This is a genomic window from Shewanella rhizosphaerae, assembly GCF_019457655.1.
GTDB classification, from domain to species: Bacteria; Pseudomonadota; Gammaproteobacteria; order Enterobacterales; family Shewanellaceae; genus Shewanella; species Shewanella loihica.
Window position 1 is genome coordinate 1,780,969 of sequence record NZ_CP080420.1, and the last position, 56,884, is coordinate 1,837,852.

Annotated in this window: 56 protein-coding genes (2 of these 56 running past the window's edge); 37 read left to right on the top strand and 19 right to left on the bottom strand. The window is 53.0% G+C overall.

Annotation, left to right across the window (positions count from 1 at the left end; all coding sequences use genetic code 11):
• Nucleotides 1–1,065 carry the 5' portion of a methionine--tRNA ligase gene (gene metG / locus K0I63_RS08060; protein WP_220083084.1) on the bottom strand. The gene continues 957 nt to the left of window position 1, outside the view, so the window shows 1,065 of its 2,022 coding nt (coding positions 1–1,065); its start codon is at nt 1,063–1,065; its stop codon lies beyond the left edge, outside the window.
• Between the two features lie 159 nt (nt 1,066–1,224).
• Between metG and apbC the strand changes: the two genes are divergently transcribed.
• The 9 genes from apbC to K0I63_RS08105 are packed head-to-tail and all read left to right on the top strand — an operon-like array spanning nt 1,225 to nt 8,161.
• Nucleotides 1,225–2,337, top strand: coding sequence for an iron-sulfur cluster carrier protein ApbC (gene apbC, locus K0I63_RS08065; protein WP_220044902.1), 1,113 nt, complete (start codon nt 1,225–1,227; stop codon nt 2,335–2,337).
• A 12-nt stretch (nt 2,338–2,349) separates the two neighbouring features.
• Entirely contained in the window at nt 2,350–2,985 is a 636-nt protein-coding gene (udk, locus tag K0I63_RS08070) for a uridine kinase (protein WP_011865374.1), read from the top strand.
• Between the two features lie 27 nt (nt 2,986–3,012).
• A complete protein-coding gene (gene dcd, locus K0I63_RS08075; protein WP_220083085.1) occupies nt 3,013–3,597 on the top strand; it encodes a dCTP deaminase in 585 nt (194 codons plus the stop codon).
• On the top strand, nt 3,594–4,430 hold the full coding sequence (pabC, locus tag K0I63_RS08080) for an aminodeoxychorismate lyase (RefSeq protein ID WP_258406970.1): 837 nt from the start codon (nt 3,594–3,596) through the stop codon (nt 4,428–4,430). The genes dcd and pabC overlap by 4 nt, the downstream gene beginning before the upstream one ends.
• Nucleotides 4,427–5,434 (top strand): endolytic transglycosylase MltG, encoded by a 1,008-nt coding sequence (gene mltG, locus K0I63_RS08085; protein WP_220083086.1) that lies wholly within the window; start codon nt 4,427–4,429, stop codon nt 5,432–5,434. Before pabC ends, mltG begins: the two co-directional genes overlap by 4 nt.
• Complete coding sequence (gene tmk / locus K0I63_RS08090; protein WP_220044905.1) at nt 5,431–6,063, top strand: dTMP kinase; 633 nt, start codon at nt 5,431–5,433, stop codon at nt 6,061–6,063. The genes mltG and tmk overlap by 4 nt, the downstream gene beginning before the upstream one ends.
• Nucleotides 6,060–6,995 (top strand): DNA polymerase III subunit delta', encoded by a 936-nt coding sequence (gene holB, locus K0I63_RS08095; RefSeq protein ID WP_434086792.1) that lies wholly within the window; start codon nt 6,060–6,062, stop codon nt 6,993–6,995. The genes tmk and holB overlap by 4 nt, the downstream gene beginning before the upstream one ends.
• 6 nt (nt 6,996–7,001) lie before the next feature.
• Nucleotides 7,002–7,328, top strand: coding sequence for a PilZ domain-containing protein (locus K0I63_RS08100; protein WP_011865380.1), 327 nt, complete (start codon nt 7,002–7,004; stop codon nt 7,326–7,328).
• A 44-nt stretch (nt 7,329–7,372) separates the two neighbouring features.
• On the top strand, nt 7,373–8,161 hold the full coding sequence (locus K0I63_RS08105) for a TatD family hydrolase (RefSeq protein WP_220044906.1): 789 nt from the start codon (nt 7,373–7,375) through the stop codon (nt 8,159–8,161).
• A 359-nt stretch (nt 8,162–8,520) separates the two neighbouring features.
• On the opposite strand, the gene rsmF is transcribed toward K0I63_RS08105, so the two are convergent.
• Nucleotides 8,521–9,981 carry a 16S rRNA (cytosine(1407)-C(5))-methyltransferase RsmF gene (gene rsmF, locus K0I63_RS08110; RefSeq protein WP_220083087.1) on the bottom strand — a complete coding sequence of 487 codons (1,461 nt, stop codon included), beginning with the start codon at nt 9,979–9,981 and terminating at the stop codon, nt 8,521–8,523.
• Nucleotides 9,982–10,069: 88 nt separating this feature from the next.
• On the opposite strand from rsmF, the gene K0I63_RS08115 reads away from it, so the two are divergent.
• Entirely contained in the window at nt 10,070–11,296 is a 1,227-nt protein-coding gene (locus tag K0I63_RS08115) for a nucleoside recognition domain-containing protein (protein ID WP_011865383.1), read from the top strand.
• Between the two features lie 110 nt (nt 11,297–11,406).
• On the opposite strand, the gene K0I63_RS08120 is transcribed toward K0I63_RS08115, so the two are convergent.
• Both K0I63_RS08120 and K0I63_RS08125 read right to left on the bottom strand, forming a co-directional pair.
• Nucleotides 11,407–12,279, bottom strand: coding sequence for a DUF481 domain-containing protein (locus tag K0I63_RS08120; protein ID WP_434086798.1), 873 nt, complete (start codon nt 12,277–12,279; stop codon nt 11,407–11,409).
• Between the two features lie 249 nt (nt 12,280–12,528).
• Nucleotides 12,529–12,900: a diacylglycerol kinase gene (locus tag K0I63_RS08125; protein ID WP_220083089.1), complete on the bottom strand. Its 372-nt coding sequence runs from the start codon at nt 12,898–12,900 to the stop codon at nt 12,529–12,531.
• Between the two features lie 205 nt (nt 12,901–13,105).
• Here K0I63_RS08125 and K0I63_RS08130 point away from each other — a divergent pair, with 205 nt between their 5' ends.
• Together K0I63_RS08130 and K0I63_RS08135 are read left to right on the top strand one after the other, a co-directional pair.
• Complete coding sequence (locus K0I63_RS08130) at nt 13,106–14,074, top strand: DNA ligase (RefSeq protein WP_258406972.1); 969 nt, start codon at nt 13,106–13,108, stop codon at nt 14,072–14,074.
• A gap of 29 nt (nt 14,075–14,103) precedes the next feature.
• On the top strand, nt 14,104–14,568 hold the full coding sequence (locus K0I63_RS08135) for a low molecular weight protein-tyrosine-phosphatase (protein WP_220083090.1): 465 nt from the start codon (nt 14,104–14,106) through the stop codon (nt 14,566–14,568).
• Nucleotides 14,569–14,753: 185 nt separating this feature from the next.
• Here K0I63_RS08135 and ylqF read toward each other — a convergent pair whose 3' ends face one another.
• A complete protein-coding gene (gene ylqF, locus K0I63_RS08140; protein WP_220083091.1) occupies nt 14,754–15,695 on the bottom strand; it encodes a ribosome biogenesis GTPase YlqF in 942 nt (313 codons plus the stop codon).
• Nucleotides 15,696–15,803: 108 nt separating this feature from the next.
• Nucleotides 15,804–16,643 (bottom strand): isopenicillin N synthase family dioxygenase, encoded by an 840-nt coding sequence (locus K0I63_RS08145; protein ID WP_220083092.1) that lies wholly within the window; start codon nt 16,641–16,643, stop codon nt 15,804–15,806.
• A gap of 291 nt (nt 16,644–16,934) precedes the next feature.
• On the opposite strand from K0I63_RS08145, the gene K0I63_RS08150 reads away from it, so the two are divergent.
• Nucleotides 16,935–17,852 (top strand): bifunctional methionine sulfoxide reductase B/A protein, encoded by a 918-nt coding sequence (locus tag K0I63_RS08150; RefSeq protein WP_220083093.1) that lies wholly within the window; start codon nt 16,935–16,937, stop codon nt 17,850–17,852.
• A gap of 68 nt (nt 17,853–17,920) precedes the next feature.
• Here the strand turns inward: K0I63_RS08150 and K0I63_RS08155 are convergent, their stop codons facing one another.
• Together K0I63_RS08155 and rne are read right to left on the bottom strand one after the other, a co-directional pair.
• On the bottom strand, nt 17,921–19,480 hold the full coding sequence (locus tag K0I63_RS08155; RefSeq protein WP_220083094.1) for a SulP family inorganic anion transporter: 1,560 nt from the start codon (nt 19,478–19,480) through the stop codon (nt 17,921–17,923).
• Nucleotides 19,481–19,607: 127 nt separating this feature from the next.
• Nucleotides 19,608–23,024 (bottom strand): ribonuclease E, encoded by a 3,417-nt coding sequence (gene rne / locus K0I63_RS08160; protein ID WP_220083095.1) that lies wholly within the window; start codon nt 23,022–23,024, stop codon nt 19,608–19,610.
• 599 nt (nt 23,025–23,623) lie between these two features.
• On the opposite strand from rne, the gene rluC reads away from it, so the two are divergent.
• The gene (rluC, locus tag K0I63_RS08165) at nt 23,624–24,583 is read left to right on the top strand and encodes a 23S rRNA pseudouridine(955/2504/2580) synthase RluC (RefSeq protein ID WP_220083096.1); all 960 of its coding nucleotides are present in this window, start codon (nt 23,624–23,626) and stop codon (nt 24,581–24,583) included.
• Nucleotides 24,580–25,239 carry an HAD-IA family hydrolase gene (locus tag K0I63_RS08170; RefSeq protein WP_220083097.1) on the top strand — a complete coding sequence of 220 codons (660 nt, stop codon included), beginning with the start codon at nt 24,580–24,582 and terminating at the stop codon, nt 25,237–25,239. Before rluC ends, K0I63_RS08170 begins: the two co-directional genes overlap by 4 nt.
• Here K0I63_RS08170 and K0I63_RS08175 read toward each other — a convergent pair.
• Nucleotides 25,220–26,593 (bottom strand): sensor domain-containing diguanylate cyclase, encoded by a 1,374-nt coding sequence (locus K0I63_RS08175; protein ID WP_220083098.1) that lies wholly within the window; start codon nt 26,591–26,593, stop codon nt 25,220–25,222. The genes K0I63_RS08170 and K0I63_RS08175 overlap by 20 nt on opposite strands.
• Before the next feature lie 345 nt (nt 26,594–26,938).
• Nucleotides 26,939–27,535 carry a Maf family protein gene (locus tag K0I63_RS08180; RefSeq protein ID WP_220083099.1) on the bottom strand — a complete coding sequence of 199 codons (597 nt, stop codon included), beginning with the start codon at nt 27,533–27,535 and terminating at the stop codon, nt 26,939–26,941.
• A gap of 394 nt (nt 27,536–27,929) precedes the next feature.
• Here K0I63_RS08180 and yceD point away from each other — a divergent pair, with 394 nt between their 5' ends.
• From yceD to K0I63_RS08240, 12 genes are all read left to right on the top strand, one after another.
• Nucleotides 27,930–28,454 carry a 23S rRNA accumulation protein YceD gene (gene yceD, locus K0I63_RS08185; protein WP_011865397.1) on the top strand — a complete coding sequence of 175 codons (525 nt, stop codon included), beginning with the start codon at nt 27,930–27,932 and terminating at the stop codon, nt 28,452–28,454.
• 17 nt (nt 28,455–28,471) lie between these two features.
• A complete protein-coding gene (gene rpmF / locus K0I63_RS08190) occupies nt 28,472–28,642 on the top strand; it encodes a 50S ribosomal protein L32 (protein ID WP_011865398.1) in 171 nt (56 codons plus the stop codon).
• A gap of 14 nt (nt 28,643–28,656) precedes the next feature.
• Nucleotides 28,657–29,685, top strand: a complete 1,029-nt coding sequence (plsX, locus tag K0I63_RS08195; protein WP_011865399.1) for a phosphate acyltransferase PlsX — start codon at nt 28,657–28,659, stop codon at nt 29,683–29,685.
• A 9-nt stretch (nt 29,686–29,694) separates the two neighbouring features.
• Complete coding sequence (locus tag K0I63_RS08200; RefSeq protein ID WP_011865400.1) at nt 29,695–30,654, top strand: beta-ketoacyl-ACP synthase III; 960 nt, start codon at nt 29,695–29,697, stop codon at nt 30,652–30,654.
• Nucleotides 30,655–30,700: 46 nt separating this feature from the next.
• Nucleotides 30,701–31,627: an ACP S-malonyltransferase gene (gene fabD, locus K0I63_RS08205; RefSeq protein WP_220083100.1), complete on the top strand. Its 927-nt coding sequence runs from the start codon at nt 30,701–30,703 to the stop codon at nt 31,625–31,627.
• A gap of 10 nt (nt 31,628–31,637) precedes the next feature.
• The gene (gene fabG, locus K0I63_RS08210) at nt 31,638–32,384 is read left to right on the top strand and encodes a 3-oxoacyl-ACP reductase FabG (protein WP_144198741.1); all 747 of its coding nucleotides are present in this window, start codon (nt 31,638–31,640) and stop codon (nt 32,382–32,384) included.
• Nucleotides 32,385–32,544: 160 nt separating this feature from the next.
• Nucleotides 32,545–32,778: an acyl carrier protein gene (gene acpP / locus K0I63_RS08215; RefSeq protein WP_011865403.1), complete on the top strand. Its 234-nt coding sequence runs from the start codon at nt 32,545–32,547 to the stop codon at nt 32,776–32,778.
• 168 nt (nt 32,779–32,946) lie between these two features.
• Nucleotides 32,947–34,188 carry a beta-ketoacyl-ACP synthase II gene (gene fabF / locus K0I63_RS08220; protein WP_220083101.1) on the top strand — a complete coding sequence of 414 codons (1,242 nt, stop codon included), beginning with the start codon at nt 32,947–32,949 and terminating at the stop codon, nt 34,186–34,188.
• Nucleotides 34,189–34,346: 158 nt separating this feature from the next.
• Nucleotides 34,347–34,706, top strand: a complete 360-nt coding sequence (locus K0I63_RS08225; protein WP_220083102.1) for a hypothetical protein — start codon at nt 34,347–34,349, stop codon at nt 34,704–34,706.
• An 86-nt stretch (nt 34,707–34,792) separates the two neighbouring features.
• The gene (locus K0I63_RS08230) at nt 34,793–35,272 is read left to right on the top strand and encodes an acyl-CoA thioesterase (protein WP_144198743.1); all 480 of its coding nucleotides are present in this window, start codon (nt 34,793–34,795) and stop codon (nt 35,270–35,272) included.
• A gap of 23 nt (nt 35,273–35,295) precedes the next feature.
• Nucleotides 35,296–36,879 carry an FGGY-family carbohydrate kinase gene (locus K0I63_RS08235; RefSeq protein WP_220083103.1) on the top strand — a complete coding sequence of 528 codons (1,584 nt, stop codon included), beginning with the start codon at nt 35,296–35,298 and terminating at the stop codon, nt 36,877–36,879.
• Nucleotides 36,880–36,902: 23 nt separating this feature from the next.
• Nucleotides 36,903–37,778, top strand: a complete 876-nt coding sequence (locus K0I63_RS08240) for an NAD(P)-dependent oxidoreductase (protein ID WP_220083104.1) — start codon at nt 36,903–36,905, stop codon at nt 37,776–37,778.
• Between the two features lie 93 nt (nt 37,779–37,871).
• Here the strand turns inward: K0I63_RS08240 and cdd are convergent, their stop codons facing one another.
• Both cdd and sbcB read right to left on the bottom strand, forming a co-directional pair.
• Complete coding sequence (gene cdd, locus K0I63_RS08245; RefSeq protein WP_220083105.1) at nt 37,872–38,762, bottom strand: cytidine deaminase; 891 nt, start codon at nt 38,760–38,762, stop codon at nt 37,872–37,874.
• Nucleotides 38,763–38,879: 117 nt separating this feature from the next.
• On the bottom strand, nt 38,880–40,292 hold the full coding sequence (gene sbcB / locus K0I63_RS08250) for an exodeoxyribonuclease I (protein ID WP_220083106.1): 1,413 nt from the start codon (nt 40,290–40,292) through the stop codon (nt 38,880–38,882).
• 164 nt (nt 40,293–40,456) lie between these two features.
• Here sbcB and K0I63_RS08255 point away from each other — a divergent pair, with 164 nt between their 5' ends.
• The 3 genes from K0I63_RS08255 (at nt 40,457) to K0I63_RS08265 (ending at nt 42,632) form a co-directional block, all read left to right on the top strand.
• Nucleotides 40,457–41,275 (top strand): hypothetical protein, encoded by an 819-nt coding sequence (locus tag K0I63_RS08255; RefSeq protein WP_220083107.1) that lies wholly within the window; start codon nt 40,457–40,459, stop codon nt 41,273–41,275.
• Nucleotides 41,276–41,310: 35 nt separating this feature from the next.
• The gene (gene rlmA / locus K0I63_RS08260) at nt 41,311–42,123 is read left to right on the top strand and encodes a 23S rRNA (guanine(745)-N(1))-methyltransferase (protein WP_220083108.1); all 813 of its coding nucleotides are present in this window, start codon (nt 41,311–41,313) and stop codon (nt 42,121–42,123) included.
• Between the two features lie 302 nt (nt 42,124–42,425).
• Nucleotides 42,426–42,632 carry a cold-shock protein gene (locus tag K0I63_RS08265; protein WP_011865413.1) on the top strand — a complete coding sequence of 69 codons (207 nt, stop codon included), beginning with the start codon at nt 42,426–42,428 and terminating at the stop codon, nt 42,630–42,632.
• Here the strand turns inward: K0I63_RS08265 and K0I63_RS08270 are convergent.
• The 5 genes from K0I63_RS08270 to K0I63_RS08290 form a co-directional block, all read right to left on the bottom strand.
• Nucleotides 42,625–42,765: a hypothetical protein gene (locus K0I63_RS08270; protein WP_220044925.1), complete on the bottom strand. Its 141-nt coding sequence runs from the start codon at nt 42,763–42,765 to the stop codon at nt 42,625–42,627. The genes K0I63_RS08265 and K0I63_RS08270 overlap by 8 nt on opposite strands.
• 418 nt (nt 42,766–43,183) lie before the next feature.
• Nucleotides 43,184–44,089, bottom strand: coding sequence for an ABC transporter ATP-binding protein (locus K0I63_RS08275; RefSeq protein WP_220083109.1), 906 nt, complete (start codon nt 44,087–44,089; stop codon nt 43,184–43,186).
• Nucleotides 44,086–44,922 (bottom strand): ABC transporter permease subunit, encoded by an 837-nt coding sequence (locus K0I63_RS08280; protein ID WP_223294779.1) that lies wholly within the window; start codon nt 44,920–44,922, stop codon nt 44,086–44,088. The genes K0I63_RS08275 and K0I63_RS08280 overlap by 4 nt, the downstream gene beginning before the upstream one ends.
• A 74-nt stretch (nt 44,923–44,996) precedes the next feature.
• Nucleotides 44,997–45,644, bottom strand: coding sequence for a YceH family protein (locus tag K0I63_RS08285; protein WP_220083110.1), 648 nt, complete (start codon nt 45,642–45,644; stop codon nt 44,997–44,999).
• Nucleotides 45,645–45,743: 99 nt separating this feature from the next.
• Nucleotides 45,744–46,577, bottom strand: a complete 834-nt coding sequence (locus tag K0I63_RS08290; protein WP_220044929.1) for a CvfB family protein — start codon at nt 46,575–46,577, stop codon at nt 45,744–45,746.
• Nucleotides 46,578–47,127: 550 nt separating this feature from the next.
• Between K0I63_RS08290 and speA the strand changes: the two genes are divergently transcribed.
• The 4 genes from speA to pdxH all read left to right on the top strand — a co-directional run bounded on the left by speA (nt 47,128) and on the right by pdxH (nt 51,844).
• Entirely contained in the window at nt 47,128–49,041 is a 1,914-nt protein-coding gene (gene speA, locus K0I63_RS08295) for a biosynthetic arginine decarboxylase (protein WP_011865418.1), read from the top strand.
• Between the two features lie 256 nt (nt 49,042–49,297).
• On the top strand, nt 49,298–50,218 hold the full coding sequence (locus K0I63_RS08300) for an adenosylmethionine decarboxylase (RefSeq protein WP_220083111.1): 921 nt from the start codon (nt 49,298–49,300) through the stop codon (nt 50,216–50,218).
• 27 nt (nt 50,219–50,245) lie between these two features.
• Nucleotides 50,246–51,169 (top strand): agmatinase, encoded by a 924-nt coding sequence (speB, locus tag K0I63_RS08305; protein WP_011865420.1) that lies wholly within the window; start codon nt 50,246–50,248, stop codon nt 51,167–51,169.
• Between the two features lie 27 nt (nt 51,170–51,196).
• Complete coding sequence (gene pdxH / locus K0I63_RS08310; protein WP_220083112.1) at nt 51,197–51,844, top strand: pyridoxamine 5'-phosphate oxidase; 648 nt, start codon at nt 51,197–51,199, stop codon at nt 51,842–51,844.
• A gap of 63 nt (nt 51,845–51,907) precedes the next feature.
• Here the strand turns inward: pdxH and K0I63_RS08315 are convergent, their stop codons facing one another.
• Nucleotides 51,908–52,684: a hypothetical protein gene (locus tag K0I63_RS08315; RefSeq protein ID WP_011865422.1), complete on the bottom strand. Its 777-nt coding sequence runs from the start codon at nt 52,682–52,684 to the stop codon at nt 51,908–51,910.
• A 238-nt stretch (nt 52,685–52,922) separates the two neighbouring features.
• Here K0I63_RS08315 and cysB point away from each other — a divergent pair, with 238 nt between their 5' ends.
• Entirely contained in the window at nt 52,923–53,897 is a 975-nt protein-coding gene (cysB, locus tag K0I63_RS08320; protein ID WP_011865423.1) for an HTH-type transcriptional regulator CysB, read from the top strand.
• A gap of 93 nt (nt 53,898–53,990) precedes the next feature.
• On the opposite strand, the gene K0I63_RS08325 is transcribed toward cysB, so the two are convergent.
• Nucleotides 53,991–55,367 (bottom strand): L-serine ammonia-lyase, encoded by a 1,377-nt coding sequence (locus tag K0I63_RS08325; protein ID WP_220083113.1) that lies wholly within the window; start codon nt 55,365–55,367, stop codon nt 53,991–53,993.
• Nucleotides 55,368–55,725: 358 nt separating this feature from the next.
• Between K0I63_RS08325 and nagZ the strand changes: the two genes are divergently transcribed.
• Both nagZ and ycfP read left to right on the top strand, forming a co-directional pair.
• Nucleotides 55,726–56,739, top strand: coding sequence for a beta-N-acetylhexosaminidase (nagZ, locus tag K0I63_RS08330; RefSeq protein ID WP_220083114.1), 1,014 nt, complete (start codon nt 55,726–55,728; stop codon nt 56,737–56,739).
• Between the two features lie 75 nt (nt 56,740–56,814).
• Nucleotides 56,815–56,884 carry the start of an alpha/beta hydrolase YcfP gene (gene ycfP / locus K0I63_RS08335; RefSeq protein ID WP_220044933.1) on the top strand. Its footprint extends 473 nt past the window's final position, so the window shows 70 of its 543 coding nt (coding positions 1–70); its start codon is at nt 56,815–56,817; the stop codon falls past the right edge of the window.

Consider the following 56,884-nt stretch of genomic DNA (forward strand, 5'->3'; position numbering starts at 1 on the left):
CAGGTACTCAGGATTTAAGTTATCCAGATAGGTTCTGGCCTTGATGAAGGTGCCTTTAGATTTTGACATCTTGGCGCCATTTACTGTCACATAGCCGTGGGCATAGACGCTGTTTGGCTTACGGAATCCCGCGCCTTCTAGCATGGCAGGCCAGAACAGGCTATGGAAGTAGACGATATCTTTACCGATGAAGTGGTATACCTCGGCGGTTGAGTCTTTTGCCCAGAACTCGTCGAAGTTAAGGTCGCCGCGCTTGTTGCACAGGTTCTTGAACGAGCCCATGTAGCCGATAGGCGCATCTAGCCAGACGTAGAAGAATTTACCCGGTGCATCAGGGATCTCGAAGCCGAAGTAAGGCGCATCACGGGTAATGTCCCACTGCTGCAGGCCCTGTTCGAACCACTCGCCCAGCTTGTTGGCCATCTCTTGTTGTAGCGAACCTGAACGGGTCCACTCTTTCAACATCTCTTCGAAGGCGGGTAGGTCGAAGAAGAAGTGTTCTGTCTCCTTCATCACAGGTGTGGCACCGGATACCGCCGACTTAGGATCGATTAGATCCGTCGGGCTGTAGGTCGCGCCGCAGCTGTCGCAGTTGTCGCCATATTGATCCACTGACTTACACTTAGGACAGGTGCCCTTAACGAAGCGATCTGGCAGGAACATAGACTTTTCTGGATCGAACAGCTGAGAGATGGTCTTAGACTTGATATAGCCGCCATCGCGAAGCTTGAGATAGATCTCGCTCGCCAGCTCACGGTTTTCGTCGCTGTGGGTGCTGTGGAAATTATCGAACTGAATATTAAAGTCGGCAAAATCCTGCTGATGCTCTTTCTGTACCTGAGCGATCATCTCTTCTGGCGCCATGCCGAGCTGCTGCGCCTTAAGCATGATGGGCGTGCCGTGGGCATCGTCTGCACAGATATAGTGACATTCGTGGCCGCGTAGCTTTTGAAAACGCGCCCAGATATCGGTTTGAATATATTCAAGCATGTGACCTAAATGAATGGGGCCATTGGCGTACGGAAGTGCGCTGGTCACGAGAATTTTACGTTGTGAAGTTGCCATCTTGTCTCTAAATCAGTAAGTGCCCAAAAAGAATGGCATAGATACTAACCGATCATCGCTAAAGTTTCATCAAAAGCTGCTTTAAGTGAACTAAATCTATCCGAATATGAGGAGTTTTTCTGATACACTTAGCCAAATTTATTTTTGGAGGTAGTCGTTTTGTCTTCAGCGTCTCAGAATTATCATCTTCATGATGATCTGCTCGGTCCGGTTTTGGCTATTTTAGATGCCCATCAAGACCCCTATTTAATGCAAGGTCTGGTGAGCGCAGGTTGCGTGACCAAGCTAGATATTGAAGGCAAGCGATTGCAGCTGGGGCTGTGTTATCCCTACCCCTGTCAGAGCCAGTATCGCGATACCGTCATGGCGATCACCAATAAGCTGGCGGTGCTCGATGCCATAGATGAAGTCGAGTGCGAAATCGATTTCCAGCCTGCGGTGATTTCGGCCGGTGCGGTCGAGCCGCTACCAAACGTCAAACAGGTAATTGCCGTTGCCTCGGGTAAGGGCGGCGTGGGTAAGTCGACCACCTCGGTCAACCTGGCGCTAGCATTAGCGGCCGAAGGCGCAAAGGTGGGGATTCTCGATGCCGATATCTACGGCCCCTCGATTCCGCTCATGCTGGGCGTACCCAACTTTAACCCTGTCTCACCGGACGGCAAGATGATGACCGCGGCCGAGGCTCACGGTATCGCCGCTCAGTCTATCGGTTTTATCGTTAGTGGTGACGAAGCTGCCGTATGGCGCGGCCCTATGGCGGCTGGCGCTTTGGCGCAGCTGTTAAATGAGACCCTGTGGCCCGAGCTGGATTACCTGGTGATCGACATGCCACCAGGCACAGGCGACATTCAGCTGACCCTGTCGCAGAAGGTGCCGGTAAGCGGCGCCGTGGTGGTCACCACCCCGCAAGATATCGCCCTGGCCGATGCCAAGAAGGGGATCAGCATGTTCCAGAAGGTGAACATTCCTGTGCTGGGTATCGTCGAGAACATGAGTTTCCATATCTGTAGCGACTGTGGTCATAAGGAGCATCTTTTCGGTGAAGATGGCGGCCTTAAGATGGCTGCGCGCTACAATGTACCGCTTTTGGGGCAGCTACCGCTGCAACTGAATATCCGCGAGGATGTGGATAAAGGCACGCCGACCGTCGTGGCGGATGGCGAGAGCCAGGTGGCCTTGTTGTATAAGGAGATCGCCAGAAAGGTGGGGGCGCAGCTTGCCCTGAGCCAGACACAGAGTGTCGTATCTATTTCAATTTCAGATGATGAGTAAGGTTTACAAAGCATGAATTCGCAATGTGTCATAATTGGTATCGCAGGGGCATCGGCATCGGGTAAGAGCCTAATCGCGAAGACGATTTTCGAGGAGCTATGCCGTGATCTGGGCACAGATCAGATAGGGGTTATCGCCGAGGATGCCTACTATAAAGATCAGGGGCATCTGTCGATGGATCAGCGTGTGCTAACCAATTACGATCACCCAAAGGCGCTGGATCATCAGCTGCTGTGTGAACACCTCAGCGCCCTGAAAAATGGCGAAGCGGTGGAGATCCCTCAATACAGCTATACCGAGCATACCCGTATGGCCGAGACAGTCACCATGACACCTAAGAAGGTGATCATCCTCGAGGGGATCTTGCTACTGACAGATCCTAACCTGCGCGAGCAGATGGATGCGAGCGTCTTCATGGACACGCCACTGGACATCTGCTTCATGCGCCGCCTGACCCGCGATGTGGCCGAGCGTGGCCGTACCATGGAGTCTGTGATGCAGCAGTACACTCAGACAGTGCGTCCTATGTTCCTGCAATTTATCGATCCTTCTAAGCAATATGCCGATATTATCGTGCCGCGTGGTGGTAAAAACCGCATCGCAACCGATATATTAAAGGCTAGAATTCAACACCTTTTAGCAAAATAGTCGCTTGATATGGGGAGTTAGGCTGGGATGCGTTTAACGGATTTAGAGATAGCAGCATGTTTAGAGGAGGGGAGTATTGTCATCGATCCCCGTCCCGATGCCGAGGCCATCAGTGGCGTCAGCGTCGATGTGAAACTCGGTAATCAGTTCCGCGTATTTCAAGACCATACGGCGCCCTATATCGATCTCAGTGGCCCCAGCAGCGAGGTGCAGGCGGCCCTGGATCGTGTGATGAGCGATAAGATAGTGATCCCCGAAGGGGAAGCGTTTTTCCTCCATCCCGGCGAGCTCGCACTGGCCGTCACCCATGAGAGTCTGACCCTGCCGGCCGATATCGTCGGCTGGTTGGATGGCCGTTCTTCTCTGGCAAGGTTAGGGCTCATGGTGCATGTCACGGCCCATCGCATCGATCCCGGTTGGCAGGGAAAGATAGTGCTCGAGTTCTTCAACAGCGGCAAGCTTCCCCTGGCCTTGAAGCCCATGATGACCATAGGCGCCCTCAACTTCGAGCGGCTAAGCTCGCCCGTGGCGCGCCCCTACAATCAGCGCAAGAGTGCTAAGTACAGGGATCAACAAGAAGCCGTTGCCAGTCGGATCAGTCAGGACAAATGATGTCGCAGACTATCTGGGTAAATGGTGAACAAGCAGCAAGTGTTTCGGCATTCGACAGGGGACTGGCCTACGGCGATGGCCTGTTTGCCACCATGCGCTGTCGAGGCGCTGAGGTACTCTTCATCGAGAGTCACCTGCTTCGATTGGCTCAAGGGGCTCATCGCCTTGGCTTCCCGCTGCCAGATTCCGCTGTGCTGAGCGAGCAAATGGCAGAGGCCTGTGAGCTGGGTGCCAAACAGTTTTCCCAAGATTATTGCCTTAAGTTACTAGTAAGCCGCGGCAGTGGCGGACGCGGTTATATGCCGCCGCAAACACCTACGCAGACTTGTGCGTTGTCGCTGCATGAGATCCCGGCGCATTACCGTCAGTGGCAAGCTGCTGGCATCAAGTTGCAACTAAGTCCGGTGACGCTCGGCCAGCAGCCGCTGTTGGCGGGAATGAAACACCTTAATCGTCTCGAGCAGGTGCTGATCCGCACACACAAGTTAGATGACGGATTCGATGATTGGCTGGTCTGCGACACGGCCGGTAACATTATCGAGGCCTCCATGGCCAACCTCATCTTTATAAAGGGCCGTACCCTAGTTACGCCGAGTCTGGATCAGGCTGGGGTGGCTGGTGTGATGCGCGAGCAGTTGCTGCTCTGGTTTGTCGAGGCTGGGTTTACTCTCGAGGTGCGCCGCGTCTCGCCCAATGAACTCACGCATTTTGACCATGTTCTGGCCAGCAACAGCCTGTTTGGCGCTGTGCCCGTGAACGGCATAGCTAAGCACTCATTCGGCCATAGCCCTCTGCTAACCCAATTGCTACACGATCTAAAAATAATATTATGAAAAAACTGATCAAAGGCGTGCTGACCGCACTCTTTAGCCTATTAATCTTGAGCGCGATTGGCCTGTATTGGGTCTATCAGAGCGTGGTGAGTTACGGCCAGATGCCGCTTAAGCTCGATGCCCCCGTCGAGTTTGAGGTGGCGCGTGGTACCTCCTTTTCACAGATGGCGAACACCTTGGCACAAACCGGTGCCGTGGATGAGCTTTGGAAGCTTAAGCTGCTGGTTAAGCTGCGCCCCGAGCTTGCAAAGATCCGCAGCGGTCTGTATCAACTCACTCCCAATGACACTGTGGTCGAGCTGCTCGAAAAGCTACGTCAAGGAAAAGAGATGGTCTTTACCGTGACCCTGGTCGAAGGGCAGAGCATCAAAGAGTGGCGCGAGCAGCTCAGGCAATTACCGCGCCTGAAGTGGCAGGAGGGCGCCTTCCTGGAGGTGCTTCAAGACAATGGCGATGACTCTAAGCTGCCCGAGGGTAAGTTCTATCCCGACACCTACCATTATGGCAATGGCGATTCCGTCAAGGTGATTCTGCAGCAGAGCTATCAGAAGATGCAGCAGGAGCTAGACAGGGCCTGGCGGGAGCGCGACCAGAGCATACCGCTCAAGAGTCCCTATGAGCTGCTGACCATGGCATCGATTATCGAGAAGGAGACAGGCAAGGCCAGCGAGCGCCCCTGGATCTCGGCGGTCTTTACCAATAGATTGCGCAAGGGGATGCGTCTGCAGACAGATCCTACTGTGATCTATGGCATGGGTGAGCGTTACCAGGGCAATATTACCCGCAAAGACCTGCGTGAGCAGACGCCCTACAACACCTATCGTATTCATGGCCTGACGCCGACGCCCATAGCCGCGCCGAGCGGTGCATCCCTTATGGCGGCGGCGCGTCCGGCCGATGTCGACTACCTCTACTTCGTGTCGAAGAATGACGGCAGCCATATATTTTCTAAAACATTAACCGAGCACAACCGTGCTGTAGACAAGTATCAGAGAAATCGATGAAGCAAAACAGCGCGAAATTTATCGTTATCGAAGGATTGGAAGGGGCAGGCAAGTCGAGTGCCATCGCCCTGGTGAGAGATTTTATCGAGAAACATAACGGCGTTCCGCCCGTGTGCACCCGTGAACCAGGCGGCACGCCGCTGGCCGAGCGCATTAGGGATCTGGTAAAGATTGCCGACCCTAACGATCCCCTGTGTGATGAGTCCGAATGTTTGCTCATCTATGCGGCCAGAGCGCAGCTGGTGGCTAACGTGATAAAACCTGCCTTGGCTCAGGGTAACTGGGTGCTGGGCGATCGTCACAACCTCTCATCTCTGGCCTACCAGGGGGGCGGGCGTCAACTCATGCCGCTGGTCGAGGCGGTGAGTAACGCGACCCTGAAAGATTTTAAACCCGATCTGACCCTATACTTGGATATCGATCCTCAGCTTGGCTTGCAGCGCGCCAGAGACAGGGGCGCCCTGGATAGAATCGAGCAGCAGGCGTTGAGTTTCTTCGAGCGTGCCAGGGCAACTTATCTGCAGCTGGCGGCGCGCGACGAGTCTATCGTGGTGATCGATGCCAGCCAGACGATGGCGCAGGTGCATAAAGAGATCTTGGCCGTCTTGCAACGACAAGACTGGTCATGACAATCGCGGAGTCTATGATGGATCTACCTTGGTTAACCCCGGCTCGTGAGGCTTTCTGTAGTCAGCTGATATCTGGCCAGCAGGGCCACGCCTATCTGTTGGGGATCCACCAAGGCTATGGCGGCATGCAACTTGCCAATACCTTGGCTCAGGCCAGTCTGTGTATGGCGCCGAGGGCCAATGGCGCCTGCGGAGTCTGTAAGAGCTGTCAGCTGTTTATCGCCGGTAACCATCCAGATTGCTATCAGCTGGAGGCCGACGGCAATCAGATCAAGGTAGATCAAGTCAGGGAGCTGTGTCAGAAGTTGACCGCCACCGCCCAGCAAGGGGGCAGGCGGGTCGCTGTGATTAAAAACTGTGAGCGACTCAACACCGCGGCGGCCAACGCCCTGTTGAAGACCCTGGAAGAGCCGGGCAGAGAGACCCTCTTGTTGCTACAGAGTGATACCCCCAGTCGTTTGATGGCTACCATAAGCAGTCGTTGTCAGCGCCTGCATTGCCAGCTGCCGAGTCGCGAGGCGGTGCAGGAATGGCTGGCGGCGCAGTTTAACCTAACAAGTGACGTGACCTGGTGTCTGCCGGTTGTCGGCGGCCCTGTCGATCTGCTCACTGCCTTAAATGACGGTCGCTATGAGGGCTTGATCGGCCTCAGAAAAGCCTGGGTGCAAAGTTTGTCGTCTGGGCACCTGTGTGCTAACTTAACTAATATAGATGAAAAGCAAGTTTCTGATGCACTTAAGGTTTTGTATGTTGTCCTGCGACAAAAACTGGTGAAGCAGAAAAATGCTGATGCATTAATTAACATCAAGATAACAAAATTTGCAGCCAAGGTTATGGAGACGTATCATAGCCTGAGTATGATGCCTAATGTGAATTTTATGGCCGTTTTTCAGGCGTTTATCTTAGAGTATCAGTCGCTAACAACAAGTTAAAATAATATGGTCGATCTCGTGGTTAATTTTGATACATTACATCAGCTATATAGAGCCTACATGCCCTTCATACAGCCCGCGGGCTTGTTTGTGGCGACTACCGAAAGCCATTATCTAGGGCAGGAGCTTACCATCGCCTATCAACTACCGGGCTCGACCGTGCGTCATGAGTTTCAGGGCCTGGTGGTGTGGATCAATCCTCTGGGGGCATCCGGTGGCCGACCGGCGGGGATTGGGGTGAAGATAATCACCGACGCCCAGACCCACAAACATCATATCGAAAACCTACTTTCCCGCGAACTGGCCTCAGGCGATTTGACCTGTACCATGTAGATAGCTATCCTTTCGCTCCTTTTGTTGTGACTTAGGATTTTTGCGTGCTTATCGATTCCCATTGCCATCTCGATCGCCTCAAGGCGGCGCCCGATCAAGATTCATTGAAGACCTTGCTGACTCAAGCCAAGGAGCGCGGCGTGGAGTATTTCCTGTGCGTCAATGTGCGCCAGCAAGGTTTTGCCTCTATGCAGGCGAAAATGGCAGCCTTCGACCAGGTGTTCCTGTCGGCGGGCGTACACCCGCTGGATGTGCAGGAGGGGCTAGATACAGCTCAGCTGCACAGCTATCTGCAAGATCCTAAGGTGGTCGCCATCGGTGAGACAGGCCTGGATTATTACTACTCGGGCGAGACCAAGACGCTACAACAGCAATGTTTCGAGCAGCAGATCGCCCTGGCGGTCGAGGTAGATAAGCCGTTGATCGTCCATACCCGTGATGCCCGTGAAGATACCATCGCCATGCTGAAAGCGGGTAACGCGGACAAGGTGGGCGGTGTGCTGCACTGCTTCACCGAGAACTGGGAGATGGCCAAGGCCGCCATCGACCTAGGCTTCTATATCTCTGTGTCTGGCATTGTGACCTTTAAGAATGCCGGTGAGCTGCGCTCTGTTATCCGCAAGGTGCCAAAGGACAGGCTACTGGTGGAAACCGATGCGCCGTATCTCGCGCCTGTGCCTCATCGCGGCGAAGAGAACCAACCTGCGTTTGTTCGGGATGTGGCGGAATTTGTGGCCGAGCTGCGCGGCGAAAAGTATGAAGAACTGGCAGAGTATACCGGGGATAACTTCTTCAGGCTGTTCAAAGATGCGGCTAAGTTAGTGAAAGCCTAAAGGCTGTTGAGTGATACAGGTTCACGGTACTTGGCATATTTAGCGTATTAGCATATTTGGCGGCATTGAGAAATGCCGCTGAGTAAAGCGTTTAAGTAATGCTGCGAAGAATAGGCTTATCCAACAAGCCAAGAGAAGCAGATAAAAAAAGACCCAAAACTATTCCAATTGTTCTGGGTCTAGGGGAATGGCTCTTTGCAGAGCCGTGCGCTACTGTTTGAGATTGCCTCGAATTTCATCTCAGGCTTTTAGTGTAGTCAAACTCCACCTCACTGCCGGGCTCGTCTAGGCAAATCTCAGATTAAAATGTAACAAAATGTTAATATGTGGCCGCTGACGTTAATTCAGTGGCTTTTGCTTTAGTCTGCACCCGTAGCTTGCTGATCCACTGCAATCGCCGAAGAAGAGCAGATTTTATCCCGCACCAAGTCTCTGGGCAGGCTGTTTTTAAGCTTATTGCCCAGGTGTTTCACTAGGCCTAAGTGGGCGCCCTGGTAGCTGACCAGCCGCTCGCCTTGGGGCTTCTCTTTGGTGGCTAAGCCGATGTCACGTCCCATCAGGTATTGAATTGCCTGAGCCTCATCAAGCGGGATGCCTCGTGACCTGTCGGCCAGCGCCATTACGGCCTCGTGTCTAGGCTTAAAGCCTTTCTTCAGGGCGTCGGCCAGCTTGAGGCCGATCCGCTGAAAACGGATCTTACCGATAAGCGGCTCGACATTAGTCGGGAACAGCCAATACTCATCGTCTCTTTGCATCAAAATCCCCTGACCATCGAGATTGATGCCGAAGCTGGTATCGAAGTAGTCGCAGAGGGCCTGGCGAGATTTCTTGTTGATTGGGGTAAAGGGGAAGTTCTTCTGCTTGCGTGGCTCTTCGCTGTCTCTTGGCACCGCGGCGAGCTTGGTTAGCTTGGCGATGAAGAAGCCTTCGCTGTCGAAGATCTGTGGCCAGACATGGAGGAAGCCTTCGCTGGTGCAGGCCTTTTCGGAGCCGGGGAAGAGCTCGGCAAGGGATTCAAACTGCACTGCATCGCCATAGGTAGCCTTGAGGTGCAGGCAGACGTCCTGATTTTCGCGGCGATTGAGGGTACAGGTGGAATAGACCAAACTGCCGCCCGGCTTTAACGCGAGAAAGGCCGATTCAATCAGGTCGCGCTGTACGCTGGCAATGGCCTCTATCTCAGCCTCGTCCCAATGCTTGAGGGCGTCGGGGTCTTTACGTACGGTGCCTTCACCGCCGCAGGGGGCGTCGAGCAGTATGGCATCGAAGCTCTCGAACAGATACTCGCCAAACACTCTGGCATCAAAGTGGGTGAGGGCGAGATTGCTGGCGCCCATGCGCTGCACGTTGGCGTGTAGTACCTTGACCCGGCTGGAGGAATATTCGTTGGCAACCAACAAGCCTTGGTTGTTCATCATGGCGGCAAGCTGAGTGGTCTTAGAGCCCGGCGCCGAGGCCATATCCAGCAAGGTGAGGGAGGTCGCATCTTCTATCGGCTCGGGAAACAGTGCCTTAGGCGGCAGCATGGAGCTGGCTTCCTGAATATAAAACAGCCCCTGAATATGCTCTACCGTGTTACCCAGTTGCACCGAGTCATCCATCTTGACCCAGAAGCCGTCCTCGCACCAGGGCACAGGTTCAAACTGCCAGCCTTTGGCACTCATTAGGGTGATAAAGTCAGCGGTCGTTATCTTCAGGGTGTTGACCCGGATGGAGGGGCGTAAAGGCTTGGCACAATAGCTGATAAATTCATCCATCGAGAGATGATCCGGCATATCTTTCGCTATGCTATTGATAAAATTTTGATTTAGTTGAACCATAGGTAACAGAATAGAGATATTGTTAGTCGCCAGTATATCACATCCATTATCGGGCCTTGAGCAAAGCTTGGGGTGAAAGGAGTCTCGGGTGTTAAATCGCGTTTGGTTTGCCTTTTTTGTCACCGCCTTAGTCGCAATCGCCATCAGTCTGTTTCAGGGGCAGTGGCAGATCCTCTCAGCCGTGGTCGATGCCCTGTTTGCCAGTGCCAAGTTGGCCGCCGAAATTGCTTTGGGGCTGATAGGCGTGCTTTCCCTATGGATGGGCTTGATGCGAGTGGGAGAGAAGGCGGGTGTGGTGGGCCTCTTTGCCCGTCTGTTTGAGCCTTTACTCAGCCGTTTGATGCCAGAGGTGCCACGGGGACACCCCGCCTTTGGCAGCGTTACCATGAACCTGACCGCCAATGTGCTGGGGTTAGATAATGCCGCCACGCCGCTAGGGCTCAAGGCGATGCAGGATCTGCAGAGCCTGAATCCGGTGAAGAGTGTGGCTACCAATGCGCAGATCCTTTTTTTGGTGCTCAACACCTCTTCGGTCACCTTAGTGCCAGTCACCGTCTTTCTCTACCGCGCCCAGCAAGGCGCCGAGTCGCCGGCGGATATCTTTCTGCCTATCTTGCTGGCGACCACGGCCTCGACTCTGGTGGGCGTATTAGTGGTGGCCATCTATCAGCGTATCTCACTGCTCAATAGTGTTTTGCTGGGATATGCGGCCTTGATGCTGGCGGCGGTATCTGCCCTAGTATTTTATCTGGGCACTTTAACCGTTTCTGCCATAGGTGAGTTTTCGACGGCGCTTGGCAACGGCATCTTGGTGCTGCTGATCTTCAGCTTCATTCTGGTGGCAGGATTGCGTAAGGTGGCTGTTTATGATGAGTTTGTCGGCGGCGCCAAGGAGGGCTTTACGCAGGCGGTGCAGCTGATCCCTTATCTGCTTGCCATGCTACTGGCCATCGCCTTGCTACGCGCCTCGGGCGCGCTCGACTATCTGCTAGGGGTTATCGCCGCCCTGGTGAATCTGGTCGGGGGAGATACCCGGTTTGTCGATGCCTTGCCAACGGCCTTGATGAAGCCCTTCAGCGGCTCGGGCGCCCGCGCCATGATGCTGGAGACGATGCAGCATTATGGGGTCGACTCCTTCGCCGGTCGCTTAGCAGCCGTGGTGCAGGGGAGTACCGAGACCACCTTCTATGTGCTGGCGGTCTATTTCGGCGCCGTGGGGATACGTAATGGTCGTCATGCCCTGGTGTGCGGCTTAAGCGCGGATTTTGCCGGGATCTGCGCCGCGATCTGGGTCTGTTATCAGTTCTATGGTTGATCGGCGTATGCAGGCAGCAAGGCTGGCGACTTGCCAAGCGGGAATTAGTGACACAAGTAGGCCGCTAGGGGGAATATCCTAACGGCCTTCAACGGAAGAAATTGTGAAGCTTAGAAACGATAGCTTACCGACAGCATAGGGCCGATAAAGCTGTAATACAGGTTATAATCTGCCACGTTAAGCTGATCTGAGACACTGTGTTTAAAGTCAACGTCGACCTTGTAGTAGTTAAAGGCGGCCGACATGTGCCAGTTCTTGGTGATCTCGGCTTCGACACCGGCGCGGATATCGACCAGGCTGCCCTTGATATCATCGAGCTTGATGTAGAAATACTGTGCGTGAGCGTTGAACTTGAAGCCTGGGCTGAACTCATAGTCGCCATACAGGCCGACGTCCGGCAGAGGCGCCGTGACCTCTTCATCGACAAATCTTGGCGTGGCGGTTTGTGCGCATTGCTGTAGCGTCTCGCCCTTAGCACAGACACCTATGTCACCGTCAAACGCGGTCTTGATAAACATAGTGTGTACACCCAGGGACAGGCCAAGATTGAAGTTATTCCCTTGATAGAAGTTATAGCCATAGCCCAGACGGGCTATGTCGATATTGAGGGTGGTCTCCAGACGACCGCCTGATTGAATATCGTAAACCTGATCGTCTAGGGTGACCTGAAACGGTACGGTAAGCTTTTGTACTTCGGCGTTGCGGTGCAGCTGTTTCCAGTCGAAATAGATGCTGTGACGCGAGTTGAAGTGGTAGCTGGCCTCGAAAAAAGGCAGAAACTGCGATTCTTCCAATGCCAAGTCTTCTTCGAAATCAAGCCTGAAATTATTACCCTGAACCGGGTTGGTGACATCCATGCTGGAGTTAGAGTTGGAGTAGAAACCGCCGATTTTTAGCATGACCTCGCTGGGTTCTACCGGTGCAGACACCGAATAGGAATTGGCAGCTCCAGCGGCGAAAACCGAAGAACTAAAGAGACCCAAGCTAAATATGGCGACCGACTTAATCACTAACTACAACCTCTATCAACTAATAATTATTATAAGTTATTGATTTATTTAGTAAGACTTTTTTACTACGTTATCATTCTAGCAGGATATTTAAAATTGTGAATGATTTGTATCAAAAAATGTCAAGGTTGCGGCGTTTTTGTTGATATTGGGAGCTGGATTACAGAAATAAAAAGGCTCCCGATTGTGTATCGAGAGCCTGGTATTCAAGCTGGTAGCGGGTTAGAAAACCAGTGGCCAGAGGATCAGTAGCCAGGTGATGCCACACAGGGCCAGGGCGATAAAGACGGCCGCCGAGGCGATATCTTTTGCCTGTCCGCTTAGGGGATGGATCTCGTGACCGATACGGTCGACCACCGCCTCGATGGCCGAATTAAGCAGCTCGACGATCAAGACTATCATCAGCGTCATGATGAGCAGGATGCGCTCAACCATAGGCACGTCTACCAGCAGGGCGATGGGCAGCATGAAGAGGACCAAGATCAACTCTTGGCGAAAGGCCGCCTCAGATTGCCAAGCAAGTTTAAGGCCTTGCATAGAGAAACCTGTCGCTCTGAAGATACGTTTAATGCCGTGGTTATTTTCCGGTTTCATAGGTGTCCATTTCGTTTGTTCGATTTCGTTAGGGTCGATTTTGTTTGTGTCGTTTTACTGTCTCAGCCTGCCATTCTCTGATGCAGGCTGGCGAGTTACAATTTGGGCGCTAGTATAACACTCTAGTTACCTCCATAACATCTGCATGAGGGGCTTTGGGCTAAACTTAACGCTTAGCTATCATTCAGTTGCTCAAGGAGGAGCTATGTTGTGTTCTACTCGCCCTATGGTTATTGGGAGTATTGCTCTACTCCTGAGTTGGCTCTCGCCTGCTGCAACGGCCGCCGAGTCGCTCGAGTTAATCGAGTCGAATAAGCCAGCTGAGCCGCCCAAGGCAGTAGTTGTTGAGGCTAATCAGCTGACGCCAGAACAGCTAAAAACAGAACCGCTTGAGCCAGCACAACGACTCCCGGGCATACAGTTGGCCGGGAGTCTCGAGGCCGACCGACCTATATCAGAGTATTTGGTGAGCGAAAAGTTCGATGGCGTCAGAGGTCGCTGGACGGGAGAACGTATGCTAACCCGCTCGGGACAGGTTATTAGGCTTCCGGCTTGGTTTATCAAGGGCTTTCCCACGGAGCCCTTAGATGGCGAGCTGTGGATTGCTCGCCAGCAGTTTGAGGCGATCTCAGCTCTGGTGCGTGATAAAGACGCCGACCCTGAGCGTTGGCGCGCCGTTCAATTTATGGTCTTCGATTACCCCACTATTGATAAGCCCTTTGCTGAGCGCTATGCCCTCGCCATTAAACGCTACGCAAATTTGTCACCTTTCCTGCAAATTATTCCTCAGTGGCGAATTCAAGACAGTCAGGCGCTGAACGCCGCCTTGGATGAGTGGGTGGCTCAAGGCGCCGAAGGACTGATGCTGCATCACCAGGCTGCACACTACCTGGCCGGGCGTAACGGTGACCTGGTAAAACTCAAACGCTATCAAGATGCAGAGGCCAAGGTTATCGCTTACTTCGAGGGGAAGGGCAAGTATAGAGGAATGATGGGCGCCCTAGAGGTCGAAACAAATGAAGGCATACGTTTTAAGTTAGGCACAGGATTCAGCGATGAGCAGCGCCGGCATCCTCCGGCCATTGGCAGCACGGTTACCTACAAGTATTATGGCCTCACCCACAATGGTGTGCCCAGATTTGCCAGCTTTATGCGGGTACGGGAGCCCTTGTAAGAACGCTAATTAAGTAAGAAAGGAAGGCTATGTCTAAGGTTAACTCTGTCCTATTTGTCTGTCTCGGGAATATCTGCCGTTCACCGACGGCCGAGGCTGTGTTTAGGGGGCTGCTCAGCGAGCGCGGCTTGTCTATCGGCTGCGATTCGGCGGGCACCTCAGCCTACCATGAGGGGGAGGGCCCTGACAGACGGGCGCGCTTGGCAGGCGAGCGCCGCGGACTAGATTTTAGCGGTATTCGCGCCAGAGGCGTGACAGATGAAGATTTTGAACGTTTCGACCTTATCCTGGCGGCCGATAAGGCAAATCTTCGCGATCTGCGTGCGCGCTGCCCGGCTCACCATCAGTATAAGCTGGCCTTAATGCTCTCTTTTCTTGGGGAGGGGGATCGGGAGGTGCCAGATCCTTACTATGGCGGCGATGATGGCTTCGAGCAGGTTTTGGATTTACTGCAACAGAGCTGTGAAGAGCTGCTGTCACAGATTGCTAAGTAGCTAAGGTAAGCTGGGCTAACAAGTAGTGCTTAATAAGTAGAGCTAAGTAAGCAAGGCTGCGTTGGGCGAGACGGTAATGAGGTAAGGCTATAGAAGATAAAACCGCTTGCAACTGACGCCTATTGGAATAGTCCCAAGCGCATCACCTTGCAAGCGGTGAAATGTCAGTATTTCAATCAGACAGATTAGTCGTTATGACGAACGCCGGAGCGTTTCAGGCGCTCGGCCTCGATTTTGGCCTGTTTCTCCGCCTCTTTTTCGGCCAGGATCCGAGCCACTTCCGCCTTCTCGGCCTCGGCCATCTCTGGAGTCTCCAGTGACAACTGACCTATCTTACCCGAGCGGAACTCATGCAGCAGAAGCTCAGAAGCCTTGTGCAGATCGATTCTGCCACCCGGTCTCAGCGCGCCGCGCTTACGGCCGATCGCTTCGAGCAGGCCGATATCGTCATTGGGTAACTCTTTAAGCTTATAACGCTCAAGCATGGCATCGGGATAGGCCTTGAGGAAGTATTCGGCGGCAAACATGGCTACATCTTCATATTCCATTGCCGTATCTTTGATGGCACCGGTTACCGCAAGGCGATAGCCGCTGGCCTCGTTGTCCACCTTAGGCCAGAGAATGCCCGGGGTGTCTGACAGTACGATGCCATTTTTCAGATTGATACGCTGCTGGGTCTTGGTCACCGCAGGCTCATTACCCGTTTTGGCAATCACTCTGCCCGCCAAGGTATTGATAATGGTTGATTTACCTACGTTAGGGATCCCCATGATCATGGTGCGGATATCTTTCTCTATCTTGTCGCGACTAGGCACCAGCTTACGGCAGAGTTCAGGGACCTTACGCACCTGGGCAGCCTGCAAGGTGGTGATGGCCATCGCCTTTACCCCTTGCTCCTGCTCAAGATAGTCAATCCAGCGCTGGGTGATCTCGGGATCGGCCAGATCTGACTTGTTGAGCAGTTTGATACAGGGTCTGTCACCGCGCAAACTGGTGACCATAGGGTTTTCGCTGCTGTAGGGGATACGGGCGTCGAGTACCTCGATCACCAGATCGACCTGAGGCATCACCTCTGCTATCTCTTTGCGCGCCTTGTGCATATGGCCTGGAAACCACTGAATTGCCATCTCTGTACTCTGTCTCTGTGCAAATTTGGGGAGGGATTTTACCTTGATATGGCTTAAAAATCATAAATAAAAAGCGCCCTGAGGCGCTTTTTATCTTAGTCGAGGAGGTTAGATAACGCCTAATTCTCTCAGACGCTCCATCAGATAGCTGTCGGCGGTGTAACGCTCTGACAGGACCACCTCTGGCTTAGGATGTAGGAAGAGGGGCAGAGAGATGCGCGAGCGTGTCTTGTCGGCGCCCTCTGGGTTAACCACCCTGTGGGTCGTCGATGGGAAGTAGCCGCCTGATGCTTCCTGGAGCATGTCACCTATGTTGATGATCAGGTTACCGAAATCGCTCGGTACGTCTAACCATTCGCCCGATTTGGCTTTTACCTGCAGGCCTGGCTCGTTAGCGGCCGGTAGTACGGTAAGCAGGTTAATATCTTCGTGAGCCGCGGCGCGAATGGCGCCTAGCTCCTCGTCGCCCGACATCGGTGGATAGTGAAGGATACGCAGCAGCGTCTTGTGGCTGTTTTCGATCATCTTAGGCAGGGCGATAGAGTAATTGACCGCCACTTCTGCCGGTGTATGAGCTTCCACCCAACCTAGCAGCTCTTCGGCAAGGGCATTGGCTTCCTGGTAATAGCGCAGAATGTTTTCCCTGAGGGAATCGGGGATACGGCCCCAAGGGTAAACATGGTAATACTCTTTAATATCTTTAACCGTATGACCCTTAGCGGTTTCAGAAACATCGGCCGGGAAGAAACCATCGTGGGTCTCCGGCTTAAATAGGTAGTCATGTTTCTCATCGCTATTGAAGAAGGCTTGCCACTCTTCATAGATGGTATCTACTAAGGCCTTGTCGATTGGGTGATTTGAGAGTACGCCAAATCCAGTTTCACGCAAGGACTCAACGAAGCGCGGGGCGCTGTCCTGAGCACGGTAATCTATTGTTTCTAATTTCATATTTTGTTTTCTTGTTATTGAACCCCGCAGGCAGTGTACCCCTGGGATCGCCTTTGGGCAATTGGGTGTGATAAAAATCACGTTTTCATTGTTTGGCCATAAGAAGAGGCTAGATCACCGCTAATATTTTCATCATTAAAATCATAGGCTAGCTAATAAACAGCCGATAATTGATATAATCATGTAATAACCTACCTATTTACTAGGTCTTTTATCTGCTATTGTGAGTAGTGTGATCTTATTGACCCTAAGGGTCGTATTAGCGGTACAGGAGTGCAAGAGTCTTTAACTATGCGTGAACTAACGGAATTTGAGCGGTATGTGATTGAGAGCAAGGGGACCGAGCGCCCCTTTAGTGGCGAGTATAACCAGCACGATGCGCCTGGTGTCTATCACTGTAAGCGCTGTGATGCGCCTCTCTATCTGTCCGAGCATAAGTTTAACGCCCATTGTGGCTGGCCTGCCTTCGATGATGAGATCCCTGGGGCGGTCAAACGATTGCCCGATGCCGATGGGCATAGGGTGGAGATAGTGTGCGCTCAGTGCGGCGCGCATTTAGGCCATGTGTTTGAGGGAGAATACCTGACAGACAAGAATTTGCGCCACTGCGTGAACTCTGTCTCCATGGTCTTCAAAGGCGAAGCGACGCAGCAGAGCGATGACAGTCATATTCGATGGGCGACCTTAGGCGGTGGCTGCTTCTGGTGTCTCGAGGCGGTGTTTAGTCAGCTAAGAGGCGTGATAGCGGTGAAGTCTGGATATGCGGGTGGGGATGCCTCCAGCGCTAACTACCGCGCGGTCTGCGCCGGTGATACAGGCCATGCCGAGGTGGTGCAGATAGAGTTCGACAGTCATATCATCAGCTTTGATGAGCTGCTGGAGGTCTTCTGGCAGAGCCATGATCCCACCACCCTGAATCGGCAGGGTAATGACGTCGGTACCCAGTATCGCTCGGCGATCTTTGCACATGACGATGAGCAGATTAGGGCCGCAAGTCAGATGATAGACAGGCTGACCGAGGCCAACATCTTCGATAAGCCCATAGTCACAGAGCTGGTGGCGCTGGATAACTTCTATCCCGCCGAGCCTTATCACGATGCCTACTTCGAGCAGAATGGGCAACAGCCCTACTGTCAGATGGTAGTCAAGCCCAAGGTGGATAAGATAAAGGCCCTGTTTAAGGAGCGGCTCAAGTCGGGCGGCGGATAATAAAAAAAGGCGCATCATGCGCCTTTTTTGTTGTTAAGGGTTAGCCAGCTTATCTGGCGCTGAACGCCCTAAGAGTCGAGTTTGTCGTCGGCCACCTTGTAGTGAGGATCTTCGATCAGGTTGACCTCCACCAAGTCGCCCGCCTTATGCAGCAGCTGCTTACAGTCGTGGCTGAGGTGACGCAGATGCAGTCGCTTACCCGCACTCACATAGCGCTCGGCAAGGGTGTCTATGGCTTCGAGGGCCGAGTGATCGCACACGCGAGAGTTTTGGAAGTCGACAATCACATCTTGTGGATCTGTCTTGGCGTGGAACAGCTCTAAGAACTCGGCAACTGAACCGAAGAATAGCGGACCGTTTAGCTTATAGACTTTCCAGCCGTTGGCATCTTCGCTCACATCGACGTTGATATGTTTGGCGTGCTCCCAAGCAAAGACCAGCGCTGAGACAATAACGCCGACAAATACCGCAAAGGCGAGATCGGTAAACACAGTCACCACAGTCACCAGTAGGATCACGAAGGCATCATGCTTAGGCACCTTACGCATCACCTTGAAGCTTGCCCACTCGAATGTGCCCAGTACCACCATGAACATCACCCCCACAAGCGCCGCCAGTGGGATCATCTCGATCAGCGCCGAGCCGAACAGGATAAAGGTGAGTAGGGCAATGGCCGCCGTGATGCCCGAGAGTCTGCCGCGTCCACCCGAGTTAATGTTGATCATCGACTGACCTATCATGGCGCAGCCACCCATGGCGCCGAAGAAGCCACTGGTGATGTTACCTATGCCCTGGCCGACACATTCCTTGTTGCCTTTGCCTCGGGTGCTGGTCATCTCATCGATCACCGTCAGGGTCAGCAGTGACTCGATAAGACCAACGGCTGCCAAGATAAAGGAGTAGGGCAGGATGATCGACAGCGTCTCCAGGTTAAAGGGCACAGAGGGAATGGCGAAGCTTGGCAGGTTACCGGCTATAGTCGCATGCTCGTCACCAGACATGGATTTCAAGAAATCCAACACGTTGCGGGTATCGAGTTCGAAGTAGACCACGATGGCGGTCACCGTTAGGATCGCCGCCAGCGATGATGGAAACGCCGTGGTAAGCTTAGGCAGGAAGTGGATGATCGCCATGGTGAGGGCCACTAGACCCAGCATGAGGATCAATTGATCCTGTGGCAGCCAGGTTAACACACCGTTAGCGTCGGGGACCTTAAACTGGCCAAGTTGCGCCAGAAAGATCACTATGGCCAGACCGTTCACGAAGCCTATCATTACCGGATAGGGCACGATACGGATAAATTTTCCCAGCTTAAACAGGCCACAAGTCACCTGTATCAGGCCAGCCAGCACGACCGCCGCAAAGAGGTATTGCACCCCATGTTCGCTGACCAGTGCCACCATGACAACCGCCATGGCACCCGTGGCGCCAGAGATCATGCCGGGACGACCGCCGATAAGGGCGGTGACCAGTCCCATGATGAAGGCGGCGTATAGGCCGACCATAGGCTCGACACCGGCGACGAAAGCAAAAGCAACGGCTTCGGGGACCAATGCCAAGGCAACCGTGAGTCCCGACAACAGGTCGGCTCTGTGGCTGCTGGTTTTGTGACGAATAAGATCGAACATTTAGCCTCTGTTATTAATATGTTAGTTGAGTTATTTTCGGTCGCGCATACTAGCAAAATAGTGGCGCCAATAAAATAAAAAGCCATGCATTATTGCATGGCTTTTTTGACTTAAGGCTTAGTATACCTTAGGGGCGTGCCATTTCCGAGTTTGCGCTGTTACCGCGTTTCACTGGCTCGGCCGACGCTTCTTTTGCCGTGGCTTCATATTGACGTCCCGATGGGGTGTCGACGAGCGTCCTGGCTTCTACCTCAGGTTTGGTCATGGTAGAACTCACCATGGAACCAAAGCGGCTGGTGGCCTTAGGCGCAGGCTTCTCAGCCTCGTCGCTAGCCTTCTCTTCTGGCTTTTCCTCTGCTGGCGTTGCCTCAACTTTAGCCGCAGGTTTCACCTTAGCGGTTGGGGCTGGTACGGCTGCTGGCTTTGCCATAGGGGCAGAGGCGGCGCTGCTCTCTTTGGCTGCAGGCGCTTCAGTAACTGGCGCTTCAGTTTCAGTCTTAGCTTCAACTTCGACTTCAGGCGTCTCGACTGGCGCAGTTTCTACTGCCACTGGCTCTTCGGTCTGCGCTGCGACGTCATCAACTTGAGGCGCCGCTTCCTGGCTGGCCTTAACCTCTTCAGGTGTGCTGGTTAGATCCAGTTCCGCCTGAACTTCCTCTTTCAGACTGGCTTTCGCCTCGCCTGCCAGTGGTAGGCTCTGCTGAGTTTCTTCTACAGAGGTTTCCTCTTCAGAAGCGACTTTGGCCTTAGGTGCACGACGTCTTGACTTAGGCTTGCTCTCTTCTTGAGAAGCTTCTTCGGCAGCCGCTTTAGCAGGTGCTTCCTCGGTGACAGTCGTTTCGGTGACTGTGGTTTCGATCACAGTAGTTTCGGCGACTGTAGTTACTTCGTTAGCCTCTTGTTTAACCGTTTCTTGCTCAGTCACAGGTGTCTGTACTTCGCTAGCGGCTTCAACAACGCTGCCTTCTAGGTCAAGTTGCTCACCCAGCAGAGGCGCGGTTTCCACCTCGTTTGGAATGAAGGCGGGCTCGCCATTGTTAACTTCACCATTGCCTTCTTCATCGCGGCGACGACGTTGACCGGCGGCGCGCAGATGACGTGGGCTACGACGACTACGACGTTGGCCTTCTCTTGGCTCGCGTTTGCCTTCTGACTCGCCTTCTTGCTGTTGAGCACTAGCCTCTTCTGCTTGAGCTTCGTCTGCATGCGCTTCGACTTGTGCTGTCACTTCGGTATCGACTGCTGTTTGAGGTTCGCTCGCTGCCTGAGTCTCGACAGCTGGCTGTTCGCCGGCTGTGTCTTCAGCGGCGACTTGCTCGGCTTGAGTCTCGTCTTCTAGCTTGTCGACTTTTTCCTGCTTAGGCTTGCTCTTACGTGGCTGACGCTTCTGACGCTGTGGCTTATCCTCTGCAGTGGCTTCTGCGGCTGGCACTTGTACCTGCTCGTCGTTGGCCATCTCGGCAACCTCGACGGCGAGTGCGGCCTCATCGGCAAGCTGCTGCTCAGACTGCACACGTACCTTGCGGCGCATGTTGCGGCGTTGACGACGCTCGCGAGCGGCTTCTTGCTTTGGGTGTTGCGCTTGGCTTTCTGTGTCTTTGTTCTGACTCTGCGGCTTGTCGTCACGGTCACGCTTTTGGCGTTTCTCATTACGGCTCTTCGCACTGCGGCTATCCGCGTCATCAGGCTTGGCACTACGGCTGCGCTTGTTGTCTGTCTCTTTGCCTTCGTCGCGGCCCTTACGTGTATCGTTGCGACGGTTGTTGCGACGACTGTTACGGTTTTGCGCGTTGCGACGAGGCTGCTCTTTCTTGACCTCTTCCTTTGGCTGCTCTGGCTCACCACCAAACAGCTTGCCGATGGCGGCAAATAGCTTGGCAATTAAACCTGGCTCTTGAGCCTTTTCAGCTGGCTTGGCTGGCGCGGGAGCCGCCTGGGTTGGGGCATCCTTAACCGGTGTCGAGAAGCCTTTCAGTGCTGGCTCAGGTGATGCGGCGCGCTCTAGTTTGCGCGGCTCGTAGAGCTTAGACTCAGGCTGCTCGAGCAACTTGTAGCTTGACTCGCTGATCTGATCGTCTTTGCGGTGGCGGGTCACACGGTAGTCAGGTGTCGTCATGTTTGGATCAGGGATCACATAGACTTCGACATCATGACGCTGCTCAGTGATACGAATGGCTTTACGCTTTTCGTTGAGCAGGAAGGCGGCGACATCGACAGGGACGATCGCTTCAATCTGAGAGGTGTTCTCTTTGATCGCTTCCTCTTCCATCAGACGCAGGATAGAGAGCGCCAGTGATTCGGTACCACGGATGGTGCCCTGGCCATGACAGCGTGGACACAGGTGCGCGGCAGACTCTTCCAGTGACGGACGCAGACGCTGACGCGACATCTCCATCAGACCGAAGCGAGAGATGCGGCCCAGTTGAACACGGGCTCTGTCGTGATGCACGGCGTCGCGCATTCTGTTTTCGACTTCGCGTTGATGTCTGACCGGTGTCATGTCGATGAAATCGATAACGACCAGGCCGCCCAAGTCACGCAGACGCAGCTGACGGGCAATCTCGTCGGCCGCTTCAAGGTTGGTATTGAGCGCAGTTTCTTCGATATCGCCGCCCTTAGTCGCACGGGCCGAGTTGATATCGATTGAGGTCAATGCTTCGGTTGGATCGATAACGATAGAACCACCAGAAGGAAGACGCACTTCACGCTGGAAGGCAGATTCGATCTGAGTTTCAATCTGGAAATGGGTAAACAGCGGTACTTCCGCCTCGTAGCGCTTGATACGATCGACAAAGTCAGGACGCACCAAAGCCACGTGTTGTTTGGCCTGTTCGTAGATACGCTGATGGTCGATCAGTACTTCGCCAACGTCGCGGCGTAGGTAGTCGCGGATGGCGCGAACGATAACGTTACTTTCCTGATGGATCAGGAAAGGTGCAGGGCGGTTTTGCGCCGCTTCTTCGATGGCAGCCCAGTGGTGCTGAAGAACCTTAAGGTCCCATTTCAGCTCGGCAGCGTCTTTACCTACACCGGCGGTGCGCACGATAAGCCCCATGCCTTGCGGCACTTCCAGCTCTGACATGGCTGCTTTTAGCTCGGTACGCTCATCGCCTTCGATTCGACGAGAGATACCGCCGGCGCGAGGGTTGTTTGGCATCAGCACCAGGTAAGAGCCTGCCAGACTGATGAAGGTGGTCAGGGCCGCGCCCTTGTTGCCACGCTCTTCTTTGTCAATCTGTACTATGACTTCCTGGCCCTCTTTAACCACCTCTTTGATGTTAGGACGGCCTTGGAAAGAGTAACCTTTAGGGAAGTATTCGCGTGCAATTTCTTTGAGGGGAAGGAAACCATGACGCTCGGCGCCATAGTCGACGAAAGCCGCTTCGAGAGAGGGTTCTACGCGGGTGATTTTACCCTTGTAGATGTTGGCTTTCTTCTGCTCGTGACCAGGACTCTCAATGTCGAGATCGTACAGTTGTTGCCCATCAACGAGGGCAACGCGCAACTCTTCAGATTGAGTCGCATTAATTAACATCCGTTTCATGATGACGTATTTCTTCTTAAAATAAGGTCATCAAACGTAGCTGTTGTCGATGCATTACGGGCCCAGAATGGTAAGTGGAGCCTCACGGCTTGGGTCTGGGCTAGGGTGCGCAATCTCTGTAAGACGCAATCGCTGCGTGTCGCACCCTATTTATGGCTTATTTTTTAAAATCGCTAAAAACAAGGAATTCGTTGTTAAACGTCAACCAACCCCATAAATTCTAATGTACTTTCCGGTAATGCCAAAATCGATAAGTGCTCGTCTGACGACAAGTTAATAGTAAACTTCGAAATTTGGGGGCGCTATTCTTAGAGAAACCACGTTGAAATGTGGCATTGATACTGTGTTTAGTCGTTTAAACTCGTTTTCTCGGTTTATTTTTATCCAACGACTTGTAAGTCAATCACTTACTACTCAGTAAAAATGGCTTTTAGTCTCCGCTCTTCGCGCCTGCATTGGGGGATTTGTGAACACTTTATTCACTATTTATCCCCATTGGCGTGGCAAATATAGCAACAATCCTGAAAATCAGCAAATGGAAAGGCACAAAACTTGTTATCTGATGTACAATGTGCAGCTTGAAAGAGACAAGGCGTAGCATGAACAATCAACAAGCGTTAAATAAAGTCGAACTGGTGACGATCGACGAGGATAACCTCGGCCAGCGAATCGATAACTTTCTGGTCACTAAACTGAAAGGCGTCCCCAAGAGCATGATCTACCGTATCGTGCGCAAGGGTGAGGTACGCGTCAACAAGAAGCGGATCAAACCCGAATATAAGCTGCAAGACGGTGATGTAGTGCGAATCCCACCTGTTCGCGTCTCCGCCAGCGAGGACAAGCCAGGCCCAAGTGCCAAGTTGACCAAGGTGTCGCAACTCGAGGGGCGTATCCTGTTTGAAGATAAGGCCATCATAGTGCTTAATAAGCCCGCGGGCATTGCTGTGCACGGTGGCAGTGGTGTGGATTTTGGCGTGATTGAGGCGATGCGCTCGCTCAGACCCCAGCAGAAGTTTCTCGAACTGGTCCACCGCTTAGATAAGGAAACTTCGGGCGTCTTGTTGATCGCCAAGAAGCGTAGCGCGCTTAAACACCTGCACGATCAGCTGCGTTACAAGAAGATGCAGAAGGACTACATGGCCTTGGTTCGTGGAGAGTGGCAAAACCATGACAAGGTGATCAATGCGCCGCTGTTGAAACTTACCCTTAAATCGGGCGAGCGTATTGTGCGGGTCAACCAGGAGGGTAAACCCTCGGAAACCCGTTTTAAGGTGGTGCAGCGTTACCAAGGTGCCACCCTGGTGCAGGCCAGTCCGGTTACCGGACGTACTCATCAGATCCGTGTGCATTGCCAGTATGCCGGACACCCCATCGCCTGTGACGAGAAATACAGCGAGCAGAAGTTCGATGATGCAATGCGCGAGTTGGGCCTTAATCGTCTCTTTCTCCATGCCGCTCAGCTGAAATTTACCCATCCGGTATCGGAAGAGGTGATGCAGGTGAAGGCACCACTGGATAAGGCACTACAAGACTTGTTGAATAAATTGGATAAGGCATGAAACGATACGATTTAGTGATATTCGACTGGGATGGCACCCTGATGGACTCCGTCAGCAAGATTGTGGCCTGCATGCAGCAGACCGCCAGGGAGCTGAGCATGATGGTGCCGAGCGAGCAAGCAATTCGCGACATCATAGGTCTGTCGATGAATGAAGCGCTAAATGTTCTGCATCCGAGCGCCTGCGAGCAGACCCGTCAGAATATGGTTAGCGTGTATCGCCAGCAGTATCTGCAGCTTAATCAAACTCCGAGCCCAGTATTTGACGGCGCAGAGCAGCTACTCCTGTCTCTCAAGGCGTCCGGGCATCAACTGGCGGTGGCCACCGGCAAGGCCCGCGCCGGGTTAGACAGGGTGCTTAATGAGACTGGTTTTCATCAGCACTTTGTGGCCAGTCGCTGCGCCGATGAAGCCAAGAGTAAGCCTCACCCGCAGATGCTGCACGAGCTGCTCTCACTGCTCGATGTTGCTCCCGAGAAGGCGGTGATGATTGGCGACTCGGTGCACGATCTCAACATGGCCAGCAATGCGGGAATAGATGGTATAGGGGTGAGTTATGGCGCCCATTCGGCGTTGAAGCTGCGAGAAGCCAACCCTGTCGCCATCGCCGAGCATCCGCTGGCGCTGCTACCACTCATCACTGGCGAGCCTCGTTAAGCCGCTTACGGCGCTTGTTGCGGTACATTGATTTGTCCGCCAAACAGATAAGCGCCGAGACATCTCTTTGATCCGGCTCGACCCAGTGACAGCCGATACTGGCGGCGAGCCTAAGATGATCTCCCTCATGCCTAATGCCTTCGTCGAGCATCTGATTCAGGCTTAGGCAGAGTGTGTTGATAGCCAGCCGTTTGTCACTCTCATCATAAGCATTGAAGCTATGCAATATGATGAACTCGTCGCCGCCGATCCTTGCCACCATCTCAGCCTCGGGACATACCTTCCTTAAGATCTCGGCAACTTTCTGCAGCACCTTGTCGCCAACCAGGTGGTTGTAGTTGTCGTTGATCAGCTTGAAATCATCCAGATCCAGATAAAGCACGGCGAGTTCTGCTTGGCTTTTGGGCTGGCTAGAGAGCAACTCGGCGAAGTGATTAAACAACGCCAGACGATTAGGCAGCTGGGTCAGCGAGTCATGAAAGGCCAGATATTCACTTTGCTCTTTTGCCTTATGCAGCTCGGTAATATTATGAGCCGAGACTATGACCCCGCTTATCTGGCCATTTTCATCCTGGTGCGGGTTGTGATGGACGTTGAGGTATTGCGGCTCGGACACCGAAGGGGGATGGATGCGGGTCTGGGTGTTGATCGATTCCCCGGCGAAGGATCTGTCTAGCAGTGGCTTGAGGTGAGTCTCGAATATCGTCTTGCCGTGGATCTCGCTTGCATGTTTACCGATGATCTCACTCGCATCACAGTTAAGCAGGTGCTCATAGCCTTTAGACACCACATGATAGCGATAGTCGAGGCCGACGAAGGACATCATGTGGTGGGTCGATGCAATCATCTCCTTGTGCACCGACAATTCTCTAGACATCAGCAGGCGCTTGTACTCGATACCGATTCGCTGGGCGAGTAGCCGGAAAAATTCCCGTGACTTAGTGTTTTCCCGCTGGGGGAGGGTATCCATGACTAAGATATGCCCAATCGGGCCGCCTTCGTCGTCCAGGATCAACTCGGCCTGGTAGCTGACTGCGCCGAGATCTTTGATAAGCTGAAAGTCGGGAAAGCGCTGCTGCAGATCATTTGCATACAAGAGATGGGTATTGGGATAGCGCATCTGATAGATGGCTTCACAGGGGGAACCCATAAGATCGAATTCAAATCCGGGAATGGTTTGTTTCACGTCGCAAAAAGCGACCACCTCTATTTTCCCGCGATGAATCGAGGGGCGGGCGAAGGCCGCCCAGCGACACTGAGTCACCAGCGCGAGTGCTTTTAGGGCTCGCTGAAAAAATCGCTCGTCGATACAGGGGGCGGCGAGCAAGGCAAGCGCTTCTTCGAGATCGGTCATAATAACTAACCACCCAAATGCAATTGACTTCCTTGTCGCTAAGTTATTGGCGTATGAAAATCTTAAACTTCAAAGTAGCTAGTTTTTATCCGTTTGTGAAGCCTGGATTTAGTGAATAAAACTAAACATGCTTGATTGTGTGGAGCGAATGCCTAACGGTGGGCTGCGGTAAGGACTTGCGAAGGCCTTTGTCCTGGATTCGAATCTGCCAACCGTGGTGAAACCGGCTGGCACATATGTTCTGGTGAGTACGTACTGGTGAATATCTACTTGTGAACAAGTGTTGGTGAATAGTGCTAGTGATTAAGGTCTGACGATTCACTATCAGCTATTAGCGGATAACCTTTATTTCTGCGCCGGCGCCAAGATGTCCACCCCTTGCTTAAGTAACATCTGGGTGAGGGCGATCAGAGGCAAGCCAACCAGAGTGTTAGGGTCCCGTCCCTCGAGGCGTTCAAATAGAGCTATGCCCAGGCCTTCAGATTTGAAGCTGCCCGCGCAGTAGAGCGGCTGCTCAGTATCGACATAGTACTGGATCTGCTCAGTCGTTAATGCCCTGAACTGTACGGTGAAGGGCTCGCAGATCACCTCGCTCGTCTCATCGGCCACGTTAAACAGCGCTAGGCCGGTATAGAAGGTGATGGATTTACCTGAGACGCGCTCGAGCTGCGCAACGGCGCTGGCACGAGTCAGCGGCTTACCTATGATGTCGCCATCGACCACGGCGACTTGATCTGAGCCTATGATGAACCCGCTCTGACGGCCCACTGCGCCCGCCTTGGCCTTGGCTAATGCCAGGCGCGTTACCAGTTGCTGAGCCGATTCACCCGCAATGGGGGTCTCATCGACCTCAGGGGCGCAGGTATCAAACTCGATAGCGAGTTTTTGAAGTAGAGACTGACGAAATACCGAGGTGGAGGCGAGTATGATAGCCGGGGTCATGGTTTTACCTTGTTATCTATTGCGGAGTAAAGCTTTATGTAAGTGGCGGCTATCATAAGCCATCTTGGGTAAAAATGTAGAACTGCGTCGTGTAGAAGATGAGATGGGTGAGCAAAGTTCTTACGCAGCGACACAAAAATAAATGCATGCTTAGACCGACAAGTAAGGTGCGGACTATATTTAGACAAGGGTAATAAAAAGGGGCGACTAAGGTCGCGCGAATGCTTCTATTTTAAGCGTGCGGGGCTTGAGTATCCATTGGCCCTTGGGTAAAATTTTCACTCCAACAATTTTTGAATTATTGATGGGTTTTATCGCTTTCGTTAAGGGGATCGATAAAGGAGATAAATTTTCCTTTGACTCAAGGTAATTCAAACTATAATATGCGCGCCTTATGCAAACAGTAAAGATACCGGTTTCAATTGATCCTATACGCGCGGCGGCCAGCAAGCTTTCTTATGAAGGCATTGTTCCCGGTGTGCAGTTAAAAAGATTAAATGAATTATGTGCCGGCGACTGTTCCGATGTGGCAGTGTCGCTTGAATGTGGTGTAGATATACAGGGGATAGTCTACCTGAAAGGGAAGGCTGTGACGGAGCTCACTCTGATATGTCAACGTTGCATGACGCTTTTTACCACTGAGGTTACGGTCGACTTTTGTTTTAGCCCTTGCGGGTCTGAGGCAGAAATCGATGAGCTCCCGGATGCGTATGACCCTATTGAGTGCAATGAGATAGGTGAGATTCGTCTGCATCAATTGATTGAAGATGAATTGATAGTAGCTATGCCTTTGATTCCGATGCATGCAGAAGAAAGCTGCAGCAAAGGCGATCAGGATGTAGTAGTAGGCGAGATTGAACCCGCTCAAGAGGAGCGTCCAAATCCGTTTGCAGTGTTAGAAAAACTGAAGAGCAAGTAATCTAGGAGACAGGTCAAATGGCTGTACAACAGAATAAAAAATCTCGTTCAAAGCGCGGTATGCGCCGTTCACACGACGCGTTGAGCACTGCTCAACTGTCAGTTGATGCAACGAGTGGTGAACTACACCGTCGTCACAACGTGACTGCAGACGGTTACTACCGTGGTCAAAAGGTTATCAACAAGTAATCTGTTGATTGCCGATGACTAATCTGACGCTTGCGTTAGATGCGATGGGGGGCGACTTTGGCCCCCGCATCACAGTGCCTGCAACCCTGCAGGCACTTCGCTTATACCCCTTCTTACACGTCATCATGGTGGGTGACAGGTCGCAAATCGAACCTCTGCTAAGCCACCTTGAATCTGATTTACTCTCGCGTATTGAACTCGTGCACACCACAGAAGTGGTGAAGATGTGCGATCGCCCCGTGCATGCGCTGCGCAACTGCAAGCAAAGTTCTATGCGTCTGGCGATCGAGCTGGTACGAGACAAGAAGGCGCAGGCCTGTTTAAGCGCGGGTAATACCGGGGCCCTGATGGCCATCTCCAAGGTGTTGCTCAAGACGCTTCCCGGCATAGATAGACCCGCCCTAGTTAGCTGCTTACCGGCAGTCAATCATAAACCCGTGTATCTGCTCGATCTCGGTGCCAACGTCTCCTGCTGCTCGGAAACCCTGTTTCAGTTTGCGGTGATGGGCTCTGTCCTGTGTGAGGCGGTGGATAAGAATCCTGCCCCAAAGGTGGCCCTGCTCAACGTGGGCATCGAAGAGATCAAGGGTAACGATCAGGTACAGCAGGCGGGACAATTACTGCAGCAAAGTCCTCAGCTCAATTACGCCGGATTTATCGAAGGCGATGACATCTATTCGGGAAATGTCGACGTCATCGTCTGTGATGGTTTCGTTGGCAACATTACCCTGAAAACCTCAGAGGGGATTGCAAGGCTCCTCGTCCATCAGTTGAAGAAAGGCTTAACTCAAGGCTTTTTCGTACGATTACTGGCCAAGTTAATCGCCCCGCGCATTAATAGTGTTTTAAATCAGATGAACCCCGACCACTATAACGGAGCAAGTCTGATAGGATTGCGCGGAATTGTAGTAAAAAGTCATGGAAGTGCGGATGAATCTGCCTATTTACAAGCAATTAGTTTGGCAGTGACCGAAGCACAACGTCGACTCCCCAAGATGATCGAAGAGCGTCTTGAGTCGATCCTTTTAGACATAAATAACTGATATCTCCTTATGCATACAAAAATTCTCGGAACTGGTAGTTATTTGCCAGCGCAAGTCCGTAGCAATCAAGATCTGGAAAAGATGGTGGATACCAGTGACCAGTGGATTGTTGAACGTACCGGTATTTCAGAGCGCAGAATAGCCGCCGAAGACGAATCAGTATCAACCATGGGCTACGCCGCTGCCGTGCGCGCCCTGGAAATGGCAGGGGTAGACCCTAGCGAGCTGGATATGATCGTATGTGGCACCACGAGTGCCAACAACGCCTTTCCTGCCGCGGCCTGTGAAATTCAGGCTATGCTGGGCGTGCACACCATTCCGGCCTTCGATGTCGCCGCCGCCTGCTCAGGCTTTGTCTATGCCTTATCGGTTGCCGATCAGTTTGTGAAGACGGGCGCCGCCAAGAAAGTCTTGGTGATTGGCGCCGATGTCCTGTCACGTCTGTGTGAGCCTGAAGATCGCACCACCATCATTTTGTTCGGTGATGGCGCCGGCGCCGCCGTTGTGGGCGCATCAGAAGAGCCGGGCATCATCTCGACCCATATCTACGCCGATGGCCGTCAAGGTGATCTGCTGAAATGTTCCTTCCCGCCAAGAGCCAGTGAGTCTTCAGAGGCCGTCGGTTATATGACGATGAAGGGTAACGACGTCTTCAAGGTCGCCGTGACTCAGCTTTCCCATGTAGTCACTGAGACGCTACGTATCAATCAGATTGATAAATCTGAGATCGACTGGCTGGTGCCTCATCAGGCGAATTTCCGCATCATCAAGGCGACCGCCAAGAAGCTCGATATGAGCTTGGACAAGGTGGTATTGACCCTGGCCAAACATGGTAATACCTCGGCCGCCTCTGTGCCTATCGCCCTTGATGAGGCGGTGCGCGACGGACGTATCCAACGTGGTCAGCTTCTGCTTCTCGAGGCCTTCGGTGCCGGATTTGCCTGGGGCAGCGCGCTCGTTCGTTTTTAGTCGATTTTAGTACTAGAATACATTGATTTAGTAAAGGTATATAAAAATGGAAAAGATTGCTTATGTCTTCCCTGGGCAAGGTTCTCAGGCCGTAGGCATGTTGGCCGACCTGGCGGGGGAACATGAAGTCGTCGGTCAAACCTTCGCCGAAGCGAGCGAAGTGTTAGGCTATGATTTGTGGCAACTGGTACAAGAGGGACCTGCCGAGTCTCTGAATCAGACCGATAAGACCCAGCCTGCATTGCTTACCGCAAGCGTCGCCATCTGGCGCGCTATCCAAGCCACTTCTGCGTCTAAGCCAGCCTTGCTTGCCGGCCACAGCCTAGGTGAGTACTCGGCGCTGGTGTGCGCAGGTGTGATCGATTTTAAAGACGCTGTTAAATTGGTTGAACTTCGTGGTCAGCTGATGCAACAGGCGGTGCCTGCTGGTACCGGCGCCATGTTTGCTATTATCGGTCTGGATAACGACGGCATAGCTAAAGCCTGTGAAGAGGCGGCCCAGGGTGAGGTGGTTGCACCGGTTAACTTTAACAGCCCAGGTCAAGTGGTCATCGCAGGTGAGAAAGCGGCGGTTGAGCGTGCGGCAGATGCCTGTAAGGCGGCCGGTGCCAAGATGGCCGTTGCCTTGCCTGTGAGCGTGCCGTCTCACTGTCAATTGATGAAGCCTGCGGCGGATGAGTTGGCCAAGGCGCTGGACGCGCTAAGCTTCAGTGCGCCTAGCATTCCTGTTGTCAACAACGTTGATGTCGCCATGCCTGAGTCAGTCGAAGCCATCAAAGATGCCCTAGTGCGTCAGCTTTACTGCCCGGTCAGATGGTCCGAGACCGTTGAGAAGATGGCCGCTGAGGGCGTTAGCCAGCTGGTTGAAGTGGGCCCTGGTAAGGTACTTACCGGGTTAGCGAAAAGAATTAATAAATCGCTGAGTGCGAAAGTGGCGAACGATCCCGCCTCTGTTGCCGCGCTGAGTGAATAAGGAGTAATAGATGAGTTTCAATCTAGATTTAACCGGCAAGGTTGCCCTGGTCACTGGTGCTAGCCGCGGTATTGGCCGTGCGGTTGCAGAAACATTGGTCGAGGCCGGTGCGCTGGTTATCGGCACCGCGACCAGCGAGCGCGGCGCAGCCGCTATCCAGGAATATCTGGGTGATAAAGGTCATGGATTAGTATTAAATGTCACCGACGGTGAGTCAATTGACCATTTATTTGCCTCGATCAAAGAAAAAGTCGGTGAAGTTGATATTCTGGTAAACAATGCGGGTATCACGCGCGACAATCTCTTGATGCGTATGAAGGAAGATGAGTGGACGGATATCATAGATACCAACCTGACCTCTCTCTATCGCACCTCTAAGCAGGTGTTACGTGCAATGATGAAGAAGCGCAGTGGCCGTATTATTAACATTGGCTCTGTTGTAGGCACAATGGGCAATGCAGGTCAGACAAACTATTGCGCAGCTAAGGCTGGTTTGATTGGATTTACAAAATCTCTTGCAAGAGAGGTTGCATCTCGTCAAATAACAGTGAATGCTATTGCTCCTGGGTTTATCCAGACCGATATGACGGATGAGCTGACGGAAGAGCAGCAAAAAGGTATTATGTCACAAGTTCCTATGGAAAGACTGGGACAGCCGCAAGAGATTGCAAATGCTGTACTGTTTTTAGCATCGGATTCAGCGGCTTACATCACAGGGGAAACTCTGCATGTAAACGGCGGCATGTACATGGTTTAAACGTCGGTTATAACAACTGACTGATTTTGATTGATTTTTGGCGTAGACTTACGTAGGTTTTGTGGTTAGACCACAAAAGTTAAGCTTGCATTGTGTGCCAAATTGAATAAACTACTCGCAATCTTACGCAAGTGCGTAATTTGAATAGGAAAGAAAACTAATGAGCAACATCGAAGAACGTGTAAAGAAAATCATTATCGAGCAACTGGGCGTTAAAGAAGAAGACGTAAAACCAGCAGCATCTTTCGTTGACGACCTAGGTGCAGATTCTCTGGACACCGTTGAGTTGGTAATGGCTCTAGAAGAAGAGTTTGACACTGAGATCCCTGATGAAGAAGCTGAAAAGATCACTACTGTTCAAGCAGCGATCGATTACGTTTCTAAGAATCAGTAATACTGAATTCTCTAAAACAGGCGGCAATTATGCCGCCTGTTTTTGTTTGAGGGCTAGTAGCAGGAGAGGGCAGATGCCCGCCTGAGTTTCCTGTGCTATAACCTAATAAGCCTTGTTTTTCCGGTCTCCTTTGAGGCCTCCCATCTCATTCTAGTGAAAGGTGAAAACGTGTCTAAACGTCGTGTAGTCGTCACAGGTATTGGTCTTGTTACCCCTGTGGGCAATACCGTAGAGGCGTCCTGGAAAGCCCTGCTTGCGGGACAGAGCGGTATCGCACCGATAACCAAATTTGATGCCAGCGAGTTCTCTACTCGTTTCAGCGGCTCGGTCAAAGATTTTGACGTAGAGCAGTACCTGCCAAAGAAAGAAGCCCGCAAGATGGATCTCTTTATCCAATACGGCATGGCGGCGGGTATCCAGGCGATCGAAGATGCCGGTTTGAATATGGAAGTGGAAGATCCCACACGTGTCGGTACAGCCATCGGCGCCGGTATGGGCGGTATGCCACTGATCGAGGCGGCCCACACAGCCTTGTTGAAGGGCGGTCCTCGCAAGATCTCGCCATTTTTCGTGCCAAGCACCATCATCAACATGATTGCCGGTCACCTGTCGATCAAGTACGGCATGACAGGCCCTAACTTTGCGGTCACCACCGCCTGTACTACGGGCGTACACAACATCGGCTTTGCCGCGCGCACCATAGCCTACGGCGATGCCGACGTGATGATTGCCGGTGGCGCAGAAGATGTGACCTGTCCGCTGGCCGTCGGTGGCTTCGGTTCGGCCAAGGCGCTGTCGACTCGTAACGAAGATCCTGTCGCTGCAAGTCGTCCTTGGGACAAAGACAGAGATGGTTTTGTCATAGGTGACGGCGCCGGCATCATGGTGATGGAAGAGTATGAGCACGCTAAGGCGCGCGGCGCGACCATCTATGGTGAGCTAGTTGGCTTTGGTATGAGCGGCGACGCCTTCCATATGACCTCGCCGCCGGCCGATGGTGCAGGTGCAGCCCTGGCGATGGAAAACGCCATCAAGGATGCGGCTATCGACAAGCAGCTCGTGGGTTACATTAATGCCCACGGCACCTCAACACCTGCAGGCGATAAGGCCGAGGCCTCTGCGGTGAAGAGTGTGTTTGGCGACCATGCCTACAACCTGCTGGTCAGCTCTACCAAGTCGATGACAGGCCACCTGCTAGGTGCGGCCGGTGCCGTTGAGGCGATCATCACCTTGCTTGCTCTGCGCGATCAGATGATCCCGCCGACCATCAACCTGGATAACCCAGACGAAGGTTGCGATCTCGATTTCGTGCCCCACACGGCACGTAGTCACGCGTTCGATTACGCCCTGTGTAACTCGTTCGGCTTTGGTGGCACTAACGGTTCATTGTTGTTTAAACGTGGCGAGTAAGCCTCGGTTTTAAAGTAAAAAAGCACCTTAATGGTGCTTTTTTTATGTTTGAATGAAGGCGAAATGGCGCCGGGATGAAGCTTAATTCATCTCTCTTGGCAGCGACGAAATCTGGGCGGATAATCTGGCTCTGTTAACTTCACTCTGATGGTGTCAAAGTGTTAAATCCTGTCGTTGTTCCGTTAATGCCCTTGGTTGGTCTACTCATCGCTAACCTCAATGGACTCATTCGTGGTGAGCATTCCTTTAGTCTGCCTGTAGGCCTCAAGACTTTTATCCTTGCCTCTGCGGCCTTTGCCACTGTGTGGTTTGCGCTGCTGGTCACCGCCATCTATAGCGGCGGAGAGACCAACCTGGCCGCCGGCGTCGAGGTACTTGTGCTGTTCCTGCTGGGGATAGGCCTGTATCGTTTCGTCAAGGTTTCAAGCATTTTTGGCGAGCAAGCCCTGCTTTGGCTGTTTCGCCTGAGTCTACCGCTGATCCTTGCGGCTTGTCTTGCGGTGATCAATTGGGGATAATTGCGCTAATCGCATGATTCTTAGTTACTATCGCCAAGGTATTTGCAGTACACTTTAGTTTTAATCAATGAGATAAGGTGGCTGTGATGGCGGGACAAGATAGAGAGATCACCCTGCGATTTTTGGCCGAGCCGGCCGATGTAAACTTCGGTGGCAAAGTCCATGGTGGCGCGGTCATGAAATGGATCGATTTAGCCGCCTATGCCTGCGCGGCGGGGTGGAGTGGCAAGTACTGCATCACCGCCTACGCCGGGGGGATACGTTTCGTCAAACCCATTCATGTGGGCAATATCGTCGAGGTGGGAGCCAAGGTGATCTATACAGGTCGCACCTCGATGCACCTGGGGATAGACGTGAAGGCGGGCGACCCCAAACATCCAGAGCGACATCTTACCACCCACTGTATCGTGATCATGGTGGCGGTGGACGATTCTGGTCAACCCTCTCCAGTACCCGAGTGGGTGCCAGTCACCGAGTCGGACAAGGTGATGCGCGACTCTGCCATCCGCCTGATGGAGATGCGTAAGAAGATCGGTGCCGAGATGGAGGCCCACCTCAAGCCTTAGGCTTTGGTCTTTTATTATTGTCTATGACCTTAACTTCAACTCCCGCTTCTACTGCTAGCACGGGCGAGAATCCCTATTTTCTCGCCCTGGACTATGGCACCCAGAGCGTTAGGGCCTTAGTGTTCGACCGCCAGGGACAGCTAGTGGCTAAACGGCAGCATGCCGTGCAGCCTTATCGTGACGGCGCACCTGGTGAGAGTGAGCAATCGGCCGATTATTGTTATCGCCAACTGGTGGATGTGATCCGCGGCCTGTTTGAGCACACTCAGGTGTTGCCAAGTCAGATCAAGGGGATGGCGCTGACCACCCAAAGGGCCTGCACTGTGCTGCTCGATGACGCGGGGCAGGCGATATCGCCTGTCTACATGTGGTCCGACAGACGCCTGGCGAGCGATAATCTGCCGCCCATGGCCTGGTACTATCGTCTGGGGTTTTTCTGTATCGGTCTCAGTCGGCGTATCGCCTATCTGCGCCGCGCGGCGAAGGTGAACTATCTTCTAGAGCATCAAAAAGACAGGCTAGCTGCTGCCGATAAGGTGGGGCTGCTTAGCGGCTACCTCATCGGACAGATCACCGGCAGGCTAGTTGATAGTCAGGCCTCACAGGTCGCCTATCTTCCCTTCGATTATCGCCGCAAAGCCTGGGCGCATCCGCGCAGCTGGCGTTGGCAGGCGCTTGCTTGCCGTCCATCGCAGATGGTGCCCTTGACCGCCCCGACCGACCAGTTGGGCCAGGTGAGTGAGCATTTCGCCAAGGATTCTGGTTTAACGCCGGGCCTTGCCGTCTATGGCGCCGGTGCCGACAAGGCCTGCGAAGTCTACGCCGCAGGCTGTGGTGAAGAGGAGATTGCCTGTATTAGCCTTGGCAGCGCGGCCATACTCGCCTGGGGCGGTGAGCGCTACCGCGAGGCCTATCGTTATCTTCCTGCTTTTCCCTCGATCGAAGCAAATGACTATATTACCGAGATCCAGCTAGAGCGTGGCTTCTGGCTGCTGAGCTGGCTCATCGAGCAGTTTGGCGCCAAGGATGTGGCCGAGGCCTGCAGGCTTGGCATCAGCTCTGAGCAGTATATCACCCAGGCTATTGCCAAGGTGCCTGTGGGCGCAGATGGTCTTTTGCTGAGCCCGCTCTGGGCCCAGGGCGTTATCTATCCAGGCCCTGAGGCGAGAGGCAGCATAGTCGGCTTTACCCCAGAGCATGGCAGGCTGCATCTGTACCGCGCCGCCATCGAAGGGATCCTGATGACCCTCAAACAGGGGCTGCTTCGCCTGGAAAGACTCAAGGGCTCACCCTTCAAGGTGGTTCGCATCACGGGTGGCGGCGCCCAGAGCGACCTGGTGATGCAGATGTGCGCCGATATTTTTAATCGCCGCGTGGAGCGTTTATCGCTGCATGAAGCTTCGGGACTTGGCGCCGCCATGTGCTGCGCTGTGGGCGCTGGGTTCTACCCAGATCTCGCCAGTGCCAGAGGTCAGATGTGCCGCCTTGGTGAAAAATTCGAACCCGAGGCTGCTCATGTGGCACAATATGCCCGCGTATTTACAGCCTTCGAGGCCTTGTACCCCCAAATAAAACCTTTCTTCAAGAAGGTGAACAGGCAGTATTAAACAACAAAGAGATAGGACAGAAGATGGCAAAGGTAGCATTTTTAGGATTAGGCGTGATGGGATACCCTATGGCGGGGCATCTGGTGAAGCATGGTCATGAGGTAACTGTCTACAACCGTACTCAAGCCAAGGCACAGGCCTGGTGTGATACCTATGGCGGTAACTGGTGTGCCACCCCAAATGAGGCCGCCAAGGGACAAGACTTTGTGTTTGTCTGTGTCGGTAACGATGACGATCTGCGCTCTGTGGTGCTGGGTGATACCGGCGCGCTGGCGGCCATGGCGCCGGGTAGCATACTGGTCGACCACACCACGGCATCGGCAGATGTGGCGCGCGAACTTGGCGCCGCGGCTAAGGCCAAAGGGGTTGGTTTTATCGATGCGCCAGTTTCTGGCGGACAGGCCGGCGCCGAGAACGGCGTGTTGACCGTCATGGTGGGCGGCGAAACGGCCAACTTCGAGGCTGCGAAGCCGGTGATGCAGGCCTATGCTCGCTGCGCCGAGTTGCTGGGTGAAGTGGGCAGCGGTCAGCTGACTAAGATGGTGAATCAGATCTGTATCGCCGGTGTGGTACAGGGGCTGGCCGAAGGCTTGCATTTTGCTCGCAGCGCCGGCCTAGATGGCGAGAAGGTGGTTGAGGTGATCAGCAAAGGCGCCGCACAATCTTGGCAGATGGAGAATCGCTATCAAACCATGTGGCAGGGTCAATATGACTTTGGTTTCGCCGTCGACTGGATGCGCAAAGACTTAGGCATCGCCCTGGGTGAGGCGCGCCGTAACGGCTCACACCTGCCGTTAACCGCATTGGTGGATCAGTTCTATAGCGAGGTTCAGGCCCAAGGTGGACAGCGCTGGGATACTTCAAGCCTGTTAGCGCGTCTGGAGAAGAGTCGCGGCTAATGCCAGCATCCAGGTATCTATAACCTGCTTGTTAGATAATAAAAAGGACTGCCAAGCAGTCCTTTTTTGATCCTTAAGGTGTGGAATCAGACCTTAAACCGGATCGACCATGATGTGTTCAAGTTCCACGGCGGCAACCGCGTGCAGGGCATCCATGGTGGCGCCTACCAGGGAGATCTTGCCCTGGCTGGATTCGATCAACACGGCGCGATTGATCTCGCTGAAATCACGGTTATTCCTGGCCATGGCCGACAATGCCATCTGCATCGGCAACATGGAAGGGTTGAAGGCGGCATTTTCCGCATAGCGGCCGCAGAAGGTCGCGCCATCTCGGGTCTCTAACACCACGGCGGCATAGCTTTCACTATAGGGCGCGTAGCTCAGGCTGAGATGATCCAGCGCCTCGATGATCATAGGATCGGCGCTTTCCAGGGCAAACTCGTGTTGCTGTTTGGAGAGCAGTGGTGTCTTGATATTCAGATCGGCCGGACCGAAGGCATAGGGCAGATAGTGAGACAAGGGCTGAGTCGCCTGCTCCGGCAGGTGGATGCGGATGGCTTGGCCCTCGACTAACTCGTTCATAAATTGGCGACAGTGACCACAGGGAGAGGCGTTGACTATGATATCTTCGATGCCAGTCTCACCGCTTAACCAGGCGTGGCTGATGGCGCTCTGCTCGGCATGGACGCTATGGAACAGGGCTTCGCCGTCCAGTTCCAGGTTGGCCCCCATGTAGATGTCGCCGCTGGCGCCCTTGGCGATGGCGCCCACATAAAACTCGCTAATGGGCGGCTTGGCAAGTGCGGCGGCGATAGGCAGCAGGGCTAACAGCAACTCATCCTGGCTCATCTGAGTGGCAGCGGCTAAGTCAGCTACCTGCTGGGCGTCCATATGCCCCACAAAGTCCTGGTTCAATAAAGGGACTAATTGATCTGCCAAAGGTTGAGGCAGTTGAGCTATGCAGTGAACAAATCTATCTTGCATGAGCTTGATCCTTAATTGTTAAGCTATTGGAAAATCATTTTAGTAACTAAGTTACCATGAAAACGGGATCTGACGCCCATTTTGATCGCCATTTCCCCCAAATCACCGCAATTTCGGCTACAGGTTGCTAAGATAATGACACAAAGCCGTCAATAACTTCTGTTTTTCTTCGTCAGCCTCTGTGTCGTTGACCAAGGTTTCCAGATTGATCATATAGTCAGGATCATTCAGGCGTGCCTGACAGAAGCTGCGCCAACGTTGCTGCTCGGTATCATCCAGGGTTTCCGGATAGTTGCGGGCGCGGTAGCGAAACAGCATTTCCGGCAGACGCTCGTCGTCAAAGTCGAGCTCCAGCGCGGCTAAGTGTTGCGGCGCCGTATGACGTATGATCTCCATCTTGCTCTTGTCGGCGTGGCTGAAGAAGCCACCGCTGTAGAGCTGCAGATCCGGATCGCTTATCTCATTGCCATGCTCGGTATCGAAGACGGCCACCAGTTTCTCTCTGATCTCAGGATGTTGACGCAGGCGCTTGTATTGGGCGCGGGCAAATTCCTTGTCTATCTCTAAACGCTGGGCGTTGCCGTCTGTGAGTGTCTTGGCGGTTGCGATAAAGGGACACTTGTTGATGTGTAGCTGCTTCAGACCGATTGGCAGCTCGTCGCTGGCGAGATCGGCCCTTGGGGTATACATGCGCTCGCGGATCTCATCGGCGCTTAGTTCAATCAGCGGCGTGACATCCATGGCCAGATTGACGCAGATGATCCCATTCTTATTGGTGCTGTGATGAGCCACCGGCGCGATCAGTGTGGTACAGCCGTGAAGGGCGCTGATCTTGGAGCTGACATGTACCAGAGGCTGCATGTTCAGCACGTCGATATGCTTGCTCACTTCATTCTTCTTACGCAGATTGAAGTAGTAGTCGAATAGCTTAGGTTGACGCTCTTTGATCAACTTGGCCATGGCGATGGTAGCGTACACATCTGACATGGCGTCGTGAGCCTTGTCATGGCTTAAGTTGTTGGCCTGTGTGAGGTGTTCAAGCTTAAAACTCGGGCTGCCATCCTCTTTCTCGGGCCAGTTGATGCCTTCGGGCCTTAGCGCATAACAGGCGCGCACCAGATCTATGATGTCCCAACGGCTGTTGCCGTCCTGCCACTCCCGCGCGTAGGGATCAAAAAAGTTACGGTAGAAACCGTAACGGGTCACCTCATCGTCGAATCGCAGTGAGTTATAGCCTGCCACACAGGTGTTGGGCTGGGAAAACTCGCTATTGATCCTGGCCATAAACTCCGCTTCTGGCATCCCCTTGAGATTGGCGAGCTGGGGCGTGATCCCGGTAATAAGGATCGCCTCAGGCGAGGGCAGGTAGTCGCTGGCCAGCTTACAGTAAAAGGCCACCGGCTCAGAGATGATGTTGAGATCCATATCGGTTCGAATACCGGCAAACTGAGACGGCCTGTCTTTGGCTGGGTTTGCGCCGAAGGTCTCGTAGTCGTGCCAGAAGATGCTGGGAAGGTTATTTGCAGGCATAGCGTAAGGTAGCGTGTGAATAGTGGCACTTATCATAGCACCCTAGTTTGCGCCTGCACTAATTTAACGGTTTATTTTCCCTATTTGATTGAAATCGCGTCATTTTGAAGTTGGCAGCGGCTCAGTTGGCCAGTTACAATGGTCGGCTAACGAGGAATAACCCGATGTTTGAACCCTTACTGACTCAGCCACAATTTATCGAACTGACCCAGAGGCGTCAGTTGCATCTGCGTTTGCGCGAGTCGGTGAGCGATTTTAGCCTGCTGCAGACCATGGGGGGACACCTGCTCGAGTGCGTGGTGACTCAGGCGTGTAGCGACAAGGGCTTGATCTTAAGATCCCATCCTTACCTCATCTGCGAGCTTGTGTCCGGGGAGGCGCCTGCGCTTGATGCAGCAATGCCTCAAGAGGAGAGCTTACACCGCTCCCACGGCCAGGGCTGGCGCCTGTTTAGTGCACTTGGGATCTCGCCCGTGATGTGCGCCGAAAGGCTACGTAAAGGTCTGGTGATAGCGGTTGAGACCCAGGGCGATAGCGTGTGCTTTAGGCCGCAGTTTGATCAGAAATGGTTGCTGGTGACCTTGGAGCGCGACCTGAGACTCTTCGGCGGTCCCCTGGAGCTGCGAAGAGCCAAGGCGGTACTTGCCCGGGCGGAAGATCTCAGCCAGAACGCCGAGGCGCTGCTGCTGGAGATAGGTGAGATAGAGCTGGTTCGTCAGGAACTGGCCCATTTTGCCAACCACGGCGATGTGAAGCAGCACGGGGTGATCTTAAGCGAGGTGACCAAGGTGGATGAACAGTTGCTACGCAAGAAGCAGTTGTTCTCCCATCATTATTACCAGAAGGTGCAGCGTCCTAACTGGCAAAATGCCGCCAATCAGCATGAGGATCTCGAGGCGCTGCAGCGCAAGCTGGAGTCCTATCAGCTGCTGGCACCACCCGAACTTAATCTCATGGTTGAGCAGATGTTTTTAGACGACTAGTCGGTTTATGACCCGACTAGTATTGGAATATTGCAATGAATTACCTTTGTCCTATCTGTCAGCGCACGCTGTCACTCATAGATCGCACCTGGTGCTGTGAGGCAAATCATAGGTTCGACTGTGCCAAAGAGGGTTACGTCAACCTGCTGCCGGTGCAGAAGAAGCGTTCTAAAGATCCTGGCGACAACAAAGAGATGATGTTCGCCCGGCGGGAGTTTCTCAATAAGGGCTACTATGAGTCGATGAGCGATAGGGTAAATGCCCTGGCGCAGGAATATGCCGGTGAGGCTCGTCATGGGTTGGACATAGGTTGCGGCGAGGGTTACTACAGCCACAGACTGCTGCAGGCCATGGGAAGCGCCGAGGCGTTTAGCCTCAGTGGCTTGGATATCTCTAAGTCGGCCCTTAAATATGCGGCCAAGCGCTATCCGGATATTCAGTTTTGTGTGGCAAGCAGCTTCGAGATGCCCTTCGCCGATCAGAGTTTCGACTTCATGTTGCGCATCTACGCACCGTCGCAAGATGACGAGCTTAGACGCGTTGCTAAACCGGGCGCCATTCTGATCACAGTCTCGGCTGGCCCGCAGCATCACTTTGCCCTTAAGCAGGTGATCTATGACCAGCCCAGGCCAAATCCCGAGGTGGACAGCCAAATAGCGGGGTTCGACCGTCTGCATAGCGAGCGACTGACGCAATCTATGACCATCAGCGACAGTGTGGATATTGGCCATTTTCTGGCAATGACCCCCTACAATTGGAAATTTACCGATGCGCAGCGCGCCTTGCTGACATCCAAGCCCTTGACCTGTGAGCTGGATTTTAAGCTAGAGGTCTTTCGGGCCTGCTAGCTGGTTAATCCTTGTTTAATTTGTGTTTTTTATCCGCTTAAAAAAACTTAGTGTTTTTACACGAAGTTTTAGAAGATTTTTTTGTAACAACTGACAGATATGTAAGTAAAAAATAGGATTTGCGCCTTTTAATGTTTGTTGACATACGGTCAGAATGATTTATAGTGAACTCAGCTTGAAGGTTGGGCTTAACTTTATGTGTTCAATACGACCAGTTCGTCCTGTTAACATAAGTAATACCGGCATTTTCCAGCTCTACTGCCGTTTAAGGCTTTATTTTATTTAGTTACAGGATTTATATCATGTCTCAAGTTACTGGCGTTGTTAAGTGGTTCAACTCTGACAAAGGTTTTGGTTTTATCGAGCAAGAGTCTGGCCCAGACGTTTTCGTACACTTCCGTGCGATCAACTCTGACGGTTTCAAAACTCTAGACGAAGGTCAGAAAGTGCAGTTCACTGTGACTCAAGGTCAAAAAGGTCCACAAGCTGAGAACGTAACTGTTATCTAAGCTGACCTTTGGGTAACCCAAGGTTACCTAAAAACAGAATTCCAAGAGCTGTGATGAGTATCACAGCTCTTTTTTTGTCTGCAATTTCCTGCAAAGCCCATTCTTGAAGCCTAATCCACGGCTTATCTTTCATGCTTGATTTTCGCTTCCGCGAATTTACGATGCGAGTCGAGATTCGTTACCAGTTTTTGTTGCCAGCCTCAGGTTTCAGCCTATGGTGCCAGTTTCCAGTTTCCAGTTTCCAGTTTCCAGTTTCCAGTTTCCAGTTTCCAGTTTCCAGTTTCCAGTTTCGGCCCCCGGTTCCTGCATTGGGAGACTAGGGCAAAAGAGCGAGTGAGAGACGAAGAGTAAAGAGTTAGAGAGTTGAGAGTGAAAGAGTTGAGGCGGTCAGCCTAAGCGCAGCAGTTAGTTAGCGGGCACGGCATAGGCGCCGTGCCTTAAGTGACACTCTGTATTAGTGCCACTTTATCTCAGTGACATTCTGGCTTAAGTGTCACTTTATATGCGTGACACTCTGTATTAGTGTCACTTTATCTCAGTGACATTCTGGCTTAAGCCTGTGAGAACAGCTTGTCTTCCAGGGTGCGGCCACGTTGAATGGCACGGTAGCGCCAGTCCTGGCGATTGAAGAGGGCGAATAGCTCGGTTTCCAGTGCGAAGCCTGCCGTGACCTGATAGTGGATCACAAACTCCTTGCTCTGACTGGATTTCACCGACATGACCTGAGGCAACGACTCTAGCGCCGCCATCAGCGCCTCGTCATCGCAGCTCTGCATGGTGAGGGTCAGGTATTCGTCCGCCAGCTCGTCCTGAATCGAAATAGATTGATTCAGCACGCCTTTATCCAGATAGAGCACCTTGTCACACAGCTTCTCCAGCTCCGCCAGGTTGTGTGAGCTGATGACGAAGGTAGTCTTGCCTATCTGAGCGCGCACTAACTCGCGTATCGCCTTGGCGTTGGCGGGATCCAGCCCAGCGGTCGGCTCATCGAGCAGTACCAACTCGGGAGAACCTATGAGTGCCTGGGCAATCGACACCCGCTTGCTCATGCCATGGCTAAGAGAGGAGGGCTTTTGCGGAGCAACCTCTGCCAGATCAACCAAGGCCAACACCCGCTGGCATTCCTGGCGCGCCGCGGCAGCGTTAAAGCCTTGTAGCTGGGCAAACAGCTCCAGCTGCGCCGCTATGGTGAGGTTAGGATCGAGCCGCGCATCCTGGGGCAGGGCGGCAACCTTACCCAGGAGCGCCGTGCTGCCGGGAGCGTGGCCTAAGATCTCCACAGCTCCTTCTGTTGGGCGAATATAGCCACACAGCAGCGAAAACAGGGTGGTCTTGCCCGCACCGTTGGGGCCGACCAGGGCGATTGGCTGGCCAGCGCTGAGTTCTAGGTTGATGTCGTTGAGTGCGCGTTTACTGCCGAACTGCTTGCTCAGCGCCTTACAGGTGATTAGCTTCATAGTGCGATCCTCGCCATATAACTTCTTCCTAATAGCAGGAGTACACCGGCCTGAAGCAGCGGAATGGCTGCTATGGCAAGGCTGCTCAGGCCCTTGGTATTAATCATCATATCCAGCTGGGCACCGGGCACCAGCCATTGCAGTATGTTGCTCAGTCCAGGTAGATAATAGGAGATGATGCCGTTGGCTATGGTGCTACCCGCCAAGAACAACACAGCATAGATGCTCGCCTGTCTCGCCGAGTTGGCGTGCAGTGACAAGATTGCCATCATGGCGGTAAAGGGGGCCAGGACGATCATGATATTGATAAACACCAATACCCCAGAGCCCATGGCGGCCCATACCAAAGCCGTGTCGCGATAGGCCACCAGTAATAGTGTCGCCACCAGAGTGAGTATCAGCAGTATCGCCTGGATCAGCAGATAGCCAGTGACCCGACCGAAAAACAGGGTGTCGCGGCTGACTCTCAGAGTGAGGAAGCGAAAGCTGCCTCTGGCCTTGTCAGAGGCAAACTGATCGGCGCCCACAAACAGGCTGAAGATGGGGAAGAGATAGAGCGCAGCGACCCATAAAATGGCCATCTCGGCCACGTCCCACGAGAGTAGCTCTCCCACATTGGCGGCGCCAAATACGCCCTCGAGTAGCTGCTTAAAGTCAGGCGAAAACAGGTAGAAAGAAGCCTGCCTTATGGGGTACCAGAGGATGAGGCACCAGGTTAGCGCGAAGGTGGCCAGGCCTATCATGCCTCTTGTGCTAAAGAGGATTTTTTTCAGTTCGAACCTGGCCAACACCAAGGCTGCGTTCCATGAACTGCGCGGAGTAAGATTATCCAAAGATGATTCCTTTATCATGTTAATGAAGGCTCAGCCTAACATTCATCTGTTTGTCTAAATGTTTCAGATTGTTGTTAAATTTTGCCTAAGAGCTCGGCAACTTGCTGTTTTAGCTCGGCGACTTGCTGCTCGAGCAGCGCGACGCGCTTCACAAGCTCATCATATGCCTGGTTACTCGCTTGCGCTGGCTGCGTTGCCAGTTGAGTATCGAGCTGCGCCTCGGCCTCGCTGATGAGTTCGATAAAACGTGACTCCCGCTTACCCGGCTCTCTAGGTAGCTGACGAACCAACGCCGGCTCCATCTGCGCTAGGCTGTTGAGGGCTTGCTCGACCTGGGCGACATCGTTAAAGCCATATAGGCGATTGCTGCGGGTTCTCAGCTCACCTGCGGTCTGCGGTCCTCTTAACAGCAAGAGACAGATGATGGCGACCTTGTCTTCGCTCAGCTGGAGATCGCTAAATTCGGTGTTGCAGAATCTGTGCTTGTATTTGACGACGCGCGAGCCGAAACCACTCTGTTCGGCCACCAGGCGTTTCTTCGCCAGAGAGTCCAGCGCGGCCTGGGTATCAGCTTCCGACAGGTTCATCACAGGCTCGCGGCTCGATTTTTGGTTACAGGCCAAAGTGAGGCCGTTGAGGGAGAGGGGATATTGCTCTGGTGTCGTCTTCTCTTTTTCCAGTAGACAACCTATTACACGCGCTTCATGGGAGGTGAGTTTCATGATTTTGGTACCCAGATAAAAAAAGCATAGCCCTGTTATAACAGAGCCATGCTTTTATGCAAAGACAATCAGAGGCTTGGCGCTTTCGCTGCCTAACTTCTATTCAGTCAGGCGGATACCGTCTGCCTCGATGGCGATCTTCTGCTGCTTGTAGAGGCCGCCGATGCTTTTTTTGAAGGCCTTCTTACTCATGGCAAGCTCGGCGTAGATCACCTCGGCATCTGTCTTATCGGTGAGGGGCAGGAAGCCGCCGGCCTGGTTAAGTTTCATCAAGATGGCGGTGGCGTGTTTGTCCAGCTCCTCTTTGGCGCCGCGCTGCAAAATCAGGTCTATCTTGTCGTCACTCCTGACGCGCTTGATGAAGCCTTTGATGCGCTGGCCAAACTTGAGGGGCTGATAGACCTCATTCTTATACAGCACACCCCAGTGGCCATTGTCGACGATGGCCTTGTAGCCAAGGTCAGTGGTGCCGGCAATGATCAGGCTCACCTCTTGGCCGTTGCGATAGGGCGGTGGCGTGCGATCGAGGAACTTGTCTATCTTCGATGAGGCCACGATGCGATCGTCGGCGCTGTTAACATAGACATAGACCAGATAGGAGCGTCCCACCTCGATCTCCCTGTGCTGCTCACCGAAGGGCAACATGAGATCTTTATCCAGGCCCCAATCCAAGAAGGCGCCGTAAGGACCGGTCGCGACTGCCTTAAGGTAGGCAAATTGGCCTACCTGCGCCTTGGGACGCTTGGTGGTGGCGATCACCATATCTTCTGAGTCCAGATAGAGGAAGACCTCGACGCTATCGCCTACTTCGCAGCCTTGAGGGGCAACCTTATTTGGCAGTAATACCTGGCCGAATTCATGGGCATTTAAGTACACCCCAAAATCGACGCGTTTGACGATCTCTAAGGTGCAGCGCTTTCCTATCTCTATCATGTGGTTCTCTATGGATAATGGCTTAGATGTTAAATGTGGCGATTATAGTGGAAATCTTGCCAAGATGCTTTAGCCTAAGCAGTTTATTCTGAAGTGAATGACATTAATTTCGGCCCAGGGGTGAGTGAGTCAGATAGACTCCAACGGCTGGCAGTGTGGGAACCCGGTAAACGATAGGGCCGACTGTCTGTTTAATGCCCGGCTGTTGAGCGAATTTACTGTAAAAAAACGCTGAACACCCGTAAGGGATAAAAGGCAGTCTGGGCGCGTGCTTGAGTGCAAAAAACCTTGTAATAAATTAATGTGATAATGATACTTGCATTTAGTTAAATTCAGGGGTTTAATTGCGCGCCTTTTTTTACTTTAGACAAGTATAAATTGAGTTAACTAATATGGCGGGGACTCGAAGGATAACTTCGATATCTGACACCCAAAAACGGTGTTGATGTTGCGGCTTATTTACCTGATAGGTGCGATAGTAAGTAACATTAATGTGTTGGCAGACAAAGCAGCTGCCGAATATGAATGTAAATAGACAGGTTGAGAGAATATGAGTAATTGGTCTATTAAAGATGCTTATGTTGGTTATAACGTTAATTACTGGAGCTCTGGGCTCTACGGCATAAGCGAGGCCGGTGAGGTGACGGTGTCCCCCGATCCTAATCATCCTGAGCACACTATAGGGTTAAATGAACTCGCTAAGGATATGGTGAAATCCGGCGTGGCCTTGCCTGTGTTGGTGCGCTTCCCGCAGATCCTGCATCACAGAGTCAACAGCCTGTGTAACGCCTTCAATCAGGCGATCACCCGTTACGACTATCAGTCAGACTATCTGCTTGTCTACCCCATCAAGGTGAACCAACAGCAAACTGTGGTCGAAGAGATCTTGGCGAGTCAGGTGTCTAAAGAGGTGCCACAGCTGGGTCTTGAGGCCGGCAGTAAGCCTGAGCTGATGGCGGTTCTCGCCATGGCGCAGAAGGCCAGCTCGGTGATCATCTGTAACGGCTACAAAGATGTGGAGTATATCCGCCTGGCGCTGATCGGCGAGAAGCTTGGCCATCAGGTCTATATCGTGCTGGAGAAGCTGTCTGAGCTGAAAGTCGTCCTCGAAGAAGCCAAGAAGCTGGGCGTGACTCCACGCCTGGGTCTGCGCGTGCGTCTGGCCTTCCAGGGTAAGGGCAAGTGGCAAGCCAGCGGCGGTGAGAAGTCTAAGTTTGGTCTGTCTGCGGCGCAGGTGCTGAACGTGATCAACTCACTGAAAGATGAAGACATGCTCGACAGCCTACAGCTGCTGCACTTCCACCTGGGATCGCAAATCGCTAACATCCGCGATATCCGCAGCGGTGTGAGCGAGGCGGGCCGTTTCTACTGTGAACTGCAGAAGATGGGCGCCAACGTTAAATGTTTCGACGTGGGTGGTGGCCTGGCGGTGGACTATGACGGTACCCGTAGCCAGAGCAGCAACTCGATGAACTATGGCCTGACCGAATACGCCAACAACATTGTCAGCGTGCTGAACGACATGTGCCGCGAACACGATCAGCCTATGCCACGTCTGATCTCTGAGTCTGGTCGTTACCTGACGGCTCACCATGCAGTGTTGATCACCGACGTGATTGGCACCGAGGCCTATAAGCCTGAAGATCTACAGGCGCCGGATGAAGAGGCGCCGCAGCAGCTCAAAAACATGTGGGATTCATGGGGTGAGGTGAGTGGCCGCGCCGATCAACGCGCCCTTATCGAGATCTACCATGATGTGCAGAGCGATCTGGCCGAGGTGCACTCGCTGTTTGCCCTGGGTCAGATGAGCCTGTCCGACAGAGCCTGGGCTGAGCAGATGAACCTGCGTGTCTGTTACGAGCTGAAGGGCGTGATGAGCGGTAAGTACCGTTTCCACCGCCCGGTGATCGATGAGCTTAACGAGAAGCTGGCCGACAAGTTCTTCGTGAACTTCTCGCTGTTCCAGTCGCTGCCAGATGCCTGGGGTATCGATCAGGTGTTCCCAGTGATGCCGCTAAGTGGTCTGGATAAGAAACCTGAACGCCGCGCCGTGATGCTGGACATCACCTGTGACTCTGACGGCACTGTGGATCAGTACGTAGATGGTCAGGGTATCGAAACCACACTGCCTGTGCCTGCGTGGAGCGCTGAGAGCCCATATCTTATCGGTTTCTTCCTGGTAGGAGCCTATCAGGAGATCCTCGGCGATATGCATAACCTGTTTGGCGACACTAACTCTGCCGTGGTGCGACTGGACGACGATGGTCTGGTGAATATCGAGTCGGTTCTGGCCGGTGATACGGTTGCCGATGTGCTGCGTTACGTTAACCTGGACGCCGTCTCTTTCATGCGTACCTATGAGGAGCTGGTGAATTTGCACATTCAGGAAGATGAGCGCGCCAATATTCTCGAAGAGTTGCAGATTGGACTGAAGGGCTACACCTATCTGGAAGATTTCTCCTGATTGGCAGGCTAGCCTGTTTCGCCTGGGATCTCGGCTAAGGCTGCCGGGATCCTGTTATACCAATCACGGCAAGTAAGTGATCAGAAATAGACCAGGAAAAACGGCCGAGAATAAGGTGGAATTTTTCGATAAGTAGTTATTCTACAATCAAAAGTAGTAACGCCGTTATCGGACGTTTTAACAAGCTAGCATGACCAGTTATTTACCATGACCAGCTATTTACTAGGATTGGTATTAGACGATGAGGAGCGGGTCGATGTATTTTGAAGGGGCGGAGAAGCGCTTATCGCTGGCGCTGGCGGCGGGTTGTCCGTCGCTTAGGGCGTTGGGGGATGAGTATTGGCGCCGCGCCCTGGCCAAGAGTGATACAGAGATCCTCTCAAAGCTGAGCAGTGAGCAGTGCGATGCTTACCTGCTCAGCGAATCCAGCCTGTTTGTCTGGCACGATAGTCTGGTGCTGATCACCTGTGGCAACACCCGGCTTATCGAGACCGTACTTTCCCTGGTGGAGTCACTGGGTCGCGATCAGATTGCCAGCCTGAGTTATCAGCGTAAGAGCGAAATCTTGCCCGCCTTACAGACTAGCCGCTTCGAAGAAGATATCGTCCGGCTTGGCGCTATGCTAAGCGGCGCTGCCTACCGCATAGGCCATTTAGATGGTCATCACCATCACATTTTCTTCTCTGGCAGTAAGGTAAGGCTTAAACCCGCGCAGACGGTGCAGATGTACCATATTCGCGGTGAGCTGGCCGATTATCTGCTCAGCGATGGGCAAACGATAGCGGGGATAGCCAGCCGGCTTAATTTATCTCAGCTGCTGAGCGGTTTTGATATTGACGCGCACTTGTTCTCGCCACTGGGTTATTCCCTCAACGCCCTCAGGGGAGAAGACTATTTCACGGTGCACATCACCCCGCAGGAGACGAGCTCCTATGTGAGCCTGGAAACGAATTTGTCGCTCGGCGCAGGGCTTAACGATATAGTAGGTGAGTTGTTAAACCGCCTAAATCCGGTAAGCTGGGACCTGGCAGGATATGAAGCCGAGACGTTAGCATACTGCGCCGAGCAGTATAGCCTAGAGGCCCGGGGCGAACTTGCCTTGGCAGAAGGCCAGGGCCTGTATATAAAACACTATAAACAGCGCGATTGTGAGCAATTGTTGCCCGTTGCGTTGTGATCTTTACTTCTATGATTTGGAGCAAATATGACCACTATTGCAGATAAGCCTGATTACTCGCTTTACTCAAATGCATTTGGTTATTTAAGACAGCCACTGGATTTCAAACCACTCGAGAGCGATGCCGATGTGGTGGTAATTGGTTTGCCGTTTGATATGGCCACTACGGGTCGCTCTGGCGGCCGTATGGGTCCTGGCGCTATCCGTCAGGCGTCGGTCAATCTGGCCTGGGAAGAGTGCCGCTGGCCATGGGATTTTAAGTTGTCCGATCACCTAAAAATGGTCGATGCGGGCGATCTGGTGTTCGATTGCGGTGATGCCGCCGATTTCACCCAACGTGTCGAAGACTTCGCGACGGCCGTGCTCGACTCTGGCAAGGCGCTAATGAGCTTTGGTGGCGATCACTTCGTGACCCTGCCGCTGCTGCGTGCTCACTACAAGAAGCATGGCAAGATGGCACTGCTGCATTTCGATGCGCACACAGACACCTATAGCCAGGGCAGCAAGTATGACCACGGCACCATGTTCTTCCACGCGCCAAATGAGGGCATCATCGATGCTTCTCACTCAGTGCAGGTGGGGATCCGTACCGAATATGACAAGCCAAGCCATCTGTTCAAGGTGATCGATGCGGCCGCCGCTAACGAGATGACTGCCGATGAGATCGTGGCTCAGATTAAAGATCGTGTCGGTGATATGCCATTGTATGTCACCTTCGACATCGACTGTCTGGATCCAGCCTTCGCACCGGGCACAGGCACGCCTGTATGTGGCGGTCTCACCAGCGACAAGGCGATGAAGATCATTCGCGGCCTGCGCGGCATGAATGTTGTCGGTATGGATGTGGTCGAAGTGGCGCCAGCCTACGACAGCGCCGAGATCACCGCACTGGCCGGGGCCACCTTAGGCCTTGAGATGCTACACGTTTGGGCCTGCGCCCATAAGAAGTAAGCAATACGGGACAGGGTAAGGAAGCAGATGTCGAACTTAAGTGATATTAGACGAGAATACACCTTGGGCGGGCTGCACCGAGAGGAGCTGCCCGACAACCCCATGGTGCTGTTTGAGAAGTGGATAGAGCAGATTAGGGATTCGGAGATCCTGCCAGATCCCACGGCCATGTCGGTGGCAACCGTCGATGCCGAGGGGCAGCCGTTTCAGCGCATCGTGCTCTTAAAACGTTTCGATGACGACGGCTTTGTGTTTTTCACTAACCTGGCTAGTCGCAAGGCGGAGCAGATAGCCCACAACAACAAGGTGAGTCTGCTGTTTCCCTGGCACGCCCTGGAGCGTCAGGTGGCGGTGACGGGTGTGGCGGAGCAGCTTTCGACCACTGAGGTGCTTAAGTACTTCGTGACGCGGCCCAAAGAGAGTCAGATCGCAGCCTGGGTGTCGAAGCAATCGAGCAAGATCTCGGCGCGCCAAGCGCTGGAGAGCAAGTTTGCCGAGATGAAGGCCAAGTTCAGCCAGGGTGAGGTGCCGCTGCCTAAGTTTTGGGGCGGTTACCGGGTGCGTCCTAGTAGCATAGAGTTCTGGCAGGGCGGTGAATATCGCCTGCACGACCGCTTCCTCTACAGCCGTAAAGATTCAAGTCTTAGCTGGGATATCGACCGTCTGGCGCCTTAAGCGTTCCGATAATAGCGATAAAAAAACCACCGCAATGCGGTGGTTTTTTGTCTTCGGAGGCCGTTACCATTTCTTCTTTGGCTGGAACAGTACGTCGATATCGTCCTCGTCGCTCTTCTGCTGCGGCGCGTTAGGCTGCGCCATCTTTTGGGCGCCCATGATCTCATCGAGAAGCAACTTGGCTTCATCCACCTTTTTGGCGATAAAGGGATCGTTAGGGGTCAGGCCCTTGATGGTGTGCAGAGTCGCCAATGCCTTAGTGACCATCTGCTTGGCGGAGCCATATTGCTTCATGAAGCAGGCGCTGCGGGCGCGAGATAGCATAGAGTCCACATTGATTCTGAGTTGTAGGCTGTCCACGCGAGCCTCTTCCTGAGCAAAGATATTGGGGTCGACCTTGCCTTTGTTGTGTTCTGCGCGCAGGATTGCCTTGAGTTTTTTCAGTACCTTTACCAGATCCAGGATCTGCTTGTCGGTATCGGGCAGGCGAAAGCTTTCGATGGCTGGCGTCTGTTTCTGGGCGTTTTGCAGGTTTTCGACTTGACCGGTAAGGTCAGTGAGACGACGCTGATAATCCGCCGTCTGTGGTCCACCAAGGCTGACAGATTGGCTTAAGGCTTCTTGCACTCTTCTGTAGAGGATCAATACCAGATTGGTCGAGCAGGGAAACATCCCGGTGCAAGAGAGCACGTTCTCGGTTTCGTCGATGATGGCTCTTTGTCTGGCTAATTCTGTTCTTCGCTCGGCCTCGGCACGTTCTTTTTGTTGTTGGATGACATTGATGCCAATAACCAATAGCAGCAATGCACCGATGAGGATCAGAACCAAAGTAAATATCATAGATCTACCAATTTTTATGCAATTCCATTAATGCTACTATAAATCAACACGCTAGCATAGTTATCTTAGACTAGCTTTCTCTTTATGTCGTGTGATTCATCTCACCTCTATGCTATATTCCCCTTTGATTTAATTTTTCGCCTGTACTATAACTAATTCTTATACTAACTCTTATGTTAGGGTACCGATTTCAGGCCGTGGCTCCCTTTGAGACACTGACCTTTGCAAAGGAAAGACGATGAAGCTGCAACAACTCAGATACATTGCCGAAGTGGTGAATCACAACCTTAACGTGTCGGCGACCGCTGAGAATCTTTACACCTCTCAGCCTGGGATCAGTAAACAGGTGCGTATGCTCGAAGATGAGCTGGGCATTCAGATCTTCGGCCGTAGCGGTAAGCATCTGACTCATGTGACGCCAGCCGGTCAGCAGGTGATCAATATCGCCAACGACATTTTGGGCAAGGTTGAGAGCATCAAGAAGGTTGCCGAGGAGTATACCAAGCCGGATCAGGGTGAGCTGAATATTGCCACCACAGATACCCAGGCGCGATATGCCTTGCCGGGGATCATCCGTGCCTTTATCGACCGTTACCCTAAGGTGAATCTACACATGCATCAGGGCACGCCTTCGCAGATCAGCGAGTTGGCGGCAAGGGGCGATGCGGACTTTGCCATTGCCACCGAGGGGATGCACCTCTATACAGATCTCATCATGCTGCCTTGCTATCACTGGAATCGCTCCATCGTGGTGACCAAAGATCATCCGCTGGCTTCACGGACTCAGATCAGCATCGAAGACTTAGGCCGTTTCCCGCTGGTGACCTATGTGTTTGGCTTCGATAGAGAATCAGAAATCGAGAAGGCTTTTAACCGCGCCGGTATCGACCCTAGAGTGGTGTTTACCGCGACCAGTGCCGATGTGCTCAAGACCTATGTCAGATTGGGCCTAGGGGTTGGGGTGATCGCCTCCATGGCGGTGGACCCTGTGATAGATAAAGATTTAGTGGCCATAGATGCCAGCCATCTGTTTGCCCACAGCACCACTAAGATAGGTTTTAGGAAGGGCAACTTCCTGCGCAATTATATGTATGAGTTTATTGAGCATTTTGCGCCGCATTTGACCAAGGATATTGTCGAGAAGGCGGTAGCACTGAGGGACCCTCAGCTGATTGAAAACCTGTTTGCGGATGTGGAGTTGCCGATCCGTTAAGGCGAGCGTTTGAGCTTAGCTAAGATAAGCTGATGTGTAGCCATAAAAAAACTCGCCCTGGGGCGAGTTTTTTTATGTTTCATTCATTGCCGATTAACACTCGACTATGTTAACCGCCAGGCCGCCCTTGGCGGTTTCCTTGTACTTGCTGCGCATATCCTTGCCGGTATCCATCATGGTCTTGATCACCTTATCCAGAGAGACCTTATGGTTGCCGTCGCCGCGCATCGCCAGGCGTGAGGCGTTGATCGCCTTCACCGCGCCCATGGCGTTCCGCTCGATGCAAGGCACCTGCACCAGGCCTCCGACTGGGTCGCAGGTCAGCCCCAGGTTGTGCTCCATGCCGATCTCGGCGGCGTTCTCCACATGTTCAACCGTGCCGCCCATGATCTCGGTGAGTGCGGCGGCGGCCATAGAGCAGGCCACACCAACTTCACCCTGGCAGCCCACCTCGGCGCCTGAGATAGAGGCGTTCTTCTTGTAGAGAATGCCGATGGCGGCTGCGGTCAACAGGTACTGACAGCAGATATCCAGATCTACCTCTTGAACGAAGGTGTCGTAGTAGCAGAGTACGGCCGGGATGATGCCGGCGGCGCCGTTAGTCGGCGCAGTCACCACGCGATCGCCGGCGGCGTTTTGCTCGTTCACGGCCAGGGCAAACAGATCGACCCAGTCCATGGCGGTGAGCGGATCGACCACTGTCTTGCTCTCGGCCTTGAGGCGACGATAAAGCGCCGGGGCGCGGCGTCTGAGTTTCAGACCGCCCGGGAGTATGCCTTCCTTCTGATAGCCACGCTCGACGCAGCTCTTCATGGTTTGCCATATGGTCCACAGGCGTTCTTTAATCTCTTTCTCGCTGGCGATAGAGAGTTCGTTCTCCATCATTAGCGCAGAGATGCTCAGGCCATTCTCGACACACATATCCAGCAGTTCGGCGGCGCTGTTAAAGTCATAGGGCGCGGCTTCGATAGGGGAGGCAGGCGATGCATCTTGGGCCAGGATCTCATCTTCATCTAAGATGAAGCCGCCACCGACAGAGTAATAGGTACGCTGATAGATGCAGTTGCCCTTGGCATAGGCGTAGAGGGTCATGGCGTTGGCGTGGGCCGGCAGACTCTTGCGTCTGTGGTAGGTGATGCCATCTTCACGGCTGAAGCGCACCACCTTGTTGTTTGGCATTGTTAAGCTTTGTGTGTCATGAACCTGTGCCAGGGTGGCATCGATCTTGTCGGTATCAACGGTTTCAGGTGCTTCGCCCATCAGGCCTAAGATCACGGCCTTACCCGTGCCGTGGCCCTTACCGGTTTGGCCGAGTGAGCCAAACAGCTCAGATCTCAGCTCATCTGTTTCTGCTAGATGACCATGTTTTTCTAAATCTTGAATGAAGATATTACCCGCTTTCATCGGGCCTACGGTATGGGAGCTTGAGGGCCCGATACCAATTTTAAACATGTCAAAAACGCTAATCATTATAAAACCCTGTTGTAATCATTATTTTCGTTATTCAATCTCAGTGATTTTAGGCCAATTTAATTATTCATGCCTGAAGGGGCGTTAATGTCGCCCCGTTGTGCTAACCTTGCGAGCACATTAAGATTGTCAATTATTAAGTATCCCATACTTTAGTCGCAGCTTTCGCATTAGTTTTTTTCAAGAATGAGTTTCGCATTAGGCATACTATTGCTAATCGCAGAGGGCTGAGGAAAGCTGCCCAAAGGTTTGTGGTTTTATCAATTGTATACAAAAGCTTAGACAACATTACCTTGCTAAGTATTTGTTAATCATCGGCGTCGATAAAACTGATTTAACAGTTTTTCTAGGGGGAGTTGTGAGTTATTTAATGATGGATTTGTTATCCACCGAGGTGAATGCGCAGGAGCAAGCGCAGTTGATGCATCCCATGGTCGGCGGGCTGATATTGTTTTCCCGCAACTATCAAGATCGTGACCAGCTCTGCGCCTTGGTGGCCTCGGTGCGTGCCCTTAGACCCGATCTGCTTATCGCCGTGGATCATGAAGGCGGGCGGGTACAAAGATTTATTGACGGCTTTAGTAAGATCCCCGCCATGGGCGACATATTGCCAGCGGCAAAGCAAGATCTTCCATTGGCCAAGGAGTGGGCGAGGGAGCTTGGTTTTCTCATGGCCGTTGAATTGCTGGCCTGTGATATCGACTTAAGTTTTGCCCCTGTGCTGGATCTGAACGGCATCAGTCAGGTGATTGGCACCCGCGCCTTTAGCGATAAGCCCGATGAGGTGATAGCCCTGGCCGAAGCCTTTATTCAAGGGATGCAGGATGCAGGCATGGCCGCCGTGGGTAAGCATTTCCCCGGTCATGGCAGCGTGGCGGCGGACTCCCATATTGCCAAGCCGATGGATGAGCGTAGCGAAGCTGAGATCCGTGCCCTGGACATGGTGCCCTTTGCGCATCTCATGGGGGCGAAGCGATTACAAGGGGTGATGCCAGCCCACGTGATCTATCCTAAAGTCGATCCTAATCCGGCGGGTTTCTCCTCCTATTGGCTTAAGCAGGTGCTGCGTGAAGAGCTTAAGTTCGATGGGGTGATATTCTCCGACGATCTCGGCATGAAGGGGGCTGGCGTGGTGGGTGGCTACCCAGAGCGGGCCAGCGCCGCTATTAAGGCGGGCTGTGACATGATCTTGCTGTGTAATGACAGCCAGGGCGTCAGCGAGCTGTTAACCTCGTTTGAGTGGCCTGAGCAAGGTCCACAGGTGCCGGCGCGTAAACTGCTGGCCAACAGACCTCAAGTTGCCAAGGCGCTGGAGGATGAATCTCGTTATCTGGCGGCAAGAAGCATAGCAGAGCAGATCTGTATGGGCTAAATTTGATGTAGCGCAACAACAGCCTATGATGAGTTAGCTAAAGTTAATATTCACATACAGTTAGCAGGTAACAGGATGATCCTCTATTTCCACGGTTTTGACGCCACCAGTCCAGGTAATCATGAAAAAATGCGCCAGCTGCAGT

Bases quoted from the DNA above. Each gene is read 5' to 3' on its own strand.
- udk (WP_011865374.1), top strand. From the start codon at position 2,350: ATGAATTCGCAATGTGTCATAATTGGTATCGCAGGGGCATCGGCATCG.
- dcd (WP_220083085.1), top strand. From the start codon at position 3,013: ATGCGTTTAACGGATTTAGAGATAGCAGCATGTTTAGAGGAGGGGAGT.
- pabC (WP_258406970.1), top strand. From the start codon at position 3,594: ATGATGTCGCAGACTATCTGGGTAAATGGTGAACAAGCAGCAAGTGTT.
- mltG (WP_220083086.1), top strand. From the start codon at position 4,427: ATGAAAAAACTGATCAAAGGCGTGCTGACCGCACTCTTTAGCCTATTA.
- tmk (WP_220044905.1), top strand. From the start codon at position 5,431: ATGAAGCAAAACAGCGCGAAATTTATCGTTATCGAAGGATTGGAAGGG.
- holB (WP_434086792.1), top strand. From the start codon at position 6,060: ATGACAATCGCGGAGTCTATGATGGATCTACCTTGGTTAACCCCGGCT.
- K0I63_RS08100 (WP_011865380.1), top strand. From the start codon at position 7,002: ATGGTCGATCTCGTGGTTAATTTTGATACATTACATCAGCTATATAGA.
- rsmF (WP_220083087.1), bottom strand. From the start codon at position 9,981: ATGGTTCAACTAAATCAAAATTTTATCAATAGCATAGCGAAAGATATG.
- K0I63_RS08125 (WP_220083089.1), bottom strand. From the start codon at position 12,900: ATGAAACCGGAAAATAACCACGGCATTAAACGTATCTTCAGAGCGACA.
- K0I63_RS08130 (WP_258406972.1), top strand. From the start codon at position 13,106: ATGTTGTGTTCTACTCGCCCTATGGTTATTGGGAGTATTGCTCTACTC.
- K0I63_RS08135 (WP_220083090.1), top strand. From the start codon at position 14,104: ATGTCTAAGGTTAACTCTGTCCTATTTGTCTGTCTCGGGAATATCTGC.
- ylqF (WP_220083091.1), bottom strand. From the start codon at position 15,695: ATGGCAATTCAGTGGTTTCCAGGCCATATGCACAAGGCGCGCAAAGAG.
- K0I63_RS08145 (WP_220083092.1), bottom strand. From the start codon at position 16,643: ATGAAATTAGAAACAATAGATTACCGTGCTCAGGACAGCGCCCCGCGC.
- K0I63_RS08150 (WP_220083093.1), top strand. From the start codon at position 16,935: ATGCGTGAACTAACGGAATTTGAGCGGTATGTGATTGAGAGCAAGGGG.
- K0I63_RS08155 (WP_220083094.1), bottom strand. From the start codon at position 19,480: ATGTTCGATCTTATTCGTCACAAAACCAGCAGCCACAGAGCCGACCTG.
- rne (WP_220083095.1), bottom strand. From the start codon at position 23,024: ATGAAACGGATGTTAATTAATGCGACTCAATCTGAAGAGTTGCGCGTT.
- rluC (WP_220083096.1), top strand. From the start codon at position 23,624: ATGAACAATCAACAAGCGTTAAATAAAGTCGAACTGGTGACGATCGAC.
- K0I63_RS08170 (WP_220083097.1), top strand. From the start codon at position 24,580: ATGAAACGATACGATTTAGTGATATTCGACTGGGATGGCACCCTGATG.
- K0I63_RS08175 (WP_220083098.1), bottom strand. From the start codon at position 26,593: ATGACCGATCTCGAAGAAGCGCTTGCCTTGCTCGCCGCCCCCTGTATC.
- K0I63_RS08180 (WP_220083099.1), bottom strand. From the start codon at position 27,535: ATGACCCCGGCTATCATACTCGCCTCCACCTCGGTATTTCGTCAGTCT.
- yceD (WP_011865397.1), top strand. From the start codon at position 27,930: ATGCAAACAGTAAAGATACCGGTTTCAATTGATCCTATACGCGCGGCG.
- rpmF (WP_011865398.1), top strand. From the start codon at position 28,472: ATGGCTGTACAACAGAATAAAAAATCTCGTTCAAAGCGCGGTATGCGC.
- plsX (WP_011865399.1), top strand. From the start codon at position 28,657: ATGACTAATCTGACGCTTGCGTTAGATGCGATGGGGGGCGACTTTGGC.
- K0I63_RS08200 (WP_011865400.1), top strand. From the start codon at position 29,695: ATGCATACAAAAATTCTCGGAACTGGTAGTTATTTGCCAGCGCAAGTC.
- fabD (WP_220083100.1), top strand. From the start codon at position 30,701: ATGGAAAAGATTGCTTATGTCTTCCCTGGGCAAGGTTCTCAGGCCGTA.
- fabG (WP_144198741.1), top strand. From the start codon at position 31,638: ATGAGTTTCAATCTAGATTTAACCGGCAAGGTTGCCCTGGTCACTGGT.
- acpP (WP_011865403.1), top strand. From the start codon at position 32,545: ATGAGCAACATCGAAGAACGTGTAAAGAAAATCATTATCGAGCAACTG.
- K0I63_RS08230 (WP_144198743.1), top strand. From the start codon at position 34,793: ATGGCGGGACAAGATAGAGAGATCACCCTGCGATTTTTGGCCGAGCCG.
- K0I63_RS08235 (WP_220083103.1), top strand. From the start codon at position 35,296: ATGACCTTAACTTCAACTCCCGCTTCTACTGCTAGCACGGGCGAGAAT.
- K0I63_RS08240 (WP_220083104.1), top strand. From the start codon at position 36,903: ATGGCAAAGGTAGCATTTTTAGGATTAGGCGTGATGGGATACCCTATG.
- cdd (WP_220083105.1), bottom strand. From the start codon at position 38,762: ATGCAAGATAGATTTGTTCACTGCATAGCTCAACTGCCTCAACCTTTG.
- sbcB (WP_220083106.1), bottom strand. From the start codon at position 40,292: ATGCCTGCAAATAACCTTCCCAGCATCTTCTGGCACGACTACGAGACC.
- K0I63_RS08255 (WP_220083107.1), top strand. From the start codon at position 40,457: ATGTTTGAACCCTTACTGACTCAGCCACAATTTATCGAACTGACCCAG.
- rlmA (WP_220083108.1), top strand. From the start codon at position 41,311: ATGAATTACCTTTGTCCTATCTGTCAGCGCACGCTGTCACTCATAGAT.
- K0I63_RS08265 (WP_011865413.1), top strand. From the start codon at position 42,426: ATGTCTCAAGTTACTGGCGTTGTTAAGTGGTTCAACTCTGACAAAGGT.
- K0I63_RS08270 (WP_220044925.1), bottom strand. From the start codon at position 42,765: ATGAAAGATAAGCCGTGGATTAGGCTTCAAGAATGGGCTTTGCAGGAA.
- K0I63_RS08275 (WP_220083109.1), bottom strand. From the start codon at position 44,089: ATGAAGCTAATCACCTGTAAGGCGCTGAGCAAGCAGTTCGGCAGTAAA.
- K0I63_RS08285 (WP_220083110.1), bottom strand. From the start codon at position 45,644: ATGAAACTCACCTCCCATGAAGCGCGTGTAATAGGTTGTCTACTGGAA.
- K0I63_RS08290 (WP_220044929.1), bottom strand. From the start codon at position 46,577: ATGATAGAGATAGGAAAGCGCTGCACCTTAGAGATCGTCAAACGCGTC.
- speA (WP_011865418.1), top strand. From the start codon at position 47,128: ATGAGTAATTGGTCTATTAAAGATGCTTATGTTGGTTATAACGTTAAT.
- K0I63_RS08300 (WP_220083111.1), top strand. From the start codon at position 49,298: ATGTATTTTGAAGGGGCGGAGAAGCGCTTATCGCTGGCGCTGGCGGCG.
- speB (WP_011865420.1), top strand. From the start codon at position 50,246: ATGACCACTATTGCAGATAAGCCTGATTACTCGCTTTACTCAAATGCA.
- pdxH (WP_220083112.1), top strand. From the start codon at position 51,197: ATGTCGAACTTAAGTGATATTAGACGAGAATACACCTTGGGCGGGCTG.
- K0I63_RS08315 (WP_011865422.1), bottom strand. From the start codon at position 52,684: ATGATATTTACTTTGGTTCTGATCCTCATCGGTGCATTGCTGCTATTG.
- cysB (WP_011865423.1), top strand. From the start codon at position 52,923: ATGAAGCTGCAACAACTCAGATACATTGCCGAAGTGGTGAATCACAAC.
- K0I63_RS08325 (WP_220083113.1), bottom strand. From the start codon at position 55,367: ATGATTAGCGTTTTTGACATGTTTAAAATTGGTATCGGGCCCTCAAGC.